The following is a 57,671-nucleotide window of genomic DNA, read 5'->3' on the forward strand; positions in this document are numbered from 1 at the left end:
TTTTGAGACGCTGCAACTCTTTGTAGGTCGCATCGCACTGGGCACGCCTGATGATCGGCCCAAGAAACATGAAAACGAGTCTGATCAAACCTCGCGGGTGCACATGACTTCGCTGTGTGACGCGGGTGTTGCCATCAAGGTCTTCAAACTCGTATTCCACTTCGAGATCGAATTGTTCGCCTTTGAGTTCCACGGTGTTGGCGTACGGTGGATCGTAGTGAGTGACGGTTCCGTCAAACTCCATCCGTTTACCGTTGCTTTCAGTGATGCTGCGAAATCGAGTGCCCACACCGCCTTCTTCTTCGTGGAGCACTTCCTCCTCGATTACCACACTGCTCCACTCCGCCACGTGGTTGTTGGTGAGTAGAAAAACCTCCTCGATGGGGCGTTCGATCTCGATGCTGTTGCGATACTCCGCCATCGTAGCTCCTCAAAAAGTCGGGAGGCAATCTATTGAACTGTCTTCCCTGATGATGACGACTTCGATTCGGTTTTCAAAGCTTGCATCAACTCGAACACGACTCGCGTGATGTGTTCGGAGGCGTCGAGTTGTACGCGGTTGGTTCCCATCCAAGTTTCGTAGCCACCGAGTTTGTGCTGTGCGGGCGTTGGCAAGTAGCCGTAGGCTCCGTTGGCAAGTTCGATGGTGAAAGCATCCTTGTATGGAGCTTGCTCTTTGATTTCCAAACCGATTTCGGTGAAGACCTCGAACGGAATCGCGGCGATTCCCAAATCACCGATTCGGATAGCTTGCAACGGAACCGTGAAGGTGTCCGGACCGTTCAAGAGTTTTGTCACCCGTTCGGCGTAATTCGTCTCATATCGGTGGAAGGGTTCGGCGTCTTTTGGTTTTTTGGCGAGACTCGCGATGTACTCCTGCATTTTTTGGTCGGGTTTCCGAACTTGCAGGCTCAGGTCTTTCATGGCGGCGGCGACGGGCACCCAATCCTGATAGGTCACGCTGTCGTACGCGGAATGCACACGGGTCGCCACCCGTTCGGCGACCTCGGTCATCTTTTCGTACCTCTCATACCGTTTTGGCGAGCGAGCCCGAAAATTGATGTTGTTCACATCCCCACTCGTACCATTGCTGAGCATACCGACAAACGACGGATGATCGTCGGTTTTCTGTCCTTTAGTCAGCATTTCCCCAATCCGTTTGGAGAAGATCGCAAAGTAATCGGCGGAAACATCACCCCGATTGACGCCTCCCACATAGTGCAGCGAATAGTTCGCCAATAGCGAGATCGGTCGGCCATCCCGCGACTGCACACTGATGAAGGAAACTTCCGGATCAACCGGTCCCGCTGGCCGCACAAGAGCCGCATTCCCGCGGGGCGGGTTCATCCGAACCGTGTCGATGCCGCCGAACGGGTTGCGTCGCATCTTCGGATCGGTCACATGCCAACGCCGATTGAACACCTCGCGAGGTTCGTCCACGCTGCTCCAACCAATGCGGGCCGGTTCCAAATTCTTCAGTGCGGTTTGGACCGACTTCACGATGCCGGCCACGAGAATTGGCGTGTATTTCTCACTTGAGGCGCGAGTCGCCGAGTGCGTATGCGTTCCCGCAATCAATACATGATCGGCCGCCAACGATGTCTTTTCAGCGATTTGCTGACGAGCTTCGTCGCAAATTTCGCGAGGGATATACAACGTGTCACAAATGACAAGGGCGATTTGTCGCTGTCCATCGTCAAGAACCAAACAGCGTGCGTGAAGAGGGTCGTGGATATTCTGTGCAGGAAACGGTGCAAACCCACCGACAACCAATTCCCCCAGCGGCGGAGTGATGTCAGCAGTTGCGGCCCCCGCCCGAAACGTTCGCCCAACCGCTTCCTCATTGGCGAAGCAATCGCCGCAGATCCCAACGAGCACTGTAGCGAGTAAACCGATTTTGAGACCGTTCAACATCATACGACGTTCCGATTATGACGAGACTGCAAGCTGCGTAACATTTTCACAAGTGGCCAATGAAACGACGCCGACGTTAGGTCAAACAGCGGCTTCTCATTCCCACACCGATTAGATAAACACGGTTCGATGCGACTGTCAAGCACGGACGGATTCAAACCCGTGTCGGAATCGAATTTCGGGGCGTCTCATGAGTTGGAATCTGACACTCTTTCAATTGGCGAACGTCCTGTTCTGCCTGAGTTATGCCGTTCGCGATATCCTCTGGCTGCGGTTGCTCAGTGTGGTGGCGGGGTTTTGTTTGCTGCCCTATTTCCTCGACGGACCGAAAGGCTGCCAAAACGCACCGATCTTTTGGCAAACCGTTTACATCTCGATCAACGGTTGGAATCTGTTCCTGTTGCTTCGCGAACGACGTGTGATCCCGTTGTCTGCCGATCAGGAGCGGCTTCGACAACTCGTCTTCCAAGATCTCTCACCACGGGAAGCTCACCACTTGCTTTCCAAGGCGGAATGGAAATCGTTCACGCCGAGTGATGTCATCATCCAAGCGGGTGTGATCTCAGAAGAACTCGTCGTGCTGTTTCACGGACATGCGGCCGTTGAGATTGATGGCAACGAAATCGCCGCACTCCGCGATGGACAATTTGTCGGGGAAATTAGTTACCTAACCGGTGGCCCGACCACGGCCGACGTTGTTGCCGTCACGGAGGTCGTCACCGCCGTCTGGCGACGCGACGACCTCCAAGCACTCTTCCAGCGCTCCCCCGCCATCGGCCAGAAACTCCAAAACACGCTGGGCCAAGACATGGCCCGCAAACTGAGTTCCCAGTCATCCGGCTGAGTCTGATTGACTCAATCGCTTAAATCGAATTGAAAATCGGTTTTCCCCGACGCGGGAACATCGGCGGTTAACGGTGTGTTGGCCGTCTCGGCGTATTTGGCCGGCAAGAGATTTTTCGGAGCGGCTACGGCCTCACCGTGTCCATCGCCACCGCCGCTTGCGGATGGTGTTTCCATTTTCGTGACGGTCACTTTATAGCTGCCAGGAACGGCACCTTCGGAGTTTGGAAACGCGCTGACCGAAAACTGGCCACTCGAATCTGTTAAACCGGACGCCGCATGTTTTCCGTCCGTGGGAGCAAAAACGACCGTGGCTCCTTCGACCGGTTCATTCTGATAAGTCACCACGCCTTCCGCGTCGACAACTTCCGGCCGATCTTTCGTCCATTTGTCCTCGCCACTACCTCCACACCCCAAAACAACTAAGGTCAATCCGAGCAATAGACGCATGATAATCCTTTCGATTACTGAACAATGTATATGAAGAAACTCCCGCCTCTGCAAGTTCAGAAACGGGAGTATCAGGTTTCGTCCCCTTAGGGAAGAATTATGGAAGTTGCACAACTTCACCAGCAGCACGAGTTCCCATGCCTCCCCAAACGCCGTACGGGCTAGCACCGCCAGCAGTCGGACTTGGAGGGGCAACGCTTTGGTCGCCGGTATCGATATTTTCGCTAACAAAACGCGTCGCCCCGTCGCCCATCAACACGTGCACACCACCGGGATGCGCACTCGAAGCCGTGTAGAACGCAGGTTGCCAGTGATCGGCTCCACTACTGAAGCAAGACGCCGTGTTCGGTGGCATAATCGTGTTGAAACCGGCAAAGAAGGCGGCTCCGTCACCCCAGCGGTACCCAGGAGATGTGTCACTGGTATAGGGGCTGTTCAACGTATTATTCGCAAATTGAGCTCGACAGTTGATCGGTGTGCTGCCACCAGCCGTCGAAACCATGCCCAATCGGTTGCTGGCATCCGGACGCAATCGCTCTGACATAGCGATTGTGTTGCTGGAACCGTCTGTCATGTCGCGGAATCCGTAGGTCGTCCACACGCCGAACAATCCCCGTGAAGCGATCGGATTACCACCATTATCGCTATCGAGCAACGCATCACCACCGCAGAAGACATAGTTGTTCAAACCACGTGTCCCGCCGTGAGGAGAAACGTCGCCACCGTCCGACGGGCACATCAGGATGTCCAATTCGACGGTCCAATAGCTGGTGTTGCTCCAAGGTGCGTTGTTGGCGTTTTGAACTTGATCGTAGAGGTTCTGTTGTTCGTAGAACGGGGCCAACTGCACAAGTCCTGAAATTCGACCACGTTGCGCCCCACCCGAGTTGCTGCCCGTGCCGCCTTGTCGAGCCGGAAATGCATTGTTGACGTCGTGGTAGTTGTGTAACGCCAACCCTAGGTTTTTCAAATTGTTCTTACACTGGGTTCGCCGGGCGGCTTCACGGGCCTGCTGGACCGCTGGCAATAGCAAAGCGATCAGAATTGCGATGATGGCAATCACCACCAGCAATTCAATCAACGTAAACCCCCGTGACTGTGTTTTTCTCATCGTAGACCTCGTAGATAGGATAGGTAGAAATACCGACAGGACCCAAGAGAATGGGTTGGCCCGATTGATGATGGCATTATACCAAGTCCATCGTCTACAGACGAGGGCATCTCACGCTCAAAACGCTAAACCACGAACTGTACAATAGATACAGCGTTTGACATATCAATTGATTCAGTTGCGAACGCATTGATAAATGTTCACAAACCCTCATTAGAAATTTCACCAAGAAATCGCCTGAGACAGCCAGCGTTCCCCTTATGCGAAAATTGGATCGCCGTGGTAGACGTGATGCGGACGATCGAGAGCGTTCTTCCACGCTGCGACGCTCGGAATGCCGAGTGCGTGATAAATCGTGGCGGCGAAGTCTTCCGGCGTATGCGGCGATTCTTCGGGGTATCCGCCGTGAGCATCGGACGAACCGACCACCGCCCCGCCCGGCATTCCACCACCGGCGAACAACACACTTTGCACTGCTCCCCAATGATCGCGACCGGGAAGTTCATAGGCATTCGCCAGCAAGGAAATCTTGGGCGTGCGTCCGAACTCACTGGCGATCACGACCAGTGTTTCATCAAGTTGCCCAGACTCTTTCAAATCGTCGAGCAAGGCCGATACCGCTCGATCGGTTGGCGGAAACAGCTTGTCTTTTAGATGAGGAAACGCGTTGCCATGCGTATCCCAAGTTTCGTTGTTTCCGAGATTCACCTGCACCAAATTCACCCCGGACGCAACCAACCGACGAGCCATCAACAATGACCAACCGAATGCGTTGCGACCGTAGCGGTCCTGGGTTTCGGCATCGGCACCGGTGACGTCGAAGGCGTGCTGAATACTCGGCTCACTGAGCAACGAAATTGCCCCTTGTCGGAAGCGGTCAAAGTCCTGCGTTTCGGCGTGTTGTTCTAACGAACGGCGTTGCTGCTCCAGACTCGCAAGCAAATCCGTGCGGCGGGCGAATTTGGATTGCGTCAAGCCATGCGGCAACGTCAAATTCGGAGCCTGAAAGACCCGATTATCACTGCCGCCGCGTTCCTGATGGTCGAAAGCGTAATCCGGGTAGGCACCGTAGGATTTCGTATGGAACGGCGAAGCGTTCACGAACCACGGATCACGTTGCGGCCCCATTTGACCGCCGAATGCTCCAGGGATCACACGGCCCGTGCGATGCACCAACCGTTCCGGCAATACCACGGCAGGCGGAAGATTGTTGCGGGGCGTGGTTAACTCACCGACGATGCTCGCAATTGCAGGGTGATCCGTTGGCAACGGTTTGCTGGGGTTGAATCCCGTTGGCAGATCCGATCGGCCGGTCAACATGATGTGATGCCCTGCCGAATGCTCATTCGATGAATGCGTGATCGAGCGGCACAGCGACCATAGCTGACTTCGCTTGGCCAATTCCGGCAAGTGTTCGCAGATTTGCAGTCCCGGCGTTTCGGTGGAAATCGGTTGGAATTCCCCGCGAACGGTATCCGGGGCATCGGGTTTCATGTCGAAGCTCTCATGCTGAGCCAACCCGCCGGAGAGGAAAATGAAAATACACGACTTCGCCGTCCCGGATGGTCCCCGTCCATTCGGTGATGCCTCCGCAAGGGCCGCTCGGTGATTCATTCCCAACCCGAGCAAGCCAATTGCTCCCGCTTGCACAGCAGTGCGTCGGCTCACTTGAGGATGAATCGGCTCTGTATTCTGGACTTCTGTTCGCATTTCACCGCCTCATGACCAAGCACCAGCCGTGACTCATCAACCGTTGTGTATGTGTGTAGTCTAATTTCTTGCACAGTATTGCGAAAGCATCAACATCGGTTAATCTTTGAGAGAGGTTTCAAGAACCCTTTTGATAACGAAGCACTTTTAGAAAGACCGTGATGAAACGATGTTCTGTTCTCGGACTGTTGGCTCTGGTGAGTCTGTTCTGTTCGACTCCACTCCAAGCCGACGACCACAACACTCCACCGGAAGGCTTCACCGCCCTGTTTAACGGCAAAGACCTCTCCGGATGGCATGGACAGCCTCACTTCGATCCCCGCAAACTTGCTGCAATGGACGACGAAGCCCGTGAGGAACAAATCGAAAAATGGACCGCCGACGCCAAACAGCACTGGTCCGTCGACAATGGCGAACTCGTCAACGATGGCAAAGGCGCTTACCTCACGACCGACAAAGAATACGGCGACATCGAGTTGCTCATTGATTACAAAACCGTTGCCAAAGCCGACAGTGGGATTTACCTTCGCGGAACTCCGCAGGTGCAAATCTGGGACACCACGAAAGAAGGTGGAAAGTGGGATCGCAACGCGGACAAAGGCTCCGGTGGTCTGTTCAACAATGCGAAAGGCAGCCCCGGCCAACTTCCGCTCGTCCACGCCGACAAACCGTTCGGCGAGTGGAACAGCTTTCGAATTCGCCAAATCGGCGAGTTGACGACCGTCTGGTACAACGGCAAAAAAGTCGTCGACAACGCACCGATGGCCAACTATTGGGACCGCAGCCAACCCCTGTTCAAGACCGGCAAAATCCAACTGCAAACCCATGGTGGTGAAATCCGCTGGCGAAACATCTTCGTTCGCGAAATTCCCACCGAAGAAGCCAACAAGATTCTTCAAGAAGAATCTGAAGGCGAATTCGAATCAGTTTTCAACGGCAAAGACCTTAAAGGTTGGTTCGGAGCCAAAGAGAATTACGAAGTCAAAGACGGCACGATCGTCTGCAAACCCGGCAAAGGCGGCACGCTGTTCACCGAAGCGGAGTACGGTGACTTTGTTGCTCAAGTCGAGTTCCGTTTGCCCCCCGGTGGCAATAACGGTCTAGCCATTCGGTACCCAGGACAAGGCAATCCAGCCTATGCCGGCATGACCGAACTGCAAGTTCTCGACAACACTGCCGAAAAGTACGCCAAACTCGACAAACGTCAGTACCACGGTTCCGCCTACGGCATGGCGGCGGCCACGCGGGGATTCCTCCGCCCCGTCGGTGAGTGGAACTTTCAAGAAGTGACCGTGAAAGGCTCGACCATTCAGGTCGTCCTCAACGGAACCAAAATTCTCGACACCGATCTGTCCAAGATCACCGAGTACATGGCGAACTCTCCGCACCCCGGCAAAGATCTGAAAAGCGGACACTTCGGCTTCGCCGGCCACTCCGACCCCGTCGCCTTCCGCAACATCCGCATTCGCTCGTTGGGTAAATAGTGAGACGTCGGCCGGTGGCCCGTAGGTCAGACTGTGCCTGACAAATTGCTGGGTGGCATGCCCACCGCTCGGGGTGGGCATGCCACCCTTTCCAACTTGCAAACATGAAATCGTACACTGCCTGACCGACAGGGTATTCCATGCAAGTGCAGTTTGGTTCGTGTCGGATTGAACTTGCTCAGGGTGATATCACCGCTGAGGAAGTCGATGCCATTGTGAATGCCGCGAATTCGGCACTCGCGGGTGGCGGCGGTGTGGATGGTGCGATTCACCGAGCTGGTGGCCCACAAATTATGGAAGAAACGGACCGAGATTACCCCGATGGTTGCTCGGTTGGAAACGCGGTGGCGACCGGAGCGGGGAAACTCTCCGCGACCTATGTGTTTCACGCCGTTGGTCCGATCTGGAGTGGCGGTGACAGCGGTGAACCGGACCTGTTGACCTCCGCTTACCGATCATGCTTGGAATTGGCGACCGAACGGGAATGTCGCTCGATCGCCTTTCCGGCCATCAGCACGGGCGTCTATGGATACCCAATGGACCTTGCCGCCGAACATTCTCTCGCCACCGTGCGGGATTTTCTCATCGACCGTCAGAAACCGGCTCTCGTGCGGTTCGTCCTCTTCGGAGCCGGTGCCTACGGTGCCTACGCTCGGGTGTTGGAGTCGATGACCAGTTAACCAGAACGTGTGCGACGGCACTTTGGAACTGACCGAATGAAGTGAGCGATTCTCCCATCACCGAAACCATCGACACCTTCACTGCTTCCGACGGTTATCCTTTGCGTCTGCGGCATTGGCGACCGGTCACGTCCCCGCGTGGAACCGTCGTGTGTTTGCACGGGATTCAAAGTCACGCCGGTTGGTACACGCGATCGTGTTCCGAACTGGCGAACGCTGGTTTCGAAGTGCGGTTTCTCGACCGACGCGGTTCGGGAATGAACGAGACCGAACGTGGTCACGCGGTGCACGCCGAACGATTGATCAATGATGTCTCGCAGTTTTTGACGTCAATCCAATGCAACAACGGCCCGATTTTTCTGACCGGCATCAGTTGGGGTGCGCGATTGGCAGCGGTGGTCGCAAAACGACGACCGGATTTGCTCGCGGGTCTCACTTTGCTCGGTCCCGGAATTTATGGGCGTGTCGGTCCGCGGTGGTATCAGCGGATGGCATTGAGAGCGGCAATGGCCATTGGCAAGACGCACCATCGGGTGAAGATTCCACTCGCGGATCCAGCGTTGTTCACGAACGATCTCGAATGGCAAGAATTCATCCGCACCGACGCGGCGACGTTACGAGAGATCACGACATCCCTGGTGACTGCCGGGATTGCTCTCGAACGGGAATCGCAAGCAGCGGCAGAACAAATTTGTATCCCGACACTGGTGATGCTTGCCGGTACCGATCGCATCATCGATAACCCACAAACCCAGAAGTGGTTCAAGCGGCTTGGGACGAGTGAGACAACGCTCATCGAATACCCCACCGCCGCTCACACGCTGGAATTCGAGCGCGAATGCCCATTCATCGCCGATTGGCAAAAGTGGCTCGCGACCCAGGTCAAACACACCGATCAGAAATGATGACGTAACGAAGTTAGGTGGCATGCCCACGGCTTTGCGCGGGCATGGATGACCGCTGCTCTAGTTCTGCGGTCGGCGTGGTGGTGGACTGCCGGGACGTCGCAATCCGCCGGGACGGCGTCCCCGCAGTCCTCGTCGTTCGGGTTCTACGGGAGTCAAACCGACAATGATATCGGCTTGAGCCAGCAGCTCACCGCTCCGACTTTCTTTCATCGGTTTGAAATCGACATCGACGAGTTCTTTCACCTTCGGATCAATGCTGCGATAGATACCGTCCCGCTGATTCTGTGCATGGCCTTTGACAAAGAATTGACTCGTCAGCAGCCGACTTTCGCCCTTGCGAACCAGGAAGTGAATGTGTGGCGTGCGTCCGGGATACGGTACGGGTTTGACGGTGCGGAAGTAGTACCGACCGTCGCTGCCGGTCGTGAACCGTCCGAACCCTTGGAAATTCTTGTCCCGTTTGTCGGCGTTGCTCGTGCCGGAATGAAGGTACGCTCCGTTGTGATCGACTTGCCAAATCTCGATCACCGCGTTTCGCAACGGCTCACCGGATGGCCCCAGAATCCGTCCAGAGAGGTGCGTAATCTCTCCGACTGCGGGAGTCAGTTTGTCGTTGAGGACAATCAAATCGTTATCAGTATCGAGTGGCAGCTTGTCCGGATAGAATGGACCTTCAGTCATACGAGGTGTGCGTGCCAACTCGTCCGCGAAAGCGCCCGGCACGGTCCAGGCGGTCGCCCCGAGAGCGGTCAGTCCACCAAGGAAATGTCGTCGGCTGACGTGGAACTGAAATCGATTTGTCATCACTAGCTTCCTGTGGGGTTCGAACCGGTTATCCGTCTTCCTATCGAACATTACGTAAGACCGTCGGGCTTCTAACCCCGCAATCCGGAAAAAGTTCTGCCGGAATTGAACCGCCGCGGTCAAAGTTTCAACAATCTCAAAGCAACGCGATCACAAAGGAATCCCATGTTGAAAACCCATTTTGCTTGGATGATGTTGATTCTGATTTCCTCAACGGCTCCCCGCATTCACGCTGAGGAAACCCAACGAGACGCGGAACCCGCGAAGCCGGTGCCGTTGAATAAGCAGAAGACGGTACTGCTCAACCGAGCCGACAAACAAATCATCGTGAAGACGAAAGTGGTTCTTCGGGAAGGGATGCTGGAAATGCTCCTGTGCAAGAAGCAAACCAAAGAGCACGAATCGATTCTATCCGTCGATGCCGACGCCTACGTTATCCATTCCGGTTTGTTGGCCCTCGGTGCGGAAGCCGGCAAAACGGTGCGGTACGAGAACGAAAAGTTCTATCCGCCGACCGGAGAGAAACTCGACATTTTCGCCATCTGGACGGACGAGAACGACAAAATTCATCGGGTGAATGTCAAAACTTGGATCCGACGGGCGATCTATCGGTTCTACGTTGCCGATTTGGAGGCGTTGCCCAAGGGTGTCACCCTGCTGAAAACCAGTGAGCTTCGGTACGACGCCAAGATTAAGGAACTCTATTGGTACGGTCCCATGACGGAAGAGCAACGGGACGAGTTTCTTAAGATGAGTGACGACAAAACATTTCAAGCCGCAATTCGGCGGTTCTTCAAGGAGAGCCAACCTCGCCAAATGGACGCCGACTGGGTCTTCTGCGGTAGCGGGTTCTATGTCGTGCCGGATGGACCAGACAAAGGCAAACGCATCTATCAAGCGGAGAGTGGTGATTTCATCTGTGTTGCCAACTTCGCGACCGCGATGATCGACGTCGGCGTGGAAAGCTCTGCCAGCGGTTCCGGTAACCTGCTCTACGAAGCTTGGACCGAACGCATCCCGCCAAAAGACACGATCGTCACTTTGGAGATCATTCCCCAGGGGAAGTCCAAAAAGAAGTAAACGCCGAAAGACTTGCATGACTGCATGTGCTGAACGGTGTTTGCGCACCATTTCATAAGCGACGACCGAGACGGAAATCATCGTTCCGATGGGGCGAGTGCTTGCCGATGCGAAACCACGGGGTTAGGGTTGCTCAGGGATTCGTCTCGCGTGGAAGCGAACACCAGAAACATTTTCTTGACAAAGGACGCTACGAACGATGAGAAAACTCCTGAGATCGTCCGGTGTGTTGCTTTCGACTTGCGTATTACTCGCAGGTTGTAGTGAGTCGCCGCAAGAGACCGCAGCAAAACCACCAGCGAAGTCCAACGCAGAATCGCCGAGCGTCCCCCAACAACAGAACGACGATACACCGACCGTCAACGAAGCGACAGCCAAGACCGATGAATCTTCGGCGGAGTCAACACCACCCAGTCCTCCTTCGACGCCACCGAAGAATCTTGCGGACGCAGAAGTCTCGCTGACGATTCCGGCCGATGAATTTACCTTCGAGAAATTCACGAAGGCGATGTTCAACGAAAACAAAGGCAAAGTGATTGAAACGATTGGAGTCGTTCGTTCGTATGAAATCAATTTCGATGCAACGCCGATACTTCATCTCGACAAGAACTACATGGAATTTGCCAGCCAACCAGGATCTCATGCGGTCTTTCGAGCGATGCCAGGGCAAACGGTCACGCTTCGGCAATGGATCAACCCTCAGACGTCTTTCGATCTATGGCAGGCCTTTCACAGGTGGACCATCGTCAAGATTGAAGGCCCTCAACCACAGACCGTCGATGCGCTCACAGTCGCAAAAGATTTCGCCAACGATCAACAAGCCGCTATCGAAAAATATCTCGAGAAGTATTTCATCATTACCGGGACAGTTCATCAATTTAACGATGACGGGCCGCGTTTCATCGTGACACTCACGCCAGAGGACGTCGAACCCAAAGTCGTTGCGGAGTACACGCCCTACGGCGAGACCGTGAGTCCCAAGGAGTGGGTGCAAGAAGGCAAAGACGTGAAAGTTTTGGCGAAGTTTTTCTTGGAGAAACCCGAAGTTTCCGATGCTCTCGCATTGCCGCCGGAAGACAAAACCGCTGACAAATAACGCGCGGTTGATCTCAGGAACAAAGAGCACGTTCAGCGTCTCAGGTTCTGTGCTTCTCGACGAATACGCATCGCCAGTCGCTACACTCAGATTAGACTGCGGCTAGCTCGGTCATTTCGGCACTCAGTTCCCATAGTCGCGACCGCAACTCACAATCATTCGCCACTGGATTCATTGGAGCCGGACGACGGTTCCGAAAGTACAATCCGGTTTGCCCGGCGACTTCTTCGGATGTGGCGAGATAGATCGAAGTCTCCGCACCGGTTCGCGGACTTTTTCCATACCAGCGGGAAACAAAACTCAACATCTTCGGCAAACCGAGAAACTGTTGATACAGTCCCGTGGCGATGGTTCCCGGATGGAGTGCGTTGCACGTGATGCCGGTTTCTTCCAACCGTTTGGCTAACTCCACGGTGAATAACACGTTTGCCAACTTCGTTTGTGCGTAGATCGTGCGGGGGTGGTAGTTTCGTTCGCCTTGCAGATTGTCGAAGTCGATTTTCCCTCGACGATGCATTCCCGAGGAGACATTCAAAACGCGAGCGGATTCGGCGGCCATCAACCTGCTTTGCAACAAATGGGTCAGCAGAAACGGCGCAAGATGGTTCACCGCCCATTGCAATTCGATGCCATCGTCCGTGAGCTGTCGAGTTTGCGACAAGACGGCGGCGTTGTTGATGAGCACATCCAGCGACTCGAATCGTGACTGAAACTCAGCTGCGAATTTTCGGATCGAAGATTGCGACGCCAAATCGCAGAGCATGAGTTCCACGGATAGGCTGCCGCTCTCCCAGCGAATCCGATTGCGAGCGGCTTCGCCACGGGATTGGTCGCGGCAAAGCATGATGACTTCCGCACCGGTGCGTGCCAACCCGAGAGCCGTCTCGTAGCCGATTCCCGCGTTGGCCCCCGTAATGAGAATTCGACGGCTCGCCATCAATCAGCGACCGGCAACAGAATCCATGGCGGTTGCAACGTGTTCAATTGTTGAAATTCCCGTTCGGCAGCTTGCATGCGTCCACGTGTAGTGCGATGCGTCATCACCACGACTGGCACCATCGGTCGTGATCCGGCTTGCGTCTTGGACTCCGATGCTTCGTGTTGCATGATCGACGCCAAGCTGATGCCGTTGCGACCCAAAATATCCGCAATCTCCGCGAACACGTGCGGACGGTCTTCCATGCTAAACCGCAAGAAATACCGGCTCGTGATTTCGTCCGGAGCCTGCACCGGTAACGGTGTTCGTTCGCCCCACAGGTCGAGCAATGGGAATGTCAGTCGCGTGCGACCGGCGACGGTGTCGACCAAGTCCGCCACAACAGCGGAGGCCGTCGGCATCTGACCGGCTCCCGGACCGGTGTACCAAGTTCGCCCGACCGCATCGCCATCGACCGCGATGATGTTGAACGCCCCGTCGGCTTGGGCGACCGGTCGATCCTGCTTGACGAGCGTCGGTTGAACGTGCATTTCCAAGTGCCCGTCCACCACCTTGGCCACACCAAGTAACTTGATGCGGTACCCTAACTCCGCCGCATATTGCAAATCCGCAAGCGCCACCGAATCGATCCCCTGTCGGGGGAACTCATCAAGCGACACCGTTGTTCCAAATGCCAATCGAGCCAGGATTGTCAGTTTCTGAGCGGCATCGGTGCCATCGACATCCATTGTGGGGTCGGCCTCGGCGTAACCGAGTTCCTGAGCCTGTTTCAATGCGTCTTCGTAAGTTCGTCCCTGCGAAAGCATTTCCGTCAGAATGTAGTTGCTCGTGCCGTTGAGAATCGCCTCGATCGAGCGAATCTGGTTCGCCGTCATCGACTGCCCAATCGCGGCGATGATCGGAATTCCACCGGCAACCGCCGCTTCAAACGCGATCGTGCAATCGTGTTCTCGAGCGAGCTGGAACAATTCCTCGCCATGCTCACATAGTAACGCTTTGTTCGCAGTGACCACATTCTTTCCGGCTTTTAGGAATGCGATCATCATTTCCCGAGCGGTCGTGGTCCCGCCCACGAGTTGCACCACGACTGAAACGTCGTCATCTTCGAGCACGGTCCGCCAATTGTCGGTCAGTACGCCATCGGGAAGCTCAATCTCACGGGGTTTGGATAAATCCCGGCAGACGGCCCGACGAAGTTGGATATCCCGCCCGGACCGCGTTTTCAAACGGTCGGCATGTTGAAGCAACAGTTTCGCCACGCCGGTTCCAACGGTTCCCAGGCCGACGATTGCAACGGAGATGGGATTGGTCATAAATTTTTAAATTGCTCAGATAAATCCGGTCGGCATCTTTTCCCAAGAAGCCTGTTAATCCGGAGAGGATTACACGGTTCATTCGTTGTGGCATGGTAATCGTTGAGACGGTGGATTGCCACGCGATCGGAACCGTCCGGTTTGCGGTCCGCGAAAAGACGCCTATAATCTGCCGAGCAAGCGGTGAGGTGCGTCGTGAAGCACCCATTCGGCAATGGTTCGATTATCGCGGTGCGTCACGACGCATCTTGTGGATTACTGAGAGTTGACCCAACTATGTTTCGTCCGGTGAAAATTGGGGCCGTGAGTTATCTGAACTCGAAGCCTCTGATTGAAGACCTCGAACATTTGGCTTCGTCCGCCGATTTGACGCTGGACTACCCCAGCCGTCTCGCGGACGATTTGGCCGCTGGTGAACTCGACGTCGCATTGATTCCCTCCTTCGAATTTCTGCGTCAATCGGACTACAAAATCGTTTCCGATGCGTGCGTTGCCACCCATGGGGCGGTGATGAGCGTCAAACTCTACACGCGAACACCGTGGAGCGAAATTCGTCGGCTTGCTCTCGATGAAGGTTCCCGCACGAGTGCGGCTTTGGCCCAAATTTTACTCGCGGAACGATTTGGCGTGCATCCCGAATTGATGCCGCTCCCGATCGGTGAATCGGCCGAAACCAGCCCGGCCGACGCTGTTCTAATGATCGGTGATCGGGCCATGCACCCGCCGCAAGAATCCTTCCACGATTCCTGGGATCTCGGTGAGGAATGGCTGCGTTGGACGGGCTTGCCCTTCGTCTTCGCGTTGTGGGCTGCTCGAAAAGACACTCAGCTTGACCAAGTCGAACTGGCATTGACCCAATCCCGTGATCGCGGCGTCAGCCGACTGCCGGAAATCGCCCAACGCGAAGCCGACAAGTTGGGTCTGACTGAAGACGTCGCGACCCGTTATTTGCAGGAAAATTTGTACTTCCAACTCGGTTCCGCCGAACGCAGCGGACTGCGGTTGTTCCAACAACTCGCGATCCAAAATCAATTCCTCACTGCCGACACCGAAATTGTTTTCCACAACTGTCGACCTTCCAACTCGCGAAGCCATCATGAGCACTCTCACAGCGACCGCCCCTCCGCCGACACTCAACGCCAGCGAACTGAAATCGCTTCTCGATAAAACGGTTGCCGGGGAGCGGTTGTCGACGGAATCGGCCTTGGCTCTACTGCATTCGCACGATGTGATCAGCATCGGGGAAGCCGCCCATGCGGTCACCGAGCGAATGCACCCGGAGCGAATCCGTACCTACAACATTGATCGCAACATCAACTACAGCAACGCCTGCACAGCGGTGTGCGATTTCTGTGCGTTTTACCGTCCCGTCGGGCACGAGGAAGCGTACGTACTGTCCGAGGAGGTGTTGTTCCAAAAGATTCAGGAAACCGTGGACCTCGGTGGCGATCAAGTCCTGATGCAAGGCGGACTGCACCCAACATTGCCATTGGAGTGGTACGAAAACCTGTTGCGGTCGATCAAAGAACGCTTTCCGCAAGTGAATCTTCATGCATTCAGCCCACCGGAGATTCATCACTTTATGAAACTCTCCAAACTTCCGTTGGAAACCGTGCTACAACGGCTCAAAGACGCCGGACTGGGCAGCATTCCCGGTGGTGGGGGCGAGATTCTTGTCGACCGCGTTCGCAAAGCTGTCACACGAGGAAAGGCGTTGACCGAAGACTGGTTGAACGTTAACCGCGTTTGGCATCAACTCGGTGGGAAATCAACGGCCACGATGATGTTCGGACACGTCGAAACGCTTGCCGAACGCATCGAACACCTGGACCGAATCCGTGAATTGCAGGACGAGACTGGTGGTTTCACAGCGTTCATTTGCTGGACGCATCAGCCGCCGCACGTGGCTCCGTGGTTTGGTCGTGATGCGGAAAACGGCCGCAAAGGTGGCACGGATATGTCACAACTTCCGCCCGCCGGCGCGTTCGAGTACTTGAAAACCCAGGCTATCGCTCGGTTGTTTCTCGATAACGTGCCGAACATTCAATCCTCATGGGTCACACAGGGCGAGAAAATCGGTCAGGTTGCGTTGTTCTTCGGAGCCAACGACATGGGCAGCTTGATGATCGAGGAGAACGTCGTCAGTGAAGCCGGCACGGTGCATCACTTGTCGGTTGAATCGTTGCGACGATGTATCCGAGAAGCCGGCTACATCCCTCGCCAACGCAACGTATTCTACGAACTGATCGAAGAATCGGAAACTTCGGCCCCCTGACTGAACGGGAACCAGCTTGGTGGAGATAAAGTCACCATCTGACTGGATTTCGTCGTCGATTGCTTGGAAATCGAGAGGATCATTGCTGGCATTCCTTTTGCTTCATGACTGGTGGAGTCGTTCTCCAGCATGAAAAAGCGGAATGCTTCCGCATCTGACCAATCATCTGCCGAACACGAATTGCTTTCCATCGCAAACTCGTTTGGGCATTGAGTTGGTAGGACGACTTCGTTGTTGAGTTGTCTTTTGCAACGCTTGGCCGATTTCGGATGTGGTGTGACGTCCACGGAAGTCAGGGAAGCCGAGCTGCGTGAACGCACCTCAAAGGTCAACGTGGAACCTTCTTTCGGAGCGGACATGCCAGAATCAACGGATCGAACGTACGAAGTAGCCGTTGTGACAGGGGCGACGGCGGGTGTCGGTCGGGCTGTCGTCGAGGAATTTGCCAAGCGTCACGCACGGATCGGTTTGCTCGCTCGAGATGATTCACGTCTACAGCAAACTGTCGAGGCCGTTAAGAGACTTGGCGGCGAAGCGATTGCCATTCCAACCGATGTCGCGGATGCCAACGCCGTCGAAGAAGCGGCTAGCCAAGTTGAAGACACGTTCGGCCCGATCGACATCTGGATCAACAACGCCATGACGACGGTTTTTGCCGCTCTTGAAGACATCGAACCGGAGGAGTATCGCCGAGCCACAGAGGTCACTTATTTGGGCACGGTCTGGGGAACGATGGCAGCTCTCAAACGGATGCGGAAACGGGACCGAGGTGTGATTGTTCAAGTTGGTTCCGCCCTGTCCTACCGGGCGATTCCGCTTCAGGCTCCGTACTGTGGAGCAAAGTTCGCCATTCGTGGCATGACCGACTCGCTTCGCTGCGAATTGATGCACGAAAAAAGCTCCATTCATATCACGATGGTGCAGTTGCCTGCTGTGAACACACCGCAATTCAGTTGGTGCCGCTCAAAGTTACCAAAGCATCCCCAACCCGTTCCGCCAATTTTCAGCCCAGAGATGGCGGCCGAAGCAATCTACTGGTCCGCACACCAGCGGCAGCGTGAAGTTCAACTTGGTCTACCGACCATGCAAGCGATCGAAGGCAACAAGGTGGCTCCGTCACTAGCCGATTGGAAACTCGCCAACGACGCTTATGACGGTCAACAGACGGACGAAGACATTGCCCCTGATCGGCCCGACAATCTGTTCTCGCCGGTCCCTGGTGATTTCGATGCCACCGGCCGGTTCAACGATCGGGCCAAGCCTCGACGTTGGCAGTGGGAACTCACGAAACGACGCGGTTGGGTGATCGGCAGTTTAATTCTGCTGATGATCCTGGTGATTGTTTTGATCACTCTCGGTTTGCAAGCAGCTATCGAGTCGGCGACGTGAGCCCCGGGTTCTCGTACCAAATCACACCGAGATTAGCACGTTCCTCGCACGTCAGCACATCGAGATCACCATCCCCGTCGAGGTCGATCAGTTCGCTACGATCGAACTTGTACGCCCTCGGTTCGCAGATTGGCTGCCAATCGACAACCAGTTCGGATTCGGTGATTCGCTGAATCTCTCCATACGCCGCAGCCACAGAGTTCGGTGCCCGTTGTGTGTTGCACAAGTGAACGAGTTCGGGGTTGCCATCGCCGTCCATGTCCGCCGCCGCAATCGACTTGCCCCAAACCACACCCAATGGATTCGGACAGGTCCGCACGATCCAGTGATCCGAGGACTTCCCAGCTCGCTCGAAATACAGGAGATGATTGTCTCGGGTACTGCACAGCACGTCATCAAGGCCATCCCGATTCAGGTCGACGAGATCCAGAAACAGAACTTCCGATTTCGCACCCCCGATGAGATGATTCGCCCACTCGCGGCCCGATCGAACAGCTTCATGTCCCGGATTCTCTAACCAACGCACGCCGCGACGCTTGCCCTTGCGGTCGGATGTGAGCACGTCGAGGTCACCATCGCCGTCCATGTCGATGACTTCCAGCGACATGATCCACCCCGCCGACGAAAGCTGATGGTATTTCCAATCGCTGACGTTTCGCGGTTCCTCAGGGGATTCCAACCAGCCGATTGCGGCCCCGGTTCCTTTGGAACCCACAATCAAGTCCACACCCCGACGACCATCCACTTGCAATGGAATGCAGTACATCCACATCTGTTGTTTCACGGTGCACGGAACGGCGTCGGTCTTCCAAGCGTCCTCGTTGAGATACTCTTTCGGCTCGGGTGCCCAATGAAAGAACACCGTTCGATTGCCACCTTCGCAGCAACTTACGACATCGGTGTTTCCGTCGGCATCCAAATCACAGAAGACCGCATCCTCCGGTGAGCGAACGTTGCCCACCGTCACCGCCGGCCATTGATCCCGACTGGCTTGCGGGCCGGGATTGAGATACGCACGGATCGTGCCCCCTTCCTCCCAACCTGTGGAAATATCCGGCAGACCGTCTTCGTTGACGTCCGCCAATCGAACACCGTCGGCTCCCCGCGAACTTTGATCGATCGTATGCCGACGCCACGGTTCCGCAGACGAGACGTTCATCGGAACGATCAGAAGAAGCCCCCAAAGCACGAACATGGTCGATCGCCGAACGGGTGTTCTCATGATATCACTCCGATGGATGAAGAGTGTCAATTCACGTCAGTGGTGTGCGATTTACTCTAACGTAATCAAGGCTTTCATGTCACGGACGGCTTGTTGAATGCCAACGAGCACGGCTTTGGCGATGATGCTGTGACCGATATTGAGTTCAGAAACGTCCGGGATTTCCGCGATCGGGCGAACATTGCGATACGTGAGACCGTGCCCCATATGCAGCAGCAATCCGCCTTCGATCGCCATGCTACCGGCCTGGGAGAGTTTGTCGATTTCTTCTTGTTGTTCGTCTTCCGTTTCCGCCTCGGCGTAGTTGCCGGTGTGCAATTCCACGGCGGCAACTTCCAGCTCGATTGCGGCTTCGATCTGCTTGGGATCGGGGTCGATAAACAAGCTCACGTCGATTCCCGCGTCATGAAGTTGATCGACGCAACGACGGATTCGGTCCGGGTCGACGAGCAAGTCGAGCCCGCCTTCGGTGGTCAGTTCTTCGCGTTTTTCCGGTACAAGGGTCGCTTGATCGGGGCCGACACGAATCGCAAATTCGGTGATTTCCTCCGCGGCGGCCATCTCCAAGTTCAGTTTCACCTGCACGGTTTCCTGAAGCATGATGACGTCGCGGTCTTGGATATGCCGACGATCTTCACGAAGATGCACCGTGATCCCGTCCGCTCCCGCAAGTTCCGCCTGAACCGCTGCCCAGATGGGATCGGGTTCATAGGTTTCTCGGGCTTGCCGCAGGGTCGCGACGTGGTCGATATTGACACCAAGATCAGGCATGGATGGACTCCGAACGTTTTTCTGTGTCCAAAACGGACGCGAAAAAGTCCTATGTTCTTTGACTTCCGCGAAACGGCAACCACTGTGGTGTAGCACGAATTGCACGGAACGCAATGCGTCTGCACGATTGTGGCCAGTGGAAATATAGCGAACCCACCGGGAAAATCGCAGTCATTGCGGGTTCAACTTTCCGAAAGCGTGCGTTTTGTTACCATCGGAGAGACGACTCGCTGTACGCAACGGATACACACGGATGCCGAAACATCAAATCTTCATGGGAACCGCTACCGCATTGCTTTGCTTGACGGCCGTCTGGCAGACGGACTGGATCATCGAACACACCCGCAAAGGGCAATGGTTGGCGAAACGCTTCGGCGGCCGAAACGCCACACGCGTGTTGTGGCTGCTCTTCGGTGCTGGCATCATTTTTGGTGTGCTACTCGCGACGGATATCATCCGCCCGTTGAACAGTTGACCCCAACAAAAAACGCCTCGGAGTATTTCCGAGGCGTTCGACATGATGATCTCTCAAGTTGTCTTAGTAACCGCTGGCCGTCGCTCCGGCACGTCCCGTGGTGGCGGGCTTTAGCGATTTCCCGTTGCCGTAAATCGAGCCAGGAGAGTTGGATCGGCGACGGCTGGTATCGGTGTTGGTACTGGTCGGTCGAGCTCCAGACCGCAATGTGAACGGCCGCTGCTCACCTGGACGGAACACACGTTGTTTCGGCGTGAACCCGATGAAGGCCATAAAGTCGTTGAGGCTAATGATTCGCACCCCACGCTCGCGAGCTTCTTGTTCCATCGTGGTGTAGGCCGCTTGAATCGCTTTCGCAGCTTCGATTTTGCTCGGCTCAGCGATGTTGGCGGGATCGGGGATGTCGCCGACGACAAGAAACTTCGTTCGCGAATCGATATCGCCGCCCGTGCGGTTTCCTTGATCGTCCACCCAAATCGAGTCTTCCGCACCAGATGCTTGAATGGCGTCTTTGAGGATTTGACGATCGCTTTGCCCGTCACCATCCGGATCGATCAGACCCACGAAGGCGAACTTCATGGTTTGGTTCGGTCCCCAAGCCGGTGAGTAAATCGGGTCGTCAATCGCGATGGGGTTATAGATGTCTTCACTGACGATTCGAGCTTCAGCCGAGTGAGCCCCCAGAATCCGCGTGACTTCGATGGCCCCTTTGATGTCTTCCGGACCACGTTCGATGTCTTCACTCGCCCGACCAACACCACGATTGCCTTTCTCGTAGATACTGAAGGTTGTGCGAGGCTCGAGACCTTCCGCTTCACCGATGTTGATCCAAACCAAGTGACTGGTGTTGTCGACCCATTGGATTTTCCCATCCGGTCGCTCGAAACTCACCCGGCGAACATCTTCCAAGTCGCGGCGGAGGTCTTCGTTGGTATTATTCAAGTCGCTGATTCGCCGATTCAACCCGGCAATCTCTTGAGCATGAGCTTGTTGCAACTGCTGAATACGGAGTTCACGTTCGCTGATCGACTGTTGAGCCTTGGTGAGTTCTCCCCGCAATCGCGTCTGTTCGGCCTTATGCTCGGCGAGAGTCGCTTGTTTTTCCTGTTCGGACTGAGTCGCCGCGTTTTTGTAGGTCGTGGCCTCGTTACGAGCTTGCGTGTCGATCGTCTGGTTTTCCGACGCGAGCCGTGCATTCTCTGCTTTGGCCGTCGAAAAATCCGATGTGGCAGTATTCAGATTGGTTCGCAAGTCCGCCAACCCTTCTTTGACGGTCTTCGGACCAACCGCTCCCGGACCGGCGGTGTTCTGCAAGTCTTCCGCCAAAGCCGAGAGCACAGTGCCCGGTTGCGGAGCGGCAGGATCACCGACTTGCTGCAAATCCGGATATCCCAAGACCTGCTTGAGACTTTCGACATCCTTTGCATTGTTCAACGCAACTTGCTTTTGCGTATCGCGTTCACTTTGCATGGCGGTGAGTTGAGATCGCAACTCGCGGCCTTCATCCAGGAAGATGTAGGTGAACACGCCGAGAATAATCGTCGCCATGACGAAGAATATCAGCGAGAAATGAACTGCGGTGGGTTTGTTGGCCGCCATCGACTCGTCCCTTGAGTAAATTGCACCCGTGTGGCTTCCACATCGTGACTGACGTGCGGAATCGTGGGGCGGTTGACTTCGAAAAACGTGGCATCAAAACCACGGGTTTGTCGGCAAGAATGGTTGAGACCGGCGACATTGCGCACGAAAATGTGCAACTCGCACGAAGTCTCAACTTCAGTTTAGATGCCAGAAAACGCCAGTCAAGTAGAATCTGCGGCGAACCGTTCACCATCGCGGTTTCGTTCCCGTTCGATAAGTTCAACCGTCACAACACTCTGCGGATGCGTCTGTGATTTGCATTTTGTCGGCTAGGCAGATGGGTTGAGTGTTTCCATAATGCAACCGCTGCACTGTTTTTTTGCCGATCGGCCACGAATTGAAATCGAACGTTTCCATGCCTGATACCGTTTACCTTGTCGATACATTTTCGTTGATGTTCCAAGTCTTCCACGCCATTCGGCAGCCGATGACCGGTTCCGAAGGTCTGCCGACAAACGCGGTTTTCGGGTTTACGCGGGATTTGAAGCATTTAATCGAGGAAGTGGCCCCGTCGCACTTGATCTGCGCGTTCGAGTCCGACGAACCAGGCACACGGAAGACGGTTTACGCCGACTACAAAGCCAACCGAGCGGAAATGCCCGCCGATCTTCAGCCGCAAGTACCGATCATCAAAGAGCTCATCGAGGCGATGAACGTGCCGCTGTTCCATCATCCCGGTTGGGAAGCTGATGACGTCATCGCCACGCTGGCCCGACAAGCGGTCGAAGATGGCATGGAGGTGCGGATCGTCTCCAGCGACAAAGATCACCGACAACTGCTTGGTCCGCACGTTCAGATGTACAACATTCGAAAACGCGAGTTCTTTGATGAAGCGGCCTTGATGGACACCTGGGGAATCCGACCGAATCAGGTGATCGACTTTCAATCACTCGTCGGCGACAGCGTGGACAATGTGCCCGGTGTCCCCAAGATCGGCCCCAAGACCGCAACGAACCTGCTCGCAGAATACGAGACGTTGGATGCCGTCCTCGAAAACGCGGCCAACGTGAAAGGCAAAGTGGTCTCGAAGAACCTGCAGGAGTTCCGCGATCAGGCTTTGGTCAGTCGTGAGTTGGTCACGCTGAACACGCAACTTCCCCTCGATTTCGATTGGAACGCGGCCCGTGTCGGCGAACCGGACCGGGAACGGTTGCTGCCGCTATTCGAGCGACTCGCCTTCAAACGCTACGCCGAAGAAATCCGCAAGCTGCCCAAATCCAAGTCGCAACCGTCGCTTTTCCCTGAGGAATCCGACCGAAACTGGGAAACCGTCGACACGCCCGCGAAGTGGGAGAAATTCCTCAAGCAACTCCGCAAACAGAAAAAATTCTGTGTCGATCTGGAAACGACCGGTCTCGATGCCATGCAGGCGGACATCGTCGGTTGGGCACTCAGTTGGGAAGCCGGCATGGGTTGGTATGTCCCGGTGGACGGCCCCGAAGGACAAGCCAAACTCGACCCCAAGACGGTCGTGGATGCCCTGCAACCACTGCTCGAAGACCCCAATATCGAAATCGTCAACCAAAACCTCAAGTATGACATGCTCGTACTGAAACGTATCGGTGTTGAGGTTCACGGAATCGGCGTGGACCCGATGGTTGGCGATTACCTGCTCGACGCCGGTGCCCGCAGTCACGGCCTGGATGCGTTAGCCTCACGATATTTGAACCAACAAATGATCTCGATCACCGAACTCATCGGTAGCGGCAAGAAACAAAAGTCGATGGCCGAAATCGACATCAAGAAAGTCGCCGAATACGCCAGCGAAGACGCCGACATCGCGTGGCAGTTGGCCGAACAAATTTCGGACGCACTCCATGAGGAAAAACTACACGATCTCTACGACACTCTGGAATGTCCGCTTATCCCTGTGCTCGCCCAGATGGAATTTCATGGCGTGCGAGTGGATGTCACGGAACTTCAGCGACAAAGCGAGGAACTCACAACGCGACTGGACGAACTTGAACAGGAAATCTATTCGCTCGCCGGTCGGGAATTTAACATCGCGTCGCCGAAACAATTGTCGGTTGTGTTGTTCGATGAGATCGGCCTGCCGGTGCTGAAGAAAACCAAAACCGGCCCGAGTACCAGTGCCGATGTGCTGGAGGAACTCGCCATCCAACACGACCTGCCGGCCCTCATCATCGAGCATCGTCAACTCGCCAAACTCAAGGGCACCTATCTCGATGCCCTGCCTGAGTTGGTCAACCCCGTCACCGGCAACATTCACACGTCGTTCAACCAAGTCGTCGCAGCGACGGGGCGATTGAGTTCCAGCGATCCGAACTTACAGAACATCCCGATTCGAACCGATGAAGGCCGCCGAGTGCGACGGGCGTTTGTACCGTCGGAACCAGGTTGGAAACTCGTCTGTGCCGACTATTCCCAAATCGAACTCCGCGTGCTGGCCCACTTCAGCGACGACCCCGCGATGACAAAAACCTTCGCGGAAGGTCTCGACATCCACACCGCTGTCGCCGCCGAAATCTTCGGGGTGCCGTTGGACGAAGTCGACTCTAACATGCGTCGCGTCGCCAAGGGCGTCAACTTCGGTGTGCTCTACGGTCAGAGTGCGTTTGGTCTCGCGGCAGCGTTGCGGATTCCACGAGATGAAGCCCAAGTTTTCATCGACAGCTATTTCGACAAGTACCCCGGTGTCGAACGGCATATGGAGCAGATTCTCGAAGAGGTCCAACGCACCGGCTACGCGACCACGATTCTCGGTCGACGGCGACGAGTCGAAGGCATCCGCCGCATCACCGGTCGTCAACGCAATGTCTCCGAGCGAACCGCCATCAACACGGTCATCCAAGGGTCGGCGGCGGACATGATCAAACGCGCCATGATCGCCGTTCACAATCGACTCGCCGAGGAAAACCACCCCGCCCGAATGCTGCTACAGATCCACGACGAACTCATCTTCGAATCCCCGGTTGACGACGTGGATTCGCTCATCGAAATCGTGCAAACCGAAATGAAGCAGGCGATCGAGTTGCGTGTGCCGTTGGTCGTGGATGTCAAAATCGGCGAGAATTGGCTCGACGCGGATTGAGCCGGTTCACAGTGGTCCGCCGAACCATACGCTGAACAGATCTTGGTTACCCCAACCTTCACGGTTCCTGGTGCAGTAACTCGGCGGGAGAATTGACGAACCTTGGCTCTCCCAACTGTTTCAACAAGTCCGGCGGATATTGGTTCGGATCGGCACCACGAACAAACACGGGGGTCGTTTCATCGGAATAGAACCACATCGCGTCGCCCAATTTCATGATGCGGAAAATTTGATCCAGAAACTCGGGATGCGTAATCGGCCGCGAAATCGTGATTCCATCAATGTGATCGGTATGCGGCCCTTCCTTGCCGAGGTAGATATCAACGGAATCACTGGGATTTTGGAAACGCACACGCAGACAGCCGAATTCCTCGTTCCAGTCGACGTCTTCAGTCGCAAGCAGGTCCCGAACCGTTGCGAATTCAAAGCCGATCGGTTCGCCATCTTGGTAGTTCCAAAGAAACGCTTCAATGCTCATTGTGGGACATCCACTAAAAACGTTATTCGATCAACCGTCCAGCATGATAATAAGTGCCCTCATGGATCAAACGCCGCACGAGTCGGCCGGGGTTGAAGCGAGTCGGGTCTTCGCGGTTGAGTCGGCACAACCGTTGAAGTGTGGCCGCGATAAGTTCGGAGCAGAACACCTCGTGCAAGTTGCGGTACCGGCGGAGTAACACCCCATCCAGCAGGCGAACGAATCGCGTTCCACTGATCAATGCCCCGCCGTAATCGTAACCCAACCCGCGTTTGACGAATCCATCGATCAAAATGCTCGTCAACTGAGCCGACTCCGAATCGCTCAATCGATCAATCGGGGAAAGTCGATACACGTGCACTTCCCCGCCAGATTCCACATATTCGCCGAGGCGGTCTTGCGGATGGTGTGTTTGCAGTCCATGCGTCGGTTGACCGGTCATCACGCAGGGCGTCTGGCAAAGCGTGGTCGACTCGACCCATAATCGCCCGCGATCTGGGACGTCGCAGATGATCGCCACGTGAGAGGGGGCCCATCTTAGATTCCGTGGTGCGAACGGGTTCGATGTCATCAGCGACACGAACCGAGCGCCCCAATCGGTGCCCCAACAGGCCAGGATGTCGCCGGGCTCCAGGTCGGCGACAGCAACGCTCGATTGGGTGGGATGAAAAACGGTCACGATATTCATGCGGGCACCTCCTGACGAACTCAAAATCGGAAACGCTTTGGTTGGCATTTCACACCGAGCTCGTTGCGCAAGGCGCGCGAAGAAAGCCCGCCAAAAACGCGGGCTTCACATCGAATCAGATTGTCCGACCGGCGATTACCAGCTGGCTTTTTTCATGCCAGGGATCAAACCGTCGAGAGCCATATCCCGCAACATAATCCGCGAAATTTGGAACTTGCGGTACACACCCCGTGGACGACCGGTCAGTGCACACAACCGTCGCAATCGCGTCGGGCTGGAGTTCCGGGGCAACGCATCCAAAGCGGCCCAATCGCCTTCTTCCTTAAGTTGTTTCCGCTTTTCAGCGTACTTCTGGACGAGCCGAGCGTTGCGTTTTTGCTTTTCGATCTTTGCTTTTGAAGCCATCTGATTCAAACACGTTGGAGAAATTTTCGAATCAAGTCAAATCCAAGACGGCGATAATAGTGAATCGGTCGCGACTTGAAAAGGGAATCATCCGATTTCGCCACCAGCTCTCACCACGCCCATCTCGTTGGCCTGGGCTTGCCACCCAACCCCGTGCGTATTGAAGAGTGGGACGATAGGAAGTAGCCAGCTTTTGATGACAATCAGGTATGCACAGCCAGTAAGTATACAGACGTTTGAACTCCTGGCACAACCTAGTTAATTTCAATGGCCAACAACCGCCATCAAGCTGGAGCCCCCAAATGCATCGTTTTGTGCTTGCCCTCGTAGTCTGTTTTTCATGCCCTGCTGTCTTGATTGGTGAAGGTATCGATGAGAAAACAATTGTCACAATCTCTGAAGCAAAAAAGCGTATAGGAGCATCGCTGCAAAAACTAGAAAATGCTGAGGCAGTCAGCAAAGCAGACACGACCACTGTAATCGAGCGTGCCATTGAGGAAATCGAAACGCACTGGATTGCCCGCTATGGATCAGGAAAGTCGGAGTTGAGGGATTGGGTTTCCAAAAAGGATGTTGCCAAAGACAAAGCACTCAAATCCCTCTTGTTAATGATTCCTACTTCTTGGCAGAACGACGTTCGACGTACGCTGCTCAAGAACAAATTAGCTGAGATGCAGGAAAAAGCGACGAAAACTACAGATGCCGGCGATTTTCAGATCGCAGCGACTATTCAGAAGTCAATCGCAGCAATTGAGAAAGATATCGAGGGAATCCCAGAGACCGGAAAAAATAACGACCCATTCGCAATTGTTGGACATTGGCGACCGGCCGATTCCCCAGATCAGAATGGCGTTCGTTTTGAACGAGAAGGCGCGTTCGTGAATATCGGTTTCGAGGACTGGAACGGTGCATGGTCATGGTGCCCACAAGGATATTATGTCCTAATCCAGCGAGGTGGTGGACAAGTTACTCATTGGCAGTTCCAAGGCGGACGTCTTTACCGTTGGGGGAATTTGATAACGAAGGATCAAGATCGTAAAGTTGTCGAGTGGGTGCAAGTAAAATGAGAGGTCTCACTGGATTATCTGCCGCAAGGGTGCCACTAGCGACTGGTTGCCAGTGCGTATTTGGTGACCGGATTGGAGCGTCGACGTTTCTCGGCACACGTCTGCCCCTTAGTGGAACTGCGAACTCTCATGGTGTCACGATCGCTTTCTCGAAGAATCAGTTGTTCACATCACGTTCACCACGCCCATCTCGTTGGTCAGGGCGTGCCACCCGTCCCGCTAATCTTCTTTCGGAATGAGGATCTGCCGTAGTGCTTTTTTTAGTTGTGATTCCATGGGGCCGCTGAAAGACCAAGTTTGCTCGTATCCTCCGATGTCTTGATAGATCCGATCTGGGCCGATGTACCACATGCCGCATTCTCCATAAGCGGCGACGGCGACAAACTGGTTTTTCGGAAGTTGTTGTGCGTAGAGTTGGTATTCCGCAAAGACTTCACCTGGCAAATGAACGAGGTGGATCGTTCCGAGTGATAAACAACACGCCTGAAGAGGTTCTCGACGATTGCGAGTTCTGTCGATCCAGGCAAGAAGCATTGCAGCCTTCAGTTTTCGACTGAATGTCGCGGTGGGGGAATCGAGGATTTTTCGCTGATATTTGACGGAAAACGCTGGTTCACTTCTTAGTGGGAATTTGAGCGGCGACGTTCTCCATTCAAGATCGCCAGCAGCTTGCTTTTCGAGTTGGCTCACCGAAGACACCATGCCAGCGTACAACCGTTGAGCCAATCGTTCGCGGGCCTCGCGAGTGCCATCGTTATACTTGCCCATGGCGATGTCCCCGCCACAGCCATTGAAGTAGACTTGGAAGACCCCCGATTCTTTCTGCAATCGCTCTCTGGCAATTCCGGGTACATCCCAGGTGATTCGGCCGTCACCATAGAATGATTGTGGGTGACACGCGTAATAGTGAAGACACGCTAGAATTCTCTCATCTGAGTAGAAGGCGATTGTCCGCAACCAGGGGTCGATCTTTCCTTCGGGAGCATTCTGTAGAACAGGATCGGTCGTACTGCTGAGTCTGACTTTGATGCTGCCATCAGGCTGACGCAGTCGGCGTGTGGATGCGACTTCGCGAACCAATGCTTTCGAACTTCCGACATGAGAGACCACATGGAAATCCTTTGTTGCTTCGGAAACACAGTCCTGAATCTTCTTCGCTGTTGTTTCTTCAAAGTTTCGAATACTAGCAAGTTGCTCGGAATTCTTATCGTACAGCAGCGATACGGCATCAATATCCAACGTTGGAGCCGTATGCTGATGAACGGCACTTAGCATGACGAAATCAGAGGTCGTGCCGGCTCCGTCTGCGATCCGGTCCCGAAAAAGATCATAGGACGTCCCACAGAGTCCCGTGTAATCAATCGAACAGACGACGTAGGAAACTCCCCCCTGCTTGAGCACAATGCCCTTAGCCTTCAGCGGGTGTTCCAAGGATTGATATGTGGGCTGAAAGCCGACGCCGACTCGTTCGTTGAGCGGTGGCGAAACATCGGTTTCGAAACTCGCAATTTGCAGTTCATCACCCAGGCATGTCTGCCCCCACCAGAACAGGCAAACGAGAACTAAGATTCTCCAGGCCAAAGGAATACTCATAACTTGTCCCATGAGAATCGAAAGCACGCTCAACTTACGGATAGAGAACGAGCGGCACGACGCCGATTACTCCGGTAGATCTCGGCCTTTGGTTTCGGGGGCGAATATTAGGAGGACCACACCGAGTAAGAACAGCCCGGCTAGCCACGTGGAAGCGTCTGCCCGCGTCATGCCAAGGCCGCCTTCGGCTTCGCTTTCGACCATCCAACCATTCACGAGCAGCACAAGGAACACCGCGAGACGGGCCAAGTTAAAACAGATCCCCGCTCCACTGCCCCGCACGCGAGTCGGAAAGAGTTCCGGGAAGTAGACTGCGTAGCCGGCGTGCATGCCGAGCGTCATGTAACCGAAGATTGGCAGCACAATCACCAAGCCGGGCAAGGTCCACGCGACTTGGTAAGTCACAATCGCCGCCACGAACGCTGCGACATGGAAGATCAAGAACGTCATCCGACGGCCGATCCATTCCGATAACGGCCCGAACGTGAGCAACCCCAGACCACCGCCACTGGTCACAAGAAACATCCCCAGCATTTCCCACTGTTTCTTCGCGGTATCGGTCAGCGAGGAGATTTCATTCACGGCGGCGGCTTGCATCAAGTTCTTGCCGAAGATGTGTGTGCCCCAGAATGTCGCCAACCCAACCGTCCCCAGGCCGATTCCGACCAGCGTCGGCCGGAGCAACGGTGGACGGAACAACTCAAAGAGGTTGCCCATTTTTTGCGTGGAGTCGGTTTGCGACTTCTCGCGAGCAGCTTGCCAATCTTCCGGTTCTTTGATGCTGATGCGAATCCAAATCGTCAGCAAAGCCGGCAACGCTCCAAGTGCAAACCCCCATCGCCAACTCATGTAAGGCAACACGAACGCACCGACAGCAACGGCGAGGTACGTCCCGAGCACACTGGATGCGTGAAAGATTCCCAGTGACCGCGCCCGAGCTTCTTTCGGGAAGACTTCGGCTACCATCGCGCTGGCCACGGCCCATTCCCCACCGACCCCCATCGCAACGAGGAACCGGAAAATTGCCATGTGTTGCCAAGTCTGCGAGAACGCCGACAAACACGTGAACAGTGAGTACACGAGGATGGTCAAAATCATCGTGCGGGACCGTCCAATGCGATCGCTGACGACCCCAAACACAACTCCGCCGAGCGCACCCCCCAGAAGAAAACACGCCAGCGTCACGGATTTGAAGTACTCGATATCGCCTTTTTCGGTCCCCGCAGGAACCAACTCGGGCATGGCGTCGTTCATGCTGGCGACGAAGATCTGCCCTTCGAAGATATCGAAGATCCACCCAAGCGAGGCAATCAACAAAACCAACCATTGGTATCGCGTGACACCCTGATACCAAGGCCGTTGCGGAATAGGGAGATCGCCGGGTTCGCTCATGGTGAATTCTGGTTCGTGCTGGAAGTGCGAAGAAACGGTGAAGACAGCCGCCAAAGTCGCCCAAATGCCGGGCGAAACCATCCTAAGCCGTCCCTCGTCTGGACACAATCGAGGACGCAAATCACGAATTTTTGAAATTTCGAATCAAAACTACTTAATCCGTTTGACCGCCAATCTGCAGATCAATACAGTAGGCTTAGGAAAGTCGATGATGGACAGATTCAATTCCCACCAAACTTTCAAGACCGATCTCTCAAAATTTTCCGAGTGATGGGTTTCACCCCACCCGATTTGACCAACAGACTCAATCGACTCATGGCAGCGGATGCCTTCAAAACTTCAGAAGCCAATCAACCGTATTTCGTACGGGTTGCCCCCTGCTTGAGTGAAGTCGTCGGTCACAATTCCCGCATTCATTCCGACCGCCGATTGAAACATTGTGTTTCAGTCCATTCACCGTCGGATTCGTTGACCAGGGAGGATTACGAATGACCCTGCGTACGTTGACCGAGTTGCCGCCCATTGTTTCCGCGACCATGGCAACTCCAACCCCTCAGCCATCTCCGAAAGACGGAGACGCCACCATGATCGACTCGATCGCGTGTGTGGTCCACCAGCGAACAAACGGTGGCGTTCGCGACCTGCGTGTGGACATGACATCCGGTGGACTCGTCCTGACCGGACGTACCAACACCTACTACACCAAGCAGTTGGCAACCCACGCCGCGTTGGATGTGGTCGATCCACAAAGCGAATCCGGCTCCGCCCGTGTCGCTTTGACCAACGCCATTGAGGTTTGCTGATTTTTCCATAAGACGCAGACAAAAAGAAAGCCGCCGAATGAAAGTTCGGCGGCTTTTTTGCATTTTGATTGGTTAGAAACCGAGATCAAACGGTTTCACGATCTTGATCGAGATCACGAGGGCTGGTGTCTTTTCCGGTGTCCTGCCGACGCTGATCCTTGACCGCCGAACGGAATCGGTTGGTCGTTGGTTCTTCATCGCGGGAGCGACCGAACTGAAACCGGGGTTCTTCGCCTCGGAAAATCCGGCCGATGTTGGAACGGTGTCGTACAACGATGAGCAGTGGCACCAACATGGCGAAGGTGGTGAGACTCCACTCGTTGACCGAGAACGGACTCGGCGTGCGAACGAAATGGGCGATCACGAACGCCATCGCACCACTCAACGAGGCGACTGAACCGATTCGGAACGTCGCAAACGCGACCAAATAGGAAATGAACGCCACCAACGTCGCCCAAGGTGACAAAACCGTAATGACCCCCAACGAAGTCGCCACGCCTTTGCCGCCGCGGAACCGCAGATACATGGGGAACATATGCCCAATCACAGTGGCCACACCGCACAAAACTGTCACATGGGGCAGCCAGGGATTCGTCGAAGCAAAAAACAGTTTCGGCAAGAGCAGCGTGGGGAGCAGACCTTTGAGCCCATCGAGGACCATCACACCGATGCCCCAACGAACTCCTAAGACCCGAGCCACATTGGTCGCTCCAATATTGCCACTCCCATGATCGCGAATATCAATTCCGGCCCGGAACTTCGCAACCAAATAACCGAACGGGAGCGAGCCAACCATGTACGCGGCAAGCGCTGCCAAAATCGCACAAAGAGAGTTGCTCATGCAGATGAACTCGGTTGTTGATGAGGGGAAAGTCACCATTCGAGAAGTTCGCTACCGCGAATTCGAACAGTGGTGGATGCTCGCACTGTATCGTAGATTACGAACAAACCGCAACTGCGGATCAGGGAAATCCGTTTTTCAGCGAACAAAGCCACTTTTCCCGTTCACCGGTTGATCACGGATGATGCTTGGCAACAATTTGCAAAGCAGCATCGTGAAGCTTCGTGTTCGAGGCAAGCAAACTCGATTTCCCCAACGGCAACGGTTCCCCGCGAGCGGTCGTCACCGTGCCGCCAGCCTCCTCGACGAACAGCTGTCCGGCGGCGAAATCCCAGGGCGAAAGTTCGTATTCAAAATACGCCGCGTACGCCCCCGTGCCGACAAAACACAAATCAAGAGACGCCGTTCCGAACCGCCGAATGCCGTGAACGTGGGCTCCGAAGAACTCCCGCATGGCATCCAAGGTGGCTTCCATCATTGCACCGCGATCGTAGTAGAACCCGAGCCCGACAAAGACTTCATCCAGCTTCGATTGCTCACCGACATGGGCCGGTTCGCCGTTTGCCGTGGCTCCCTGCCCGCGAATCGCTTCGAACCAATCGTCCCGAATCGGGTTGTAGACCACTCCGCAGGCGGGTCGCCCGTGATGCCAGTACGCAATCGAAACTGCGAAGTGCGGCATGTGATGCGCGAAGTTGTTCGTGCCGTCGATCGGATCGACGATCCACAAGTGCTCCGTCGACAAATCGGCGACTTCGTTTTCTTCCTCGCCCAACACCTTATGAGACGGAAACGCCTCACGGATGACCTCGACAATCGCCCGCTCGGCTTCACGGTCGGCCCGCGAAACCAGATTGTAAGTTCCCTCGCCGGCCTTGCTCTCCATCTCCACGCCGGCATTGTAATAGTGACGAGCAACATCGCCCCCCGCCCTCGCCGCCCGCTTCGCGATTTCCATCTCATGCATATCTTGAATTTTCCTGTATTCCGTCAGCTAGGAACTTTTTCGAGTTCTTGTTCTCGCCGTTGATTGAGGAGTTCTTGAACTTTGGCGATGCCGTCGGCGATGGGGACTTTGGTGGGGCCGTCGTCGGTTCGCCACTTGAGTTCGACTTCGCCGTTCTTCAATCCTTTGCCGCCGATGACGACTCGCAATGGAATGCCAATGAGGTCGGCGTCTTTGAACTTGAAGCCGGGACGTTGATCACGATCGTCGAACAGCACGTCCACTCCGGCGGCGGTGAGTTCGTCGTAATACCGATTCGCCACGTCCATCACATCGGAATCGCTGACGTTCAGCGGAATGATCTCGACGGAATACGGCGCGACCGCGAGCGGCCAAATCAATCCATTCTCATCGTGACACGTCTCCGCCAACCCCGCGATGATGCGGTTCACACCGATTCCATAGCAGCCCATGATCATCGGATGAGATTGCTCCTTTTCATCCACGAAAGTGGCGTCCAAGGCTTCACTGTATTTCGTACCGAGTTTGAAGACGTGACCGACTTCGATCCCGCGAACGATGGCCAACCCACGATCCTCACCGGACGCCTGGCAGCGTGGGCAGGGATCGCCCGGGGCAGCGTTGCGGAGATCGAATGTGGTATCGAGTTCGTAATCCCGGCCGATCGTGACGTGTTTGTAATGGGCGTCGGCGGCGTTTGCACCGGTGATCGCACTCACAACTTGCGGCACATCGTGATCGGCAACCACGGGACACTTCAGACCGACCGGACCCGCAAACCCAACCGGTGCGCCGGTGACGGTCTCAATGGTTTTCGGATCGGCCAATTCCAGGTCAGTCGCGTCGAGCGCCCGGCGAATTTTGCCTTCGTTCGCTTCGTGATCCCCCCGCAACAACACACCGACCGGCTTACCATCGGCGAGGTAAATCAGCGTTTTGACCAACTGCTCCGGTGCGGCCCCCAACATTTTGGAAACCTGCTCGATGCTCGTGGCCCCAGGCGTCTCGACTTTTTCGAGTGGTGGGGCATCCTCCGGCGTCACGATGTTTGGAGCGGATCGCCCAGTGTCCGCCCGTTCCATATTGGCGGCGTAGTTGCACGACAGGCAGCGAATGATTTCGTCTTCCCCGTTTTCGGCGGGAATCATGAATTCGTGCGAGGCATCTCCGCCGATCGGTCCACTTTCGGCCTCAACGGGCAAGTATTCCAAGCCACACCGCGAGAAGATCCGGCAATAGGCGTTGTACATCTGGTCGTAAATCTTGCCGAGTTGCTCGGTGTCTGCCGAGAAGCTGTAAGCGTCTTTCATCAGAAATTCGCTCGTCCGCAGCACACCAAACCGAGGACGCTCTTCGTTCCGAAACTTGGTTTGAATCTGGTAAACCGTGATCGGCAACTGACGGTAACTGCTGATCTGACGGGACATTAAGTCCGTAACGACTTCCTCGTGCGTCGGCCCCAAGGCGAGGTGCACTTTGTGATCCCGTCGTGGAATTTCGAAGTTGATCAGCACATTCCCGAACGCCGACAGCCGGCCCGTGCGTTCGAACAGGTCGATGGGTTGCAATGCCGGCATATGCAATTCGACGGCGTTGATGCGGTCCATCTCTTCGCGGACAATCTCTTCCGCTTTCCGCAACGCCCGATACCCCAATGGCAGATAGGTGTACGCCCCTGCCATCAATTGCCGAATCAATCCAGCTCGCAACATGAGTTGGTGAGACGGGACCTCCGCGTCGGCGGGAACTTCCTTCATTGTCGGAATCAACGTTTGCGACCAACGCACGGCGGCATCCTTCCGGGAATGGATGTTAGGAGTCAAATTTCGTGGAAGATAAGGTCAAAATCTGATTGCGGGCCGAATTTTAGCGGAATCCATCATGAATGTGGAGCATGTCCTCTTTTTGATCTCAGTGATGAAACCCGAAAGAAGTCGCAGAATTTGATTCTACGTTGTGTTTTTTGACGTTCCGTTCGCATTTCGTCCACGAAGCGGTTAATCTTGATAATGGCTTCCACCACGGAGGCCAACCTGCCAAGTTTGTCTAAAATAAACCGGATTTGAAATCCTGCCGTCTGTGGATTCCTTTCCCAGGCTTTTCCCTATCCTCATTTGAGAAGGTGCATGATGATTGTCGCAATCCGTCGACTGATTCCCGCGTGTTGTCTGGCGATGCTGGTCGCCGCCCCACTCACCGCAACCGCCGAAGAAGGTTACGGCACAATTTCCGGACAAATCGTGGCCACCGGCTCCATCCCGGAAGCAGACATCCTCGTCAAAAAGGATGACCCCAAGATCAAAGACCCAGCAGTCTGCGCCGCCGAAGCCCACATCGACAACTCCTTGCTGATTGACGAGTCGAGCAAAGGCATCGCGAATGTCGTGATCTATCTTCGGAGTGTGGACGACGTGCATCCGAAGTACGAAGAAATTCCCGCGGCCGAAAAAGAAGTGGTCTTCGACCAGAAAAACTGTGTGTTCATGCCGCACATTCTTTCGGTTCGCACCGGGCAAACCGTCGTGGTGAAATCCGACGACCCCGTGCCACACAACACGCACACGCACCCGTTCAAGAACAAAGAAGAGAACTTCACCATCCGCCCGAACAACCGCGAAGGTGTGAAGGTCGATTACGATGAATCGGAGTTCTTGCCAGTCAAAGTCAACTGCGACTTGCACCCTCACATGACCGCCTACTGGGTCGTGCTCGATCACCCCTACTTCGCCGTGACCGACAAAGACGGCAAATTCGAGATCAAAGACCTTCCCGAAGGCGAATACGATTTCATCGTCTGGCATGAACGAGTCGGCTACATCGACCGCAAAGTTCCGGACGTGCAAGACATGCTCGATGTCGAAGTTTTCTCCGATGAAAGCGAAGACCTCGGCAAAATCGAAGTTCCCGCTGATATCTTCAAGAAGTAATCGAGACTCGGGACCGAATTTCCGATGCGACACCACATTGGCATGGCTTTGCAATTTTTGGTTCTCGTATTTCTGCCGCTCCTGATTTTGTGGCAGTTGAATTTCGGGTTCCGTCTTATTTGGATGCCGTCCTTGCTCTTGGTCGGCATGGTGGTGTTCGCGATTGGAACGAAACTGCGGGAGTCGTAATGACGGCTCCCCGCAGATTCATCGGCTACGAACGCAGTCGCTTGAACACCCGATGATTTCCATAGGGAGAATGGAAGATGCAGATTCGCGGATGGCGTGCCCTTGGGCTTTTACATTTCGCGATCCTCAACCTTCTCCCCTTGGTTTTCTTCTCTACCTCCACTCCGCATCTGTTCGCCCAGGCTCCGCAGACGCCGCCATTTCAAGAGCGGATCGTCCTCGACACCGAACTGACCACCGTCAAGCAGATGGGGGCGGTCGAGGATTTCATCCGAGACGGTCAATGGTCCGACGCGATCGAGAAACTTCGCCAAATCCGAGGCGATCAGCCGGAGAGCCTGGTTCCTATCCGATTCGGTCGCTACGTGACCGTGGACACCTATGCGGATTTGATCCTGGCGAACTTCCCGCCTGCGGGGTTGTCGGTCTACCGAAACCGCATGGATGCCCAAGCCCGGCGATGGTTCGTAGAGGGTCGTCAACACGACGACGTGGAGTTACTCCAGAAAGTCGTTGACCGAGCCTTCGTCAGCAGTTTTGGCGATGATGCGTTGTTCCGTCTTGGGGAATTGGCGTGGGATCGTGGCGAACCGGCTGCTGCTCGTGATTACTGGCAACAGATCCTCCCGCTGCCCGAACATGTCCCGGCAGTTCCTGTCGGCAAACCTCTGCCAGTGCGTCGCTATCCCGACACCGATCTACCACGTGCCGAGATTCTCGGACGTCTTGTGCTTTGTTCCGTCGTGCAAGGACGTTTGGACCAAGCCCGTGTGGAACTGGCCGTGTTCGAGAAGACGTATCCGAAGGCGGTCGGGTATCTGGCTGGTCGTGACGGCAATCTTGCGGAAACTCTGACCGAAGTCATCCAAGCCGCCGAAAAATGGCCCGACCTCGGTTTGGGTGATAATGTGGTTTCCTTCGCCAAGAACCCGGAACGCAACACCATCTACAAAGAGCCGGTTGATGTTGGTGCGGAACTCTGGTCCACTTCCGAATGGCCGATGAGCGAATTTTCGATCATCACTCCCCGACGAGGCGAGTTCCGTTGGCCGCCGATGCATTACCCGGTCGTCACTGGTGATGTGGTGTTGATGTGCGATGCGGAAAACATCTTCGCCTTCGATTTGGAAACCGGCGGCCCGAAATGGCCGCTCGACGCGAACGATCCCGACACGTTCGCCCAAGCCCGGATTTATCCCCCCGGCGAACCGCTTCCGCAGCCTGGGCCGAATCCAGAGATCGTTGGCATCCCACGATTCACGCTGACCGTCGCGGAGAATCGCGTGTACGCCAAAATGGGCACGCCGATTACCAGTCAGAAATCGAATTCGATTCATGACATCGACAACCAAATCGTGTGCTTGGATCTGGCCCAACTCAATGCAGCCGATGCTGGTGAGCCGTTGGCTTGGCTCGTCAACGCGAGTGAAGTCCGCACACCGGACGATGAAGAAGCCGGCGGGCAATGGCTGTTCGAGGGTTCGCCGATTGTCGACAATGGCCGCGTCTTCGTGACCATGCGACGGAGTCGGCCTCAAACCGAAATTCGGGTGGTCTGCTTCGATGCGGAAACCGCGACACAGCTTTGGTCCCACACGATCGGGGCAGCGATTTTCAATTTGAACGATCGTCGGAATTACGCCAGTCACAACCTGCTGACCGTGGCGGGGAACACGATTTTCTGCTCGACGGAAATGGGAGCCATCGCGGCGTTGAACACGCAAGACGGCCGGATCCGCTGGATCGTGACTTATGAATCCCAGGCCATCGAGAACACCGACGATTTCAGCGATCCGCAACGAATCGGACTGACGCCCTGCGTGTTTCACGAGGGTCTTGTCTTTGCCGCTCCGAGTGATTCCGAAGACGTGATGGCGATCAACGCCGACACGGGTGTGATGCAGTGGTCGCAACGCATCCGCCGCACACAAGACCGAATTCTGCACCTCCTTGGCGTGGTGGATGATCGCGTGATCCTCAGCGGTCGGCAAATCTGGGGTCTCGATCGACAAACGGGTCGCGTTGCTTATCCACAAATCCCCCGAATCAACACTCCCCCGAGTACCGGCCGTGGTGTCATTGCGGGCAACGTGATCTATCGGCCGACCCACGAGACCATTGAACGGCTCAACACCCGCACGGGGCGACCAGTCGGTCAACCGATTTCCTTGCGTCAACGCGGTGGACGGGGCGGTAATTTGACCATCGCCAGTGACGTCCTTTTGGTCGCTGAGTCTTCGCGTCTGGTTGCATACGCAAATGTTGGCCGGATCAAAGACGAAGCGGAAAAAGCTCTCGCCGCGAACCCGAAGTCTGCACGGGCTTGGTTTCGATTGGCGACGGCGGAATCGCTTGATCAGAACTTTGCGGCGGCTGCGGAAGGCTTCCAAAATGCAATGAAGTTCGCAACGCATCACGACAAATTCGGCGGACAACCGCTATTGGCCGCCGCACGAGATCGACGGCGGCTCGCATTGAAACCCCTGATCGAAACCGCCATTCGCGAAAATCGAACCACCGATGCCATCACGCTTCTTGAAGACATCTTGAAACTCACGCATGTCAGATCGCAGCGAAGCGAATTTCACGTGCAGCTCGCGCGGCTCATAGAGCCGATCAATCCCAAGAAGGCTCTTTCGATCTATCAACAACTCATCCAAGAGAATCTGGATGGTCCAACGATCATCGACGGCGAACAGTGGGAACATGCACGCGATCGAATTGCTCATCTCCTCGAGAAACACGGTCCGGAACTTCGAACCGATTACGAAGATACCGCCCGTCGTGCGTTGAATTCGGCCATCAGCAGTCGTCGGCAAACCCATCTGGAACGACTGACGGTTCAATTCCCGGTCGCCGGTGTCGTGTCGAAAGCCATGTTGGAAGCCGCACGAGACGCCGCCGACAAAGACGACTTCAAAACCGCGTTTTCACTCTGGTCGGAAATTCGACACTCGTCGTTCTCCAGCGATATTCGACAAGCGGCGTTGGTCGATTCCGCGGAAGCATTGGCGACCAACGAATTTTGGTTCGCAGCGGCTCAGACTTGGCGAGAATTAGCGAAGGAATTTCCGTCCGCACGGATTGGACCAAACGCCCGCCCAGCATTGGAAGCCGTCCCGAGTTTGCTCGCCAAACCACCGTACCTGACTGAACTCGGCAGGAACAACACCACTCCCCTGCCCTGGCGACAATCCTGGAACCGCGACATTCCCCCAGAGGCGTTACTCATCGTTCCCGTCGGCATGGCACCGGGAAAGAGTTGGGAATCGGTCCTGCTGCAAACGGCCGAACTCACGTGCCTGTCCGCCACCGATGGTGAACCACGTTGGTCCCGCACATGGTCGCGTCCGATTCAGTGGGCCGCCTACGGACGACGGCATCTCTTGGTCGCCACCGATGCCAACCTCACCGCGTTCGAACTTGCCACCGGAGATTCCGTGTGGACGCTCAACACCACCTCACCCGAGGCGGAACAATCCGACGCCACCTTCCAGTTGGTTCCACCATATGTGCTCGTCATTTCCAGCCAAGAAATCGTGGCGATTGATTGGGAAAGTGGTCACAACGTGTGGCGACAGCACTTTCCCAGCAACTTAAGCCCGGTGATCTTCGCGGATGAAACTCACATCGGCCTGCAACAGACGCGCCCTCCGCGCACTCAATTCTTGAAAACCTCGACTGGTGAAATCATTTCCACGGTCGAGCAAGTCGACGATGCCGGCATTTGGCAATCCGCTCCGGTCCGGCTTGGGCCCCGTGAGTTCGCTGTCGTTGACGTCGACCACCACGTTTCGACATTCACATTCGATCGCCGCCAAACGGCCTGGCGGTACACCGGTCCGCTGTCACACGCTCGCACTTCTCCTCGACTGCAAACCGCTGGCGACGCATTGCTACTGTTCATTGATGGCGACACCGTCTGCCGACTCGATCCGGAAACCGGGGCCAACCGTTGGACTACCCCGCTGGGTTTCCCGCCGATCGATAACATCGACACTCGAACCGTCACCGACGAAAATCACCTTTGGATCGCCTCCCAACGCACTCTCCGCTGCCTGTCCTTAACCGATGGAAAAACACTCTGGAAATCGGCACCGGCTGGCGACCGCTCACTTGCGATCCAGCGGCACAATGAAACACTACTCTGGTTGACCGAATCCGCAACCCATCTGCTCGATGCCAAATCCGGTCAGATAAGACAAACCCTGCCAACTCCGCAAACCCGTTGGCTAACGACCCAACTTGGACGCGTACTGTCCCAGCAATCCGGGCGGATCATCGGTTGGACGGGTGGGTTTCATCCGTCTAATTTGGCAGCGACCGACGCCGATAATCCATAAATCACACCATGCGTGTCGGGTCGCCGAGGGGCAGCAAATCCGCAACGGCAGCCGCTTCACGAATACGTAACATGGTCCGGTTCTCCTACTCCCGCGAGTCCAGACCCGCTACGATGAACTGAAAGAACAATCGCCTTTGAGAACCACTGCTCGGCGAAACCACGTAGAATCCAACCGAATGGAATTTCGATGAATGACGAACAAACTCCGGACGTGGAGACCCCGTCCGATCTGGAAGCCGTTCAGAAACTCGGAGCCGCCTACGAACGAATCACACGTGAACTTGGCAAGGTCATTGTCGGCCAACAGCAAGTCGTTGAGGAATTACTGATTTCGTTGCTCGCGGGTGGCCATTGTTTGCTCGTCGGTGTGCCGGGGTTGGCGAAGACGCTGATGGTTCGCACCGTCGCCGACACCCTCAGCCTCAGCTTCAACCGCATTCAGTTCACCCCCGACCTGATGCCCGCTGACATCACGGGAACCGAAGTGATTCAGGAAGACAAGGCCGCCGGTGTGCGGGAGTTTCGTTTCATCGAGGGGCCGGTGTTCGCGAATGTGTTGCTCGCTGATGAAATCAACCGAACGCCTCCCAAAACACAGGCGGCGTTGTTGGAAGCCATGCAGGAACACCAAGTGACCACCGGCGGCAAACGGCATCAGCTGCCGGACCCATTCTTTGTGCTGGCCACGCAAAACCCAATTGAGCAAGAAGGCACGTACCCCCTGCCCGAAGCCCAACTCGACCGCTTCATGTTCGAAATCCTCGTCGACTACCCAACCGAAGATGAGGAATTCGAAATCGTCCGCCAAACCACCGCCGACACCAAACCGGATGTCGAGAAAGTCCTTACCTATGAGGACGTCACAACCTTGCAGCACGTAGTCCGTCGCGTGCCCGTTGCGGACCACATCATCCGCTACGCCATGCAGTTCGCCCGTCTCACTCGCCGCGAGAAAGGTGACGTGCCGGACTTCGTCGAGCAGTTCGTCAGTTGGGGAGCCGGTCCGCGGGCCAGCCAATATCTCGTGCTCGGTGCCAAAGCGCGAGCCATGCTCCGAGGCCGCACCTATGTCAACACCGAAGACATCCAAGCCGTCGCGAAACCCGTTCTGCGACACCGGATCATCACCAACTTCAATGCCGAAGCCGAAGGCATCACCGCCGACACCATCATCGAAAAGCTCACCACGATCATCCCCACCCCCGCCGATTCCCCCGGTGCCAAATCCGTCGGCGAACTGCCTAAGGTCTTTGGCTCATGATGGATGATGAGGTTGTGGTAAGGTCCTCATATGATGAGGTAATCAAAACGCAATTTGCAATTCAATGAGCAACTCCATGAAATCCCACACCGAATACCTGACCTTCAATCTCCCGGCTCGAATGGCATTCGAGAACATCACGCCAACAATCGCTGAGATCGTCAAGAAAAGCGGCGTGCAAGAAGGCATGGTCCTGGTGAATGCGATGCACATTACTGCGTCTGTTTTTATCAACGATGACGAACCGGGGCTCCACGAGGATTACAAAAAGTGGCTGGAGGGTCTCGCACCATTCGACGCCTCTCCCCAGCGATACGCCCACAATCGAACCGGAGAAGACAACGCCGATGCCCACATGAAGAGACAGATTATGGGCCGGGAAGTCGTCGTAGCGATCACAGATGGCAAACTGGACTTCGGCCCTTGGGAGCAAATCTTCTACGGCGAGTTCGACGGACGCAGGCCCAAGCGAGTTCTAGTCAAAGTGATTGGGGAGTGAATTAGTTGCGGCACATTAATTCGATTGAAATTGCAAGGCATACTGCCAGACGGAGGCCAGAAATGGTCACAAGCGAATTAATCTTGGATGGTCGCCCTCTGCTCGAACACTGCGAACGATCAGCAAAACAAACCTTCGATGTCGTCTCACCGATTGGATGGACCTCGCCAGACTACCAAACAGCGTTTGTCGAAAGATTACTTCTCCGGCAACCGGCTGTGTTGCCAAGCGGACGACGAGAAGTTCTCGTGTGCCCGGAGTGTGCCGACTTGGGGTGTGGTTGCATTTCCGCCGACGTGTCATCCGATGGGGAATACTTCGTGTGGAATGAAATCGGTTACGAGAACAACTACGCCCCTGAAATGCTCTCGATCTTTCCAATGGGACGGTTCGTAATTCCCAAGGCTGAGTTGCTTCATCAACTTCGTGGATGTATTCCTGACTTGCAATGACGTGTGCCCGAAGGCGGAATCGCCGGGTCCAGGAAGGCCGAATCGAATGCGAACTGGCCGATCCGACCACGCTTCGCCGTTCTTCTCGGATGACGTTGATCGACGGTCTGTGACGGCGGCTTGTTCTAAGCCTTGCGAGCATCTAGGATACGTCGTTTCCAATGCCAACTCGTCGTGTTTTGGCCAACTGGAACAATTGACGACCTCGCCCGTTCTCGGGACCACACACGTGCTTCTCCAAACTTATTGAGGTGCATTATTCATGACTGCTCCAACGTCGATTCTCAAGGATAAACTGCACGAATACCCGCAACACGATGTGATTGATGGTACGGGCGGAGCATCGGCTACGATTCTCGATGACTGCCTGAACAAGACCGGCGGGGTGCTGCAACTCCTGCACCGCTACGCCGGCCGAACATTCTGCACACCCGGTAAACGCCTTCGCCTTGATGAAAGCTCGTACTATCCGGACTACATGAACGGTACGGGGCTCGATGAACTTTGGATGTGCTGCACTGTTCCCATCGTGACCGGAGTCGTCGATACACGCACGAACAAGGCCCCATTTCGGGAAGGTGAATCGCACGTCCTCACTCCGGATGGGCAAGTCATTTCACTGCAAGACTTGATCGTCGCCAACCCAGAAGCGGTCATGGGAGAGAAGGTAACGGCTTTCGCGAAGTCGCTCTTCGGCGAGCCAACTTGGCCGATTGTCTCGAAGAAGTTCGACAATCTGAACCCGATTCCGCATCACCTGCACTGGTCAAAGTGGGAAGTCTACGACATCAATTCGTTCGACAACCCCGGCGTCAGCCCGTCGCACTATCACACCACGGCAATGGGGTTGTACCCATTCGTGAGCAAGGATCAGTTTCTGGCCTGCATGAAGCGGTTCGGAAAGACCGAGTACAACGGAGTCCGGCATTTGTCGCCGCACGTGATGATGCAGCTTGACAATGGCTTCGTGATGCCCAACGGGGTGCTGCACTCGCCGACGGACCTTTGTACGCACGAGTTGCACGTCACCATGGATGAGCACTTCCTGGCGGAAGACCTCACGCTTGATGGACGGATCGGAGCAGCCGATGCCTTCTACGCCTGTCGGGAAGAAGACTACCCCAAAGATCGGCACGAAGACTGGGAATATCTGGTTGAAAAGTTCGACTTCGAAGCCAACCAAGACCCAGACTTTGTCCTGAAGAATTCGCGGCCAGCAATCTCCGCGGAAGAATTTGCAGGCGACGGGGTCGATGCCAAGTGGATCGTTTACGGTGACTTCCTCGGCGAGCAGAAGTGTTCGATACTCCGACTCACCGTCCATCCTGGCGGAAAGACGAAATTCTGCCCGGAAAGCCCGGCACTGTTCCACACGAACGGCGGAACCGGCCGCGTCGGGAATCTCGAAGTGCGATACCACCAAGGCATGGTTCTCGGCGAGATATACCCCGAAATTGGATTTATCACTCAGGCCGCACTGGCAAACGGTGGCGTGGAAATCGAGAACACGGGAACCGAAGCACTCGTGTTGACGTTCGACTTCCCGCAGAACGCCCACTCCCAAACCCCCGGTGCCGCCGCCACGAATTAGTCGCTCGACACCAGAAACCCGCACTTCAAGGAGACGGTTTCGCGGGCATAACATCCAACAATTCCACAGTTGCCAGTCACGGTTTCATCGCCGTGATTGGCAACTCGGTGGACGAGCAATCCGACAAGGAAGTGCGATTCCTACGAAGAGAACGTCTTCCCACGATCTTCAAATTCAGCAGAGATCTCATTCAGAGTGTCGAGATCAAACCACGTTACGATCAGACCGGCTGAAGTAGTTCCTGTTTGGTCGTCGCGGCTTCTGTCTTGTAGAGGTCAGGTGATAACGACCTTTTGCATTTATTGTGGATAGCGGCAACATGAATCGCCACCACAGCAGCCCCAAACACTCAGTTCGAGATTCCTAAGAGATCATCTTGTGCCCCTGGTCTGTCGAATGCCGAAAAGGTGGAAAGTCGCGGCAAGGCTTCTTGGACTTTTGTGGCTTGCGAACCTTGCGACGATCCGTGTGTCTGGTAGAATCCCATGTGCAGCGAATCCTTCTTGCGTACCGCTCTTGATCCCTGGTTCAAGCTGCCGCAAATCGCACCATTCATACGCAACAAACAAGAAGCAACTGTCAAACCTTACTTTCGATGAGCAAGTGAATTGACATAAGTCCGCTATAGAAAACGATTAGCCCCTGTAGCTCAATTGGCAGAGCAACTGACTCTTAATCAGTAGGTTCAAGGTTCAAGTCCTTGCGGGGGCAATTCACAAACGCTGTAATCCTAGCGGTTTACGGCGTTTTTCGTTTGAGTTTTGGTGTATCACTTTCTGACAGTTTACGAGCCTGTATCACTTTTAACTCCCCGTTGCCCCTCATTAACGTTGAAAACCATCTATTAAAAAATGTTCAAACGGCCAGTTTCATAGAGATTGTAGAACAAGCAGGCTTCTGTAGCGGCCCACAACCGACGTGCTGTTGTGCAAGAGTTGCCACAGCAAGTAAGCAACCAATGGGGATGATCTTGAGACCTGCGTAATGCGAGAATTCTGGCGAAAGGCGTGCTGAACCTTTTGACATTGTACAAGAGACTTGCCAGACTCAGAAGAACAAATAGGCCGTAGTTTTGGGAGAGCAACTGACATGACTGACGGTTCACCTTGTCACCTGTGTGTTGGCAAACCTCGTCCTTCCGACGCCTTTCTCCCAGTGTTTCTGGCCAATTCGATAACTCAAACTCGGATAAGAAGGGGATACAAGACCACTGCGACGGGTGCAACTTTTAACGTACCAATGTGTTCGAAATGCTTAAATGTAAACATGAACATTTGCATCTCTGTGTCGGTCGCATTCGTGATTGGGTGCATCGCTTTTGCTATATTTAAATGGGATGGCCTTGAGGCTATTATAGGGGGCTTTCTCCTTGTGGTATTTTCATTCCCTGTCGCAATATTGGTACGTCATGCTTTGACGTATTTGCTTACTCCACTAACTCGGACGAAAACGACATTGTATTGCTGGAATCACCCGCAAATATCAGCGGCGAGAGAGCAAGGATTTTTCATTAGCTGGCATGGCGTCCCTTGGTGGATTTAACCTAGAACGGGCTTCTAACCGATCTCATCGAAATTTTCCCGAGCCGACTTTGAATGTAGTGCTTTCCTCTTCAACTCGGCAGCGAATTTGAAAGAAGATTGAACTCGATTTTTTCACGGTGCGCAAAGAAAGCCTGCGATGCGTTCCACGGCGATGCCCCCGACTCCGCCGAAAGAACCTATCCCGCCTTCCGTTTGATACCTTCTCAGGCTGCCAGTTCGTGAAGTGAGAAGTTTTCATACAACAGCGAGAAGATCGTTCCATGGTGCGTTAGAATTGCAAAATAACGCTTTCAAGTGGCTTCGGTCGGCTGGCTTCGCCAGCCGACAATCCCAACGCTGGGGCGTCGGGATTTTGGTTTCGGTGCTTCGCATAGGGGCAAAACACTTCCAACCAATTGCCGAGACGATCAAATGGCTGCCCAGAACGGCTCACAACCGGCGTGTTTTCCCTTTGCCGTTCCTTGGTCGGGAACGTGATGGGATCGGCTGACGGCTCAATCCCGGCCATTTTCAGCCGATGCTGCAATTCAGAGAATGAAAACTGACGGATCGCATTGGTTGCTGCGTCTTTTTCCCATTTGGGGTTCAGCGAATCGTGCCTGATGAAAGCAAGAATGTGTTTATCTGTCGGCTTGCCGTCAACGTAAACGGGTGCAATTGTGTGTGTCGCTCGCACTCGTCGTTTGTGGATCGAATGCTTGAAATCATCAGAGGTTCTGTCAATTTGTGGGGCTGGTTCTTGGCGTGGTTCGTGACATATTTTCCCCAATGAACTAATGGGATGTGCGTCTGTCATTTCCCGCAGTTGGTCTTCAAATGACGGCAAAGCATCGATTGCACGGAATTGCAACGCTCTACGGTATTGCGGAGTTTCAATTCTCACCGGCTTTCCATCAGAGAAAGATGCAATCCAATCCTGTCGCACCTGCTCAAACGGAGAAAGCCGCTTTTGAGTTTTGATGTGTTGGCCATCAACTTGAAACTCAAGTTCAACATCCTTTGATTCCCGTTGATAGAAATTGCCGACCGTCCAAGTTACGGGAAAGCGTGTTTTCGGTAGAAACTGAAAGCGGTCGAAGGTTTCCTGATTTCGCTGCGTGTCGGGGAATTTGAAAAGGTAGTTACAGACTCGTTCAACATTCGCTTCGGTGCGGTCTTCAATAATGCGGAACGAGGCTCTTTTACCGCCTGCATCTCGCCACAAATTGCAAAGCACGTTCGACAGTCGGCGTTGCGTTATCCCGATGTCAATGTAGCCAAGCAGATCGAAGTGCATATCATCAAACGATTGCGGATTGTCGGCCCGATTCTTCGTGATGTGTTGGGCCGCTGTAAAAGTCAATTGGCAACCATGCGTTTTTGACCACGCTCTGACCAGCTTCCCGAAACGCAATTTCACTTTTCGCCATTCGTCTTGATCCCGATTTGGCATTATCAGATTCCCGGTAAAGAGAATGACGCTTGTTTGCGATAACAATTCTGTGCAGATGAAATGTTGAACGGTGCGAGCATTTTGAAAGGCTTTGCGTTTGCGGGCTTCTCGGCTTTCTCGCCAATCTGCACGGGCTTTGCATTTTCCGTTGATGCTGACCCGTTCTGAAATTGGAATGCGTGATTTCCGTGATGGAAGCGGATGCCCCCAGCGGTATTGCGCTGATACTGGATAGCTACTATTGTCTGTTTGTTGTTTCATTGTTCCGTCAATTGTCGTTTGCGGAATAATCAAATTCTTTTAAGCCCATCGTCCCCCAATGGCGGTGGGCTTTTTCATTAAGTCTTCCCGTGTTGCTCCAAAAAGTCCCGCAGTTCTTGCAATTGCTGCTCAGTCAGAACACGACCGGCCTTGCCAATCGGAATGAACGAAACTTGATGTTTCGACACAGCCCGATGCACTCGCCAATAACTCACGCCGATCCGCTCGGCTGCTTCCTTCAACCCGTATACAGTCACGATACCCCCTCTCGAAAAACTCGTGATGATGTATATTAGTTGCAACGCAATAATTTTTGCGATGTTATTTTTCGGTGGGGCTAGATTTTGCGATGACTTTCAGTTGATGCCAAATTGCTCACCCAACCAAACAATGGCTTCATCAAGCGGCTTATAAATTCGCCCGTCTTTTGCATCGTAGTGCCGATCCTTGATATCGCCAGAATGCCCGAGATAAAGCCCTCTGATCCAACCAAGATACGAATGCTGTTTAAGTGTCGTGCTGCCGGTTTTGCGGATGCCTCTCAACTCCTTGCCATCCAAACCAATTCTTTTTCGTTTGCATTGCCAATTTCGGGAAACGTTATCATGGCTTGCCGAGGTGAGTCTTGCCCCACGTTCGGTCAATAAAACAAATTCGGCGTGTTCACTCTTAACATTTTCGATTGCCTCAACCGTCGCATTCCAAAGTTTGTAATTCACGACTGGCGGATTTGGTTGCCGTTTGGTTTTTGTGCGTCGTCGAATGATGCGACCGCTCCGGTATTCCGAATGTTTCAATTCATTCAGGTCGGTCTGCGTGTATCCACAATTCAACATCAATAAAAGCCACGCTCGCCATTCATTCGGTAGGTTTTGAAGTGCAAAGTGGAATTCAAGTTTGCTCCAAATAAGACCGCTTCCATCAAGCGAGTCATCCTCAATATCTCGAACTATCATTGACCGACGCCGTAATCTTTTGGGGGCGTGTTCAAGGTTACAAGCGTCTTCATCCACACAGTATTCAATGAACTCTTTGGCAGAATTCAAATACCCTCGACGGCTCGTGTTTGTTAGCTTTCGCTCTAAAATTTCCTCGGTGTATCTCTTCCATGTTTCACTGTTAATTGAATTGACGTGTGTTGTGTCGCCGATCCAATCTCGAAATACTTTCAACTTTTGACGAGCATCTTTAACAGTGCGTTGTGATCGCTGTTTAGCGTCCGCCATCATCTTCTTCTGCCGCAACAAGTCTTCCGCCCAATATGCGATGGTTTGGGGAACTCGTTTAACTGGCACTGAAGGTTGCAGACGGGCAATGCGGTCTTGCCATTTGTCTGGCAACTTGTAACTCAGCATCCCAAAGTCAGAGAAGTCTTTGCCGATGAATTCGGCTGAGAATGTCGGTCGTTTCGTGCTACCAGCGAATGCTCCAACTGGGATGCGGTCGGGCAATTTCGCTTTGCCATTCAGAAAGCCGTCGATCCATGAAAGGAACTCGGTTACGGCGTCGGCGAGCTTAGAATCATCTGTGCCAAAGTGTTCGTGATACTCGGCAACTTTCTCGAATAACAGACGATGATGCTTCCAAACAGCGGCGTTTGGCCGATCCGCTTTCTTGCGAGCATATTCCAGAACCGCCGTTTCGTATCCGGCTTTGGTGTTCGGGTGGTTGAAATACAGTTGTTGGCCGTTGAATTTCTTCCGCCAGCAACCATTGCCGGTTCGCTTGTTTCTGACCCACCAGTGCAATTCTAGCTTGATACCATGCCGGTTCGCATGTTCGCTGTACCCACTCATCACGCTGCCCCTGTATCACCGAAAAGTGTATCACTTTCGACAGTATTCTGGCCAATAAAGTGATACAGGGCAACTGGAAAAACCCTTGTTTTCACTGCTCAAAACACATCAAACAACATACTCTTAATCAGTAGGTTAAAGGTTCAAGTCCTTGCGGGGGCATTCCCTAAGTCCGGCCGAACTATTTACTTGCGTACCTGTCGCTACTCGACAGCGCGGCCTGAAAGCCAAGTCCGAAACGGTAGTACTACTGCCGTTCCAACTTTCAGGAGCTGCGCGATGTCAAAAAATGGGAAAGTCCCACGGTACCGGAAGCACAAAGCAAGCGGGCAAGCGGTTGTCACTCTCTCAGGCCGGGACTTCTATCTTGGCGTGCATGGAACGCGAGCAAGCCGCGAAAAATACGCCTGGCTGATTGCTCAGTGGGAGGCGTTGGGCCAACAGCTTCCACCGGAGCAAGGCTTCACAATCAACGAGTTGATCGTCTCGTTCTGGAAACACTGCGAAAGGCACTACCGGAAAAACGGCAAACCGACGAGCGAACTCTCAAATTACAAAATCGCTCTCGGACCGCTTCGAAAACTCTACGGCCGCGAACAGGCAGCCGACTTCGGGCCGCTCAAGCTGACCACCATTCGAAACGAGATGGTTCAACGTAGTTGGGTCCGAACCAGCATCAATCGACACGTCGGACGCATCACGAGAATGTTCAAATGGGGAGCGGCACACGAGTTGGTTCCTGCCAGCGTGTACCAATCGTTGCAAACTCTTGCCGGGTTACAAAAAGGACGGACGGAAGCCGTCGAAAGCGAACCAGTGAAGCCAGTTCCCGATCACTTGATCGATGCCGTGCGCCCCTTCGTGCCGCGGCAAGTCTGGGCGATGATCGAACTGCAGCGACTCACCGGGATGCGTCCGGGCGAAGTCCTCATTATGCGGAGCTGTGATATCCACACCGGCGGCCGCGTGTGGATGTACGTTCCAGAGTCGCACAAAACCGAGCATCACGGCCGCGGCCGCGAAGTCTTTCTCGGACCCCGAGCTCAAACCATGCTCAATGAATTTTGGAAAACGGACCTGCAGGCTTACCTGTTCTCTCCACGTGACGCTATCGCCGAACACCGAGATCAACTCCGAGAGGAACGAAAATCACCGGTTCAACCGAGCCAATGGAATCGGCGAAAGTCCAACCCGAAACGCCAACCAGGCGAGAAGTACACGGTTTATTCCTATCGGTCCGCCATTGTCCGTGGATGCGAACGAGCGTTCGGCATGCCGGAAGATTTGCAACGGATTTCCCGCACGTTGGATCGGGATGAACGAGATCGCCGCCGCCATTTGGCCTCCGAGTGGAGAGCGGAACATTGCTGGCATCCGAACCAGCTCCGGCACAACGCGGCGACCCGAGCGAGACGGGAAGCCGGTTTGGAAGCTGCCCAAATCATCTGCGGGCACGCCAAAGCCGATGTGACCCAGGTCTATGCGGAGCGGGATCGACAACAAGCCATTTCATACATGGCTCAATTCGGCTGATTACACCGAATTGGTACACTTCAAACGGCCGGATAGTGGGTCGCTCTAGCTTCGGTTGGCGCAGTTTCCAGTCGGGCTCTATCTGCCAATGCAATTCGGCCGGTTATTCTGGCTATGAAAAAGGAGCCCTCAATGAATGTCTTATTCACAAACTTCCATCAGTCACTGCAGCTCTTCCACGAACTTAACGGACGCCAGATATCTGAGACAACACTACGAGCGTGGAGCAAGTCTTGTCCACCTCTCGGGAGACCACTTCGGCGAGTAGGCCGTCGGGGAAGCTGGAGGTATTCCGTTGCCGACATCAATAAGCTTGCAAAAACGATTTTCTATCTACCGGATGATACGTTCCGAGATAGCGCCGGCCGTGTGTGGATCACGACCGCAAGAACCAATCGTGAGTTTGGATTTCACGATTTGGAACTCCGGGGATGGCGCAATGGTGATCCGTCTCCACCAGCTCTCAGCAGGCCAATCAAATTCCAATATTCCTGGGTATTCCGACAAACCAGTTTGCTGATCAAAACCTATCTTTATTTGCAATCGGATTTATTGGCGATCTTTTCAGAACGAGGTACAGCAACCCTCGAGGACGCGAGTAAGGATGAATTGGATCATGAGCAAGTGAGGGCTCAATATGGATTTTCAAAGACCTTTCTCTACTGGTGTAGAAAGAAAGGTCATCCAGCGCTCGACGGTAGGCAAATTCGAGCGATGAAAAAGCGGAAGTGGAATGGACACCACAGTGGAATGCAGTGGTTCTACTCTCGCGAAGATCTTGAACGAATCAACTCGGCACGCCTGCGTAAAGAGGAATCTCCTGATTGGCTACCACTGTGGAAAGCCGCCGAAGCAACCGGTTTTTCGATGTATAGTCTCCAACGTTGGCACCAAAACAATCATTGTCCTCCGCTTGGTCGACCACTTTTGATTGGAAGGCGTCTTGGCGTTACACGGGAAGGGAAGTATCCGCCCGAAATTGCTTCATCTGCACATAAATGAGATTTCCGCGTTAGTCGCTGTACAGCGTGGCGTGTTAGAACGATCTAACTGGAATACTGCTCGGGAAGGCGAGACAAATTTCGGCTTGCCGGCGCAACGCTCGCGCGATTATATAAATCGTCCCTCGTCGATTCTTGGCAGATGCATCCGCAGCCGCTACGAGCTTCGACAGTTTTCAACCAAACAGGGGCTGAGAGTGCGACAGCTACGAGTCTTTCATCCAGACGATCAACGTGAGCTATCCATCGCCATGGGATTCATGCGCGATAGTGGCGTTGTCCCGCGTCAACCATTGGATGCGACGTCACAATCAGATGGATCGCCCGGTGGCGAAAGTCTTAAACCGACACAGTCGAAAACCAGGACAAGACTTGGCTGGTTTGACACTCCACCGCCCGAAGACAGTCGCTTTACATATGGTCCCCTGGAAGGAACGATCAACTTGCTTGCTACTGCAATCGGGCAAAATCGAAAAACACTTCGGCGGCACAATGGAAAAACTTGGTGGATTACCCAAGTCAACTATCGTGCGTTCGAAGCCTGGTTCCAGTCGCAACAAAAATACGCGGAAGCGAATCATCGAGCCATCTCCAATACGAATTGAACTGCCACGAGATGGCATGAAATGGTACGAAGTGTCCTATTCTCCAGGGAAAATGGCAACTTCATCGTTTGAATTGTTCATTTTGTTGATTCGCTGAGTTTACGATCCCTCGCAGTTGATGGCACTTTCGCCACTCGAACGCGAGGGATTTTTTCATGACTATTGACCTGCAAGCAGAACGACTGACGCTAAACGCCGTAGCCCGATTGTGTGGGGTTCACTTGGCGACGGTCTGGCGTTGGTGTTTGAAAGGTGTGGACGGGCGCGTGCTGCCCAGCAAGAAAATTGGCGGACGCCGCTACGTGCTCCGCGATGAACTGGATCGGTTCATCGCAGCGCAGAACCAAAGCGACGATTCACCCGCTGAGCCGACGCGCGAATCTGCCCGCCGTGCCAAGGCCGCCGAAAGCGAACTGGACGAGATCGGTATCGGCCGGTGATGCGATGCATCGCCAGCGGAACGTAAGAAGGCCCCGCCGGAGTGCGTACTCACCGACGAGGCCAAGAGCTACGCGACCGAATCCGTTCCCACGGGGATCGCACCACCATAGTACGGCAGCGGATGCGTTCCGGCAACGGACGACCTGATCAACCAGCGGAACACTCAACGGACAACCCACGCAAATTTGCCGCCGCACAATTTGCCGTACTGAAGGAGAAGTCTGCATGTCTGGCACGAAGCCGACAGCCGTGGACCCAGACCAGAAGCTGTTCGAATTCGATTGGTTTTTAGAGCGGGTCCGCGCTCTTCCAAACGCGCTCGCCAGCAAGCGAACAAAGACGCTGCTTCGAGGCCTGCGGAAACTGTGGATTCAATTCGAGAATCGTGACGAGGGACTACCAGATGACTGGGAAACCTTACCGGATGGCTCTTGGTTACTGTCTGCCCCGAAGCGCGACGTTGCGAATGCGGCTGGCGTCAATCCGAGGACCATTGAGCGAGCACTTGCCGACATTCGTGAAGGCGATTGCACGTTTCTCGATGTTGAAGAATCCGACAACAGCCCTCACATCTTCATCGTCAATACGTTGGCAATGATCGACGCGGAACAGGTACCGAAAAAGGGAAATTCTTCGCGAAAGCAACCTACAATCAAACGCCGTCGAGGGACGACAGTTTTGGGGGCGACAGGGGCGACAAATTGCCGGAGAGGGACGACAAATTCGGGGGCGACAGGGGCGACAAAACCGCAGCGAGGGGCGACAGAATTCAACGAAGGGGCGACAGTTTCTGAGACTCCTACCTCTTATCAGAATCAGATATCTGATCTGAATAATGATCATGATGCTTGCGCTGCTGGGTTGGAAAAGAAGTGGACTCGACACGTGAAGATTGAGGAACTCCGATCCGCAGAGGGACGGAAAGAGCTTTTCGATGAAGCTGTACGCATTGGAATTCGACGCGATTCCGAGACCGACCGCCAGTGGTTCTATGCGGTCATCGCTCGTGCCCTAGCGAGAGGTAAACGCAATCCGTGCGGACTCTTCAACAAGTTGGTTTCCGAGGGGCTATGGGACCATACCAACGACGCTGATCATGCGCAGGCCAAAGCATGGATCGAAGCGGAGCGGAAAAGCTCAATGATGAGAGCACGCCAGCCATTCCACGAAGCAGTCGCCACGCTCGGAGCCATTCCCCGTGGAAGCGGACTTCCGAGAGATGCTGCTTCGCAGATTGCTCGACTTGCCGAAATGCGACAGACGAAGGAGTCCACAACATGAATCTTCTCGATCAACAAGATGACCGTTCTCGTCCGATTCCCAATGCAGCTCATGGCACGAGCAGGAGCACATCCTCGCGAGCGAAAGCCGATCCTCACTCTCTATCGGACCGACTCTTACGTTTTATCCAAGAGCGGGGCACTCGTGGAGCAACTGACGCCGAGATTCAAGACGCCTTGGAGTTAGATGGAAACAGTGAACAGCCGTGCCGAGTCGACTTGGAGAAACGTGGCTATATTTTCGATTCAGGCCGAACTCGAAAAACCCAATCCGGCCGCTCAGCTACGATTTGGGTTACAGCCGAATTTCGCGCAACGCGAGAACCTGCCCAGCCATCCCTCCGAGCGAACGGCCCGCCCGCTTTGTCGATGCCGAAACGAATGCAAGAAAGTATCGCAGACCGGGAATCAGAAAGATTGCTGGGACCTGAACTGGACGCAATGTCGATCGAAGAGATTGAAAACTTGGCTGCTGCCGTCATTCCCGCTTGGCCATCCGCTTTCGGCAGGCAGTGGACGCCCGAATCTATCAGAAAGGATTCTGTCGGCCGCAAATTACTTCTGTTGCAGTTCCGCCGACAACGGGGACAGGTTCGATGAGGTCATCAAGTCCGCGTGGTCCGCCCGCTTCAATTTGTCAACCGATGCTACAAATCCTGCCAACCCATCTGTGCCGCGATTGTCGCCGCGGCCTTATATTTGCGTTGCACCGTATTCTTGTGTAGCTGAATGCTTCGAGCGATGGAACACCACGACTGATGCGTGATTGTTCGCAGCACGAAAATCGAAAAGAGCTGATCCCCATTCTCCCCGATCGCCCGAGCTTCACGACGAAACTCGACTTGGAACTGATCGAGCCAGCCGTCACGTCCTGTGACACGTTCTTCGCACGATTGCGTGATAAGACTCATGAGTCCACCAGTGGAAGTGATCGGCTATGAGGATACTGGAATGTGGTCAGATTTTTCTGTTCCGCGTAATGAACTTTCAAGGAATTGTAATGTGCACACCAATTTGCGGGAATGCTGATCCGCGGCATCCAAAGAATGCCGGACCCCGCAGTCCATGAAAGATAATCTTGCCGGGTTAGTGAAACCTCATTCCCGCGACAGGAGCAGGAATGGAGCGAAAACTCATTTGCGAACACGTGCTGCCTCTATTGCCGGCTTACTCACAAATGCCGAGGTCGAAAGGTACTACTTTCTGAATCGAAATCGGTTCGCCCAGCCGTGGGAGTCGAGGTATGCAACTGACTTTATTTATCGCGTACGCGTACCGAAAGTTTTGCAGTTGCGGCAGAGTTGTTCAATTCTTGGGTAGAAATGCCCTTCAAAAAAATCCAGGCAACTGAGCCTGTCAAGTTACTCGCATAGGCGGGGCTTATTGCTCGCAAGAATCAGAGTTTCCGCAATCGGATAGTATCGATCGTTTATTCAAATCCGCCTTGATTGGCGTGACTCCAAAATAATGTGGGATCTCGGTCATCGTGATCGCATGATCTGCGGCAAGTCTATCGAGACCAAGTGATTCGAGAAACTGGTTCTTATGTGAGATGCATTTGCAAACGCGTGTTTCCCAGGGATCATGCGTCTCCGGCAACAGCTTGAGATGCTGTTGTCCGTTTTTCCACTCCCCACCAAACGACACGCCCAAAAGGAATCGATCGGCTTCCGATGCGCTGCTGAACTGGGAGTCGGGGACTATTCGCTCGGAACAGCTTGCCTTCGGTATCTCCGCATCGAACAAAAGTTTGCCGCGATGATTCATCTGGATTCGCCAATCGGCATCGTCCTCCGAAAAGTCGATTTGACGCGTCTTGAATCCGACACCGGTAAGTAGCGAGCCGAACGTACTCAATAACGGACGATTAATGTTCGGTTGCAGTACGAGAACTGCCTCGCGCAGCTTACCATCGGGAAACGGAAGTCGTGCCCGCGTCCGATGGATCAAGTAATTGAAACCCATCCCCATCCATCGCGGGAGAAAACTGGGCCGCATGTCATCCATTCGAACAAAGCAGGCCGAGACCCACGCGCAATCGTTGTGTGTCACGCATTCCGCTCCCGGCGGAAGATAATCCGCGAGGATGTGCGGGTCGACTGGATAGCTGATGAGAAAACGTCGAAACACAGTTCCGACCATATGCAATCCAGAGAGTCGAGCTGTCGGAGCAAGATCGAAGGGCACACTCATTGAAGGATCGCAATTCTGGTCAGAGAGTATTCGAAGGCCTGTTCGATAATATTCATCTACGGTTGGGTGGCCGCGGCATAACTTGCTTCCGCTCTTGCGAGTCGCTGTTGATAAATTTTGTTGTCCGGGCTTTGCTTGACAAGCCACCGCAAATGGAATCGGGCCGCAAACCAGTCTTTATCTTTTTCGGCAATTGCGGCGTCTTGTTCGTGATAGATCGGATCCCATACAATGCGACGGGCTGCGTCTTCGAGCCATGGGTTATTTGTTGACGAACCGGCATCCCAGACTACCAATTTCTTGTCTTCGCTGCCAGACAACATCCGCCGGCCGTCTGGGCTGAATGCAACACTTAATACGCTTGAAGTATGTCCACGAAGTGTGAGCAATTCCTCACCGCTAGGGATATCCCAAACTTTAACTGTCTGGTCATGGCTGCCCGATAGAATTCGACGAGAATCCTGACTGAAAGCAACGCTAGAGACGGGTCTATCGTGTCCACGGAGTACGAGCTTCTGTTTTCCACTCGTAGCGTCCCAGATTCGAACGCTATAGTCCGTTATCCCCGCGACGACTTTAAATGGATCCCCCATACACCCCGAAGCGATCCACTGACTATCTGGACTAATTGCTACACTCGTAACGTAGCCATCATGCCCCCGGAGTGTGAGTAAATCTTCTCCTGTGTCTGCATCCCAGACTTTTGATATTTGATCGAAGCCGCCAGAAACAATACGGCGGGAATCAGGGCTAAAAGCAACGCTACTCACGATACTGGAATGCCCACGGAGCGTGAGTAACTCTTCGCCACTCGTGGCATCCCAGACCTTGACAGTTTTGTCACGACTTCCCGAAACAATCCGATGTCCATCTGGGCTAAACGCCACACTGTTAACGAAGTCCTGATGTCCAAGGAGCGTGAGCAACTCCTC

The 57,671-nt window shown here is 54.4% G+C and carries 49 protein-coding genes and 1 tRNA gene (2 of these 50 cut by a window edge); 25 read left to right on the plus strand and 25 right to left on the minus strand.

The features are described from left to right. A protein-coding gene (locus G6R38_RS24820) for an SRPBCC family protein (protein WP_166831496.1) crosses the window boundary here: on the minus strand, nt 1–421 show its 5' portion. 53 nt of this gene lie to the left of the window's left edge; the window shows 421 of its 474 coding nt (coding positions 1–421); its start codon is at nt 419–421; the stop codon falls past the left edge of the window. Between the two features lie 29 nt (nt 422–450). Beyond that, a complete protein-coding gene (locus G6R38_RS24825; RefSeq protein ID WP_206028718.1) occupies nt 451–1,917 on the minus strand; it encodes a neutral/alkaline non-lysosomal ceramidase N-terminal domain-containing protein in 1,467 nt (488 codons plus the stop codon). A gap of 187 nt (nt 1,918–2,104) precedes the next feature. Between G6R38_RS24825 and G6R38_RS24830 the strand changes: the two genes are divergently transcribed. After that, nucleotides 2,105–2,758 (plus strand): cyclic nucleotide-binding domain-containing protein, encoded by a 654-nt coding sequence (locus G6R38_RS24830; RefSeq protein WP_166831497.1) that lies wholly within the window; start codon nt 2,105–2,107, stop codon nt 2,756–2,758. A gap of 11 nt (nt 2,759–2,769) precedes the next feature. Here G6R38_RS24830 and G6R38_RS24835 read toward each other — a convergent pair whose 3' ends face one another. From G6R38_RS24835 to G6R38_RS24845, 3 genes are all read right to left on the minus strand, one after another. After that, on the minus strand, nt 2,770–3,207 hold the full coding sequence (locus G6R38_RS24835; protein ID WP_166831498.1) for a carboxypeptidase-like regulatory domain-containing protein: 438 nt from the start codon (nt 3,205–3,207) through the stop codon (nt 2,770–2,772). 97 nt (nt 3,208–3,304) lie between these two features. Beyond that, nucleotides 3,305–4,318, minus strand: a complete 1,014-nt coding sequence (locus G6R38_RS24840; RefSeq protein ID WP_166831499.1) for a DUF1559 domain-containing protein — start codon at nt 4,316–4,318, stop codon at nt 3,305–3,307. 258 nt (nt 4,319–4,576) lie between these two features. Then, the gene (locus tag G6R38_RS24845) at nt 4,577–6,028 is read right to left on the minus strand and encodes a DUF1501 domain-containing protein (protein WP_166831500.1); all 1,452 of its coding nucleotides are present in this window, start codon (nt 6,026–6,028) and stop codon (nt 4,577–4,579) included. A gap of 161 nt (nt 6,029–6,189) precedes the next feature. On the opposite strand from G6R38_RS24845, the gene G6R38_RS24850 reads away from it, so the two are divergent. From G6R38_RS24850 to G6R38_RS24860, 3 genes are all read left to right on the plus strand, one after another. After that, nucleotides 6,190–7,512 carry a 3-keto-disaccharide hydrolase gene (locus G6R38_RS24850; protein ID WP_166831501.1) on the plus strand — a complete coding sequence of 441 codons (1,323 nt, stop codon included), beginning with the start codon at nt 6,190–6,192 and terminating at the stop codon, nt 7,510–7,512. Between the two features lie 140 nt (nt 7,513–7,652). Next, nucleotides 7,653–8,192 carry an O-acetyl-ADP-ribose deacetylase gene (locus G6R38_RS24855; RefSeq protein ID WP_166831502.1) on the plus strand — a complete coding sequence of 180 codons (540 nt, stop codon included), beginning with the start codon at nt 7,653–7,655 and terminating at the stop codon, nt 8,190–8,192. A gap of 41 nt (nt 8,193–8,233) precedes the next feature. Next, the gene (locus G6R38_RS24860) at nt 8,234–9,097 is read left to right on the plus strand and encodes an alpha/beta fold hydrolase (RefSeq protein WP_166831503.1); all 864 of its coding nucleotides are present in this window, start codon (nt 8,234–8,236) and stop codon (nt 9,095–9,097) included. Nucleotides 9,098–9,157: 60 nt separating this feature from the next. Here the strand turns inward: G6R38_RS24860 and G6R38_RS24865 are convergent, their stop codons facing one another. After that, nucleotides 9,158–9,904: a dioxygenase family protein gene (locus tag G6R38_RS24865; RefSeq protein WP_166831504.1), complete on the minus strand. Its 747-nt coding sequence runs from the start codon at nt 9,902–9,904 to the stop codon at nt 9,158–9,160. A 165-nt stretch (nt 9,905–10,069) separates the two neighbouring features. On the opposite strand from G6R38_RS24865, the gene G6R38_RS24870 reads away from it, so the two are divergent. After that, entirely contained in the window at nt 10,070–10,984 is a 915-nt protein-coding gene (locus tag G6R38_RS24870) for a YdjY domain-containing protein (protein WP_166831505.1), read from the plus strand. 199 nt (nt 10,985–11,183) lie between these two features. Continuing rightward, entirely contained in the window at nt 11,184–12,080 is an 897-nt protein-coding gene (locus G6R38_RS24875; RefSeq protein ID WP_166831506.1) for a hypothetical protein, read from the plus strand. A 91-nt stretch (nt 12,081–12,171) separates the two neighbouring features. Here the strand turns inward: G6R38_RS24875 and G6R38_RS24880 are convergent, their stop codons facing one another. Together G6R38_RS24880 and G6R38_RS24885 are read right to left on the minus strand one after the other, a co-directional pair. Beyond that, nucleotides 12,172–13,017 (minus strand): SDR family oxidoreductase, encoded by an 846-nt coding sequence (locus G6R38_RS24880; protein WP_166831507.1) that lies wholly within the window; start codon nt 13,015–13,017, stop codon nt 12,172–12,174. Next, on the minus strand, nt 13,017–14,330 hold the full coding sequence (locus tag G6R38_RS24885; protein ID WP_166831508.1) for a homoserine dehydrogenase: 1,314 nt from the start codon (nt 14,328–14,330) through the stop codon (nt 13,017–13,019). Before G6R38_RS24885 ends, G6R38_RS24880 begins: the two co-directional genes overlap by 1 nt. 303 nt (nt 14,331–14,633) lie before the next feature. Here G6R38_RS24885 and G6R38_RS24890 point away from each other — a divergent pair, with 303 nt between their 5' ends. The 3 genes from G6R38_RS24890 (at nt 14,634) to G6R38_RS24900 (ending at nt 17,994) form a co-directional block, all read left to right on the plus strand. Beyond that, nucleotides 14,634–15,497, plus strand: coding sequence for a menaquinone biosynthetic enzyme MqnA/MqnD family protein (locus G6R38_RS24890; protein WP_240928373.1), 864 nt, complete (start codon nt 14,634–14,636; stop codon nt 15,495–15,497). Beyond that, nucleotides 15,427–16,605, plus strand: a complete 1,179-nt coding sequence (mqnC, locus tag G6R38_RS24895) for a cyclic dehypoxanthinyl futalosine synthase (RefSeq protein WP_166831510.1) — start codon at nt 15,427–15,429, stop codon at nt 16,603–16,605. The genes G6R38_RS24890 and mqnC overlap by 71 nt, the downstream gene beginning before the upstream one ends. 357 nt (nt 16,606–16,962) lie before the next feature. Beyond that, nucleotides 16,963–17,994, plus strand: coding sequence for an SDR family oxidoreductase (locus G6R38_RS24900; RefSeq protein WP_166831511.1), 1,032 nt, complete (start codon nt 16,963–16,965; stop codon nt 17,992–17,994). Here the strand turns inward: G6R38_RS24900 and G6R38_RS24905 are convergent. Then, complete coding sequence (locus G6R38_RS24905; RefSeq protein WP_166831512.1) at nt 17,975–19,216, minus strand: FG-GAP repeat domain-containing protein; 1,242 nt, start codon at nt 19,214–19,216, stop codon at nt 17,975–17,977. The two genes, G6R38_RS24900 and G6R38_RS24905, sit on opposite strands and share 20 nt — an antisense overlap. Before the next feature lie 51 nt (nt 19,217–19,267). Next, nucleotides 19,268–19,987 carry a pyridoxine 5'-phosphate synthase gene (locus tag G6R38_RS24910; RefSeq protein ID WP_166831513.1) on the minus strand — a complete coding sequence of 240 codons (720 nt, stop codon included), beginning with the start codon at nt 19,985–19,987 and terminating at the stop codon, nt 19,268–19,270. 253 nt (nt 19,988–20,240) lie between these two features. Between G6R38_RS24910 and G6R38_RS24915 the strand changes: the two genes are divergently transcribed. Beyond that, a complete protein-coding gene (locus tag G6R38_RS24915) occupies nt 20,241–20,462 on the plus strand; it encodes a hypothetical protein (RefSeq protein ID WP_166831514.1) in 222 nt (73 codons plus the stop codon). A gap of 63 nt (nt 20,463–20,525) precedes the next feature. Here G6R38_RS24915 and G6R38_RS24920 read toward each other — a convergent pair whose 3' ends face one another. Beyond that, entirely contained in the window at nt 20,526–22,061 is a 1,536-nt protein-coding gene (locus G6R38_RS24920) for a hypothetical protein (protein WP_166831515.1), read from the minus strand. Nucleotides 22,062–22,458: 397 nt separating this feature from the next. Between G6R38_RS24920 and polA the strand changes: the two genes are divergently transcribed. Beyond that, nucleotides 22,459–25,155, plus strand: coding sequence for a DNA polymerase I (gene polA / locus G6R38_RS24925; RefSeq protein WP_166831516.1), 2,697 nt, complete (start codon nt 22,459–22,461; stop codon nt 25,153–25,155). A gap of 58 nt (nt 25,156–25,213) precedes the next feature. Here polA and G6R38_RS24930 read toward each other — a convergent pair whose 3' ends face one another. From G6R38_RS24930 to rpsN, 3 genes are all read right to left on the minus strand, one after another. Next, nucleotides 25,214–25,633 carry a hypothetical protein gene (locus tag G6R38_RS24930; RefSeq protein ID WP_166831517.1) on the minus strand — a complete coding sequence of 140 codons (420 nt, stop codon included), beginning with the start codon at nt 25,631–25,633 and terminating at the stop codon, nt 25,214–25,216. A 22-nt stretch (nt 25,634–25,655) separates the two neighbouring features. Beyond that, entirely contained in the window at nt 25,656–26,321 is a 666-nt protein-coding gene (locus tag G6R38_RS24935) for a hypothetical protein (RefSeq protein WP_166831518.1), read from the minus strand. A 135-nt stretch (nt 26,322–26,456) separates the two neighbouring features. Then, the gene (rpsN, locus tag G6R38_RS24940; protein ID WP_166831519.1) at nt 26,457–26,726 is read right to left on the minus strand and encodes a 30S ribosomal protein S14; all 270 of its coding nucleotides are present in this window, start codon (nt 26,724–26,726) and stop codon (nt 26,457–26,459) included. A 302-nt stretch (nt 26,727–27,028) separates the two neighbouring features. Between rpsN and G6R38_RS24945 the strand changes: the two genes are divergently transcribed. Beyond that, the gene (locus G6R38_RS24945; protein WP_166831520.1) at nt 27,029–27,793 is read left to right on the plus strand and encodes a hypothetical protein; all 765 of its coding nucleotides are present in this window, start codon (nt 27,029–27,031) and stop codon (nt 27,791–27,793) included. Between the two features lie 219 nt (nt 27,794–28,012). Here the strand turns inward: G6R38_RS24945 and G6R38_RS24950 are convergent, their stop codons facing one another. Both G6R38_RS24950 and G6R38_RS24955 read right to left on the minus strand, forming a co-directional pair. Then, nucleotides 28,013–29,386, minus strand: a complete 1,374-nt coding sequence (locus G6R38_RS24950) for a hypothetical protein (RefSeq protein WP_166831521.1) — start codon at nt 29,384–29,386, stop codon at nt 28,013–28,015. Nucleotides 29,387–29,452: 66 nt separating this feature from the next. Further along, nucleotides 29,453–30,859: an MFS transporter gene (locus G6R38_RS24955; protein WP_166831522.1), complete on the minus strand. Its 1,407-nt coding sequence runs from the start codon at nt 30,857–30,859 to the stop codon at nt 29,453–29,455. A 407-nt stretch (nt 30,860–31,266) separates the two neighbouring features. On the opposite strand from G6R38_RS24955, the gene G6R38_RS24960 reads away from it, so the two are divergent. Continuing rightward, on the plus strand, nt 31,267–31,581 hold the full coding sequence (locus G6R38_RS24960) for a hypothetical protein (RefSeq protein WP_166831523.1): 315 nt from the start codon (nt 31,267–31,269) through the stop codon (nt 31,579–31,581). Nucleotides 31,582–31,666: 85 nt separating this feature from the next. Here G6R38_RS24960 and plsY read toward each other — a convergent pair whose 3' ends face one another. The 3 genes from plsY to G6R38_RS24975 form a co-directional block, all read right to left on the minus strand. Then, nucleotides 31,667–32,422 carry a glycerol-3-phosphate 1-O-acyltransferase PlsY gene (plsY, locus tag G6R38_RS24965; RefSeq protein ID WP_166831524.1) on the minus strand — a complete coding sequence of 252 codons (756 nt, stop codon included), beginning with the start codon at nt 32,420–32,422 and terminating at the stop codon, nt 31,667–31,669. Nucleotides 32,423–32,597: 175 nt separating this feature from the next. After that, entirely contained in the window at nt 32,598–33,389 is a 792-nt protein-coding gene (locus G6R38_RS24970; RefSeq protein WP_166831525.1) for an inositol monophosphatase family protein, read from the minus strand. 23 nt (nt 33,390–33,412) lie between these two features. Next, nucleotides 33,413–35,176: a proline--tRNA ligase gene (locus tag G6R38_RS24975; RefSeq protein ID WP_166831526.1), complete on the minus strand. Its 1,764-nt coding sequence runs from the start codon at nt 35,174–35,176 to the stop codon at nt 33,413–33,415. A 339-nt stretch (nt 35,177–35,515) separates the two neighbouring features. Between G6R38_RS24975 and G6R38_RS24980 the strand changes: the two genes are divergently transcribed. The 8 genes from G6R38_RS24980 (at nt 35,516) to G6R38_RS25015 (ending at nt 45,364) form a co-directional block, all read left to right on the plus strand. Next, a complete protein-coding gene (locus tag G6R38_RS24980; protein WP_166831527.1) occupies nt 35,516–36,316 on the plus strand; it encodes a hypothetical protein in 801 nt (266 codons plus the stop codon). Between the two features lie 24 nt (nt 36,317–36,340). Next, a complete protein-coding gene (locus tag G6R38_RS24985; protein WP_166831528.1) occupies nt 36,341–36,505 on the plus strand; it encodes a hypothetical protein in 165 nt (54 codons plus the stop codon). Between the two features lie 77 nt (nt 36,506–36,582). Further along, nucleotides 36,583–40,848, plus strand: coding sequence for an outer membrane protein assembly factor BamB family protein (locus G6R38_RS24990; RefSeq protein WP_166831529.1), 4,266 nt, complete (start codon nt 36,583–36,585; stop codon nt 40,846–40,848). 189 nt (nt 40,849–41,037) lie between these two features. Further along, nucleotides 41,038–42,111, plus strand: a complete 1,074-nt coding sequence (locus G6R38_RS24995) for an AAA family ATPase (RefSeq protein ID WP_166831530.1) — start codon at nt 41,038–41,040, stop codon at nt 42,109–42,111. A gap of 76 nt (nt 42,112–42,187) precedes the next feature. Further along, nucleotides 42,188–42,610: a secondary thiamine-phosphate synthase enzyme YjbQ gene (locus G6R38_RS25000; RefSeq protein WP_166831531.1), complete on the plus strand. Its 423-nt coding sequence runs from the start codon at nt 42,188–42,190 to the stop codon at nt 42,608–42,610. A 62-nt stretch (nt 42,611–42,672) separates the two neighbouring features. After that, entirely contained in the window at nt 42,673–43,062 is a 390-nt protein-coding gene (locus G6R38_RS25005; RefSeq protein ID WP_166831532.1) for a hypothetical protein, read from the plus strand. A gap of 262 nt (nt 43,063–43,324) precedes the next feature. Then, nucleotides 43,325–44,653: a hypothetical protein gene (locus G6R38_RS25010; RefSeq protein WP_166831533.1), complete on the plus strand. Its 1,329-nt coding sequence runs from the start codon at nt 43,325–43,327 to the stop codon at nt 44,651–44,653. 638 nt (nt 44,654–45,291) lie between these two features. Further along, nucleotides 45,292–45,364: transfer RNA gene (locus G6R38_RS25015), tRNA-Lys, on the plus strand. A 1,101-nt stretch (nt 45,365–46,465) separates the two neighbouring features. Here the strand turns inward: G6R38_RS25015 and G6R38_RS25020 are convergent. From G6R38_RS25020 to G6R38_RS25030, 3 genes are all read right to left on the minus strand, one after another. After that, nucleotides 46,466–47,629, minus strand: a complete 1,164-nt coding sequence (locus G6R38_RS25020) for a hypothetical protein (protein ID WP_166831534.1) — start codon at nt 47,627–47,629, stop codon at nt 46,466–46,468. A 338-nt stretch (nt 47,630–47,967) separates the two neighbouring features. Continuing rightward, a complete protein-coding gene (locus tag G6R38_RS25025; RefSeq protein ID WP_166831535.1) occupies nt 47,968–48,147 on the minus strand; it encodes a hypothetical protein in 180 nt (59 codons plus the stop codon). Between the two features lie 99 nt (nt 48,148–48,246). Next, nucleotides 48,247–49,686: a hypothetical protein gene (locus G6R38_RS25030; protein ID WP_166831536.1), complete on the minus strand. Its 1,440-nt coding sequence runs from the start codon at nt 49,684–49,686 to the stop codon at nt 48,247–48,249. A gap of 279 nt (nt 49,687–49,965) precedes the next feature. On the opposite strand from G6R38_RS25030, the gene G6R38_RS25035 reads away from it, so the two are divergent. The 4 genes from G6R38_RS25035 to G6R38_RS25050 all read left to right on the plus strand — a co-directional run bounded on the left by G6R38_RS25035 (nt 49,966) and on the right by G6R38_RS25050 (nt 54,547). Continuing rightward, a complete protein-coding gene (locus G6R38_RS25035; RefSeq protein ID WP_166831537.1) occupies nt 49,966–51,219 on the plus strand; it encodes a site-specific integrase in 1,254 nt (417 codons plus the stop codon). Between the two features lie 132 nt (nt 51,220–51,351). Further along, nucleotides 51,352–52,221 carry a hypothetical protein gene (locus tag G6R38_RS25040; protein WP_166831538.1) on the plus strand — a complete coding sequence of 290 codons (870 nt, stop codon included), beginning with the start codon at nt 51,352–51,354 and terminating at the stop codon, nt 52,219–52,221. A 759-nt stretch (nt 52,222–52,980) separates the two neighbouring features. Next, the gene (locus G6R38_RS25045) at nt 52,981–53,265 is read left to right on the plus strand and encodes a helix-turn-helix domain-containing protein (RefSeq protein ID WP_166831539.1); all 285 of its coding nucleotides are present in this window, start codon (nt 52,981–52,983) and stop codon (nt 53,263–53,265) included. A gap of 226 nt (nt 53,266–53,491) precedes the next feature. Next, the gene (locus G6R38_RS25050) at nt 53,492–54,547 is read left to right on the plus strand and encodes a hypothetical protein (RefSeq protein ID WP_166831540.1); all 1,056 of its coding nucleotides are present in this window, start codon (nt 53,492–53,494) and stop codon (nt 54,545–54,547) included. Nucleotides 54,548–55,193: 646 nt separating this feature from the next. Here the strand turns inward: G6R38_RS25050 and G6R38_RS25055 are convergent. From G6R38_RS25055 to G6R38_RS25065, 3 genes are all read right to left on the minus strand, one after another. Next, nucleotides 55,194–55,457, minus strand: coding sequence for a hypothetical protein (locus G6R38_RS25055; protein WP_166831541.1), 264 nt, complete (start codon nt 55,455–55,457; stop codon nt 55,194–55,196). Between the two features lie 469 nt (nt 55,458–55,926). Further along, complete coding sequence (locus G6R38_RS25060; protein WP_166831542.1) at nt 55,927–56,739, minus strand: DUF2071 domain-containing protein; 813 nt, start codon at nt 56,737–56,739, stop codon at nt 55,927–55,929. Between the two features lie 56 nt (nt 56,740–56,795). Further along, nucleotides 56,796–57,671: the 3' portion of a protein kinase domain-containing protein gene (locus G6R38_RS25065; protein ID WP_166831543.1), read on the minus strand. Its footprint extends 2,862 nt past the window's final position; only the last 876 of its 3,738 coding nucleotides appear in the window; its start codon lies off the right edge, out of view; the stop codon is at nt 56,796–56,798.

Source organism: Thalassoroseus pseudoceratinae (assembly GCF_011634775.1).
GTDB classification, from domain to species: Bacteria; Planctomycetota; Planctomycetia; order Planctomycetales; family Planctomycetaceae; genus Thalassoroseus; species Thalassoroseus pseudoceratinae.

Bases quoted from the DNA above. Each gene is read 5' to 3' on its own strand.
- G6R38_RS24880 (WP_166831507.1), bottom strand. From the start codon at position 13,017: ATGGCGAGCCGTCGAATTCTCATTACGGGGGCCAACGCGGGAATCGGC.
- rpsN (WP_166831519.1), bottom strand. From the start codon at position 26,726: ATGGCTTCAAAAGCAAAGATCGAAAAGCAAAAACGCAACGCTCGGCTC.
- G6R38_RS25020 (WP_166831534.1), bottom strand. From the start codon at position 47,629: ATGCCAAATCGGGATCAAGACGAATGGCGAAAAGTGAAATTGCGTTTC.
- G6R38_RS24945 (WP_166831520.1), top strand. From the start codon at position 27,029: ATGCATCGTTTTGTGCTTGCCCTCGTAGTCTGTTTTTCATGCCCTGCT.
- G6R38_RS25055 (WP_166831541.1), bottom strand. From the start codon at position 55,457: ATGAGTCTTATCACGCAATCGTGCGAAGAACGTGTCACAGGACGTGAC.
- G6R38_RS24865 (WP_166831504.1), bottom strand. From the start codon at position 9,904: ATGACAAATCGATTTCAGTTCCACGTCAGCCGACGACATTTCCTTGGT.
- G6R38_RS24980 (WP_166831527.1), top strand. From the start codon at position 35,516: ATGATGATTGTCGCAATCCGTCGACTGATTCCCGCGTGTTGTCTGGCG.
- G6R38_RS24930 (WP_166831517.1), bottom strand. From the start codon at position 25,633: ATGAGCATTGAAGCGTTTCTTTGGAACTACCAAGATGGCGAACCGATC.
- G6R38_RS25010 (WP_166831533.1), top strand. From the start codon at position 43,325: ATGACTGCTCCAACGTCGATTCTCAAGGATAAACTGCACGAATACCCG.
- G6R38_RS24970 (WP_166831525.1), bottom strand. From the start codon at position 33,389: ATGCATGAGATGGAAATCGCGAAGCGGGCGGCGAGGGCGGGGGGCGAT.
- G6R38_RS24995 (WP_166831530.1), top strand. From the start codon at position 41,038: ATGAATGACGAACAAACTCCGGACGTGGAGACCCCGTCCGATCTGGAA.
- G6R38_RS25060 (WP_166831542.1), bottom strand. From the start codon at position 56,739: ATGAGTGTGCCCTTCGATCTTGCTCCGACAGCTCGACTCTCTGGATTG.
- polA (WP_166831516.1), top strand. From the start codon at position 22,459: ATGCCTGATACCGTTTACCTTGTCGATACATTTTCGTTGATGTTCCAA.
- G6R38_RS24985 (WP_166831528.1), top strand. From the start codon at position 36,341: ATGCGACACCACATTGGCATGGCTTTGCAATTTTTGGTTCTCGTATTT.
- G6R38_RS24920 (WP_166831515.1), bottom strand. From the start codon at position 22,061: ATGGCGGCCAACAAACCCACCGCAGTTCATTTCTCGCTGATATTCTTC.
- G6R38_RS24990 (WP_166831529.1), top strand. From the start codon at position 36,583: ATGCAGATTCGCGGATGGCGTGCCCTTGGGCTTTTACATTTCGCGATC.
- G6R38_RS24830 (WP_166831497.1), top strand. From the start codon at position 2,105: ATGAGTTGGAATCTGACACTCTTTCAATTGGCGAACGTCCTGTTCTGC.
- G6R38_RS24850 (WP_166831501.1), top strand. From the start codon at position 6,190: ATGAAACGATGTTCTGTTCTCGGACTGTTGGCTCTGGTGAGTCTGTTC.
- G6R38_RS25005 (WP_166831532.1), top strand. From the start codon at position 42,673: ATGGTCACAAGCGAATTAATCTTGGATGGTCGCCCTCTGCTCGAACAC.
- G6R38_RS25035 (WP_166831537.1), top strand. From the start codon at position 49,966: ATGTCAAAAAATGGGAAAGTCCCACGGTACCGGAAGCACAAAGCAAGC.
- G6R38_RS24840 (WP_166831499.1), bottom strand. From the start codon at position 4,318: ATGAGAAAAACACAGTCACGGGGGTTTACGTTGATTGAATTGCTGGTG.
- G6R38_RS24955 (WP_166831522.1), bottom strand. From the start codon at position 30,859: ATGGTTTCGCCCGGCATTTGGGCGACTTTGGCGGCTGTCTTCACCGTT.
- G6R38_RS24950 (WP_166831521.1), bottom strand. From the start codon at position 29,386: ATGAGTATTCCTTTGGCCTGGAGAATCTTAGTTCTCGTTTGCCTGTTC.
- G6R38_RS24835 (WP_166831498.1), bottom strand. From the start codon at position 3,207: ATGCGTCTATTGCTCGGATTGACCTTAGTTGTTTTGGGGTGTGGAGGT.
- G6R38_RS24875 (WP_166831506.1), top strand. From the start codon at position 11,184: ATGAGAAAACTCCTGAGATCGTCCGGTGTGTTGCTTTCGACTTGCGTA.
- G6R38_RS24845 (WP_166831500.1), bottom strand. From the start codon at position 6,028: ATGCGAACAGAAGTCCAGAATACAGAGCCGATTCATCCTCAAGTGAGC.
- G6R38_RS24905 (WP_166831512.1), bottom strand. From the start codon at position 19,216: ATGAGAACACCCGTTCGGCGATCGACCATGTTCGTGCTTTGGGGGCTT.
- G6R38_RS24825 (WP_206028718.1), bottom strand. From the start codon at position 1,917: ATGATGTTGAACGGTCTCAAAATCGGTTTACTCGCTACAGTGCTCGTT.
- G6R38_RS24915 (WP_166831514.1), top strand. From the start codon at position 20,241: ATGCCGAAACATCAAATCTTCATGGGAACCGCTACCGCATTGCTTTGC.
- G6R38_RS24885 (WP_166831508.1), bottom strand. From the start codon at position 14,330: ATGACCAATCCCATCTCCGTTGCAATCGTCGGCCTGGGAACCGTTGGA.
- G6R38_RS24935 (WP_166831518.1), bottom strand. From the start codon at position 26,321: ATGAATATCGTGACCGTTTTTCATCCCACCCAATCGAGCGTTGCTGTC.
- G6R38_RS24960 (WP_166831523.1), top strand. From the start codon at position 31,267: ATGACCCTGCGTACGTTGACCGAGTTGCCGCCCATTGTTTCCGCGACC.
- mqnC (WP_166831510.1), top strand. From the start codon at position 15,427: ATGAGCACTCTCACAGCGACCGCCCCTCCGCCGACACTCAACGCCAGC.
- G6R38_RS25030 (WP_166831536.1), bottom strand. From the start codon at position 49,686: ATGAGTGGGTACAGCGAACATGCGAACCGGCATGGTATCAAGCTAGAA.
- G6R38_RS24855 (WP_166831502.1), top strand. From the start codon at position 7,653: ATGCAAGTGCAGTTTGGTTCGTGTCGGATTGAACTTGCTCAGGGTGAT.
- G6R38_RS24900 (WP_166831511.1), top strand. From the start codon at position 16,963: ATGCCAGAATCAACGGATCGAACGTACGAAGTAGCCGTTGTGACAGGG.
- G6R38_RS25050 (WP_166831540.1), top strand. From the start codon at position 53,492: ATGTCTGGCACGAAGCCGACAGCCGTGGACCCAGACCAGAAGCTGTTC.
- G6R38_RS24870 (WP_166831505.1), top strand. From the start codon at position 10,070: ATGTTGAAAACCCATTTTGCTTGGATGATGTTGATTCTGATTTCCTCA.
- G6R38_RS25000 (WP_166831531.1), top strand. From the start codon at position 42,188: ATGAAATCCCACACCGAATACCTGACCTTCAATCTCCCGGCTCGAATG.
- G6R38_RS24910 (WP_166831513.1), bottom strand. From the start codon at position 19,987: ATGCCTGATCTTGGTGTCAATATCGACCACGTCGCGACCCTGCGGCAA.
- G6R38_RS25040 (WP_166831538.1), top strand. From the start codon at position 51,352: ATGAATGTCTTATTCACAAACTTCCATCAGTCACTGCAGCTCTTCCAC.
- G6R38_RS25045 (WP_166831539.1), top strand. From the start codon at position 52,981: ATGACTATTGACCTGCAAGCAGAACGACTGACGCTAAACGCCGTAGCC.
- plsY (WP_166831524.1), bottom strand. From the start codon at position 32,422: ATGAGCAACTCTCTTTGTGCGATTTTGGCAGCGCTTGCCGCGTACATG.